The sequence below is a fragment of the Pseudomonas sp. BBP2017 genome, assembly GCF_003024385.1.
Classification (GTDB): Bacteria; Pseudomonadota; Gammaproteobacteria; order Pseudomonadales; family Pseudomonadaceae; genus Aquipseudomonas.
Genome location: NZ_PVZN01000002.1, coordinates 394413 through 452083, shown reverse-complemented (window position 1 = coordinate 452083; position 57671 = coordinate 394413). Strand labels below are relative to the sequence as shown.

Sequence of the window (57671 nt, the reverse complement as noted above, 5' to 3'; positions counted from 1 at the left end):
GCGTCGGTGCGCACGCCACGCCAGTGGTTGAAACGATGGCGCAAGCGGTCCAGATAGAGGTAAACCACCGGGGTGGTGTAAAGCGTGAGGACCTGGCTGAAGACCAGCCCGCCAATAATGGTCAAGCCCAACGGCTGGCGCATCTCCGAGCCCTCGGCATGGCTGAGCAGCAACGGCAAGGCGCCGAGAATGGCGGCAATGGTGGTCATCAGGATTGGCCGCAGACGCAGCAGGCAAGCACGGCGGATGGATTGTTCCGGGCTCAGCTGTTCTTGACGTTCCAGTTGCAAGGCCAGGTCGATCATCATGATGGCGTTCTTCTTCACCACGCCAATCAACAGGAACAGGCCGAGCAGGGAAATCAGGCTGAACTCGCTACCCACCACATACAAGGTAAGCAAGGCCCCTACCCCGGCCGACGGCAGGGTCGAGAGAATGGTCAGCGGGTGAATGTAACTCTCATAGAGAATCCCCAGCACCAGATACACCGCCAGCAACGCCCCGAGAATCATGAACGGCTGGCCTTTCTGGCTTTCGGCAAAGGCATCGCCGGTGCCACCCAGTTTGGCAATCACGTCCTCGGGCAGACCGACCCTGGCCACCGCCCGCTCGACCGCGGCCAGGGCCTGGTCCTGACTGTAGCCTTCGGCGATGTCGAAGTTGATGCTTTCAGAGGCGAACTGACCCTCGTGGCTGACCCGGTCATCGGCCAGGCTGTTTTCGTAGTGAGCGAAGGTTGCCAGCGGTACCCGGGCGCCGTCAGCGGTGATCACCTGGACCTGCTCCAGGCTACGCGGGTCCTGGGCGTATTTGGGGTTGATCTCCATCACCACCTGATACTGGTTCAGGCTGTCGTAGATGGTCGAAATCTGTCGCTGGCTATAGGCGTTGTTCAGCACCGAAGTGACCATGCTCATGTCGATACCCAGGCGCTTGGCCTGCTCGCGATCGACCACCAGGGTGACCTGCTGGGTGCCACCGCCTTCGCGGGCATCGATGGCGGTGAGCTCCGGCAGAGCTTTGAACGCCGCAACCACTTTCGGATACCACTCGCGCAAGGCGGACAGCTCGCTGCTCTGCAAGGTGTAGAGAAACTGCGAGGTGCTCTGGTCTCGGCCACCGCCGAACTGCAGGTCCTGGTCGGCCATGAGAAACAGGCGCCCGCCGGGCACCTTGGGCATTTCCTTGCGCAGGCGCTCGATGATCTTCTGCGCGGAGACCTTGCGTTCGCCGATCGGCTTGAGGCGCACCAGCACAACGGCGTTGTTGGTGCCGCTGTTGCCACCGATGAAGCCGGCGACACTTTCCACCGCTGGGTCCCTGAGCAGGGCCTGGCGGTAGATTTCCATCTTCGGCTGCATGACCTGGAACGACAGGCCATCGTCACCGCGGACAAAGCCCATTAACTGACCGGTGTCCTGCTGCGGCAGGAAAGTCTTGGGCACCACCACGTAGAGAGCAATGTTGACCGCGATGGTCACCAGCAGGCTGGCCAGGGTCAGGCCCCGATGGCGCAGGACCCAGTCGAGGCTGCGTCCATAGCTGGCCATCATGCGCAGGTGGAGTTGCTCGCTCCAGCGCTGCAGGCGTGTCTGCCCTTCCTGCGCCTGGGGCTTGAGCCAGCGTGCGCAAAGCATCGGCGTCAGCGTCAGGGAAACCACCAGCGAAACAATGATCGCCACCGCCAGAGTGATGGAGAACTCGCGGAACAACGAGCCGACGATACCGCCCATGAACAGGATCGAGACAAACACCACCACCAGCGACAGGTTCATCGACAACAGAGTGAAGCCGACTTCCTTGGACCCGAGGTAGGCGGCGCGCATCGGCGGCACGCCTTCGTCGATATGCCGGGAAATGTTCTCCAGCACCACAATGGCATCGTCCACCACCAGGCCGGTGGCGAGAATCAGCGCCATCAACGACATGTTGTTCAACGAGAAGCCACACAGGTACATGGCCGCGAAGGTGCCGACCAGCGACACCGGCACCGCCAGGGTCGGGATCAGCGAGGCACGCAGGTTGCCGAGGAACAGGAACACCACAAGGATCACCAGCACCACGGCGATGATCAGCGTGTGTTCGGCTTCCTTGAGGGTTGCCTTGATCACCGGCGAACGGTCCATGGCCACATCCAGCTTGACGCTGGCCGGCATCAGCGACTCCAGGGCCGGCAGTTGCTCCTTGATCTTGTTCACAGTCTCGATGATGTTGGCGCCAGTCTGGCGGTTGATCACCAGCAGCACTGCGTCCTGATCATTGAAGAAGCCACTGTTGTAGCGGTTCTCCACCGCATCGGTGACCTTGGCCACATGGCTCAGGCGCAGGACCGCACCGTCCTGGTAACGGATCACCAGCGGCTCGTAGTCCTTGGCCTTTTCCAGCTGGTCGTTGGCCTGCACCTGCCAGCTACGCTGAGGGTCTTCGATAAAACCCTTGGGCCGACGCTGGTTGGCATTGGCGATAGTCTGGCGCACATCGTCCAGCGCTACGCCGTACTGATTGAGCAATTGCGGCTCAAGTTCGATCCGCACCGCCGGCAGCGAGCTGCCGCCGATCTGCACCTCGCCTACCCCTGGCACCTGGGACAGGCTCTGCGACAAAATGGTCGAGGCCAGGTCGTAGAGCTGCCCCTTCTGCAGCACGCTGGAGGTCAGCGCCAGGACCATGATCGGCGCCTGGGACGGGTTGAACTTCTTGTAGGTCGGCATGCTGCGCATACCGCTGGGCAACAGGTTGCGCGAGGCATTGATCGCCGCCTGCACTTCGCGCGCGGCCGCATCGATATCACGCCCCTGGTCAAAGCCGAGAATCACCCGGGTCGAGCCCTGGCTGGAATTGCTGGTGAGCGTGGTGACCCCGGAAATCGCCCCCATAGAGCGCTCCAGCGGGGTCGCCACGGTTGCAGCCATCACCTCGGGGCTGGCCCCCGGCAAGTTGGCCTGAACCACAATTACCGGGAACTCGATCTGCGGCAGCGGCGCCACCGGCAACAGGCCGAAGCTGACACCACCCAGCAGCATGATCGCCAGGCTCAGGAGCATGGTCGCGACCGGGCGGCGGATAAAGGGGGCGGAGAGGTTCATGGCAGGTCCTGCACCGCAACGTCAGGCTGCGGGCGCAGGCGCCGCGCCAACCGGTCGAAGTACAAGTAGATGACCGGTGTGGTGAACAGCGTCAGCACCTGGCTGAGCAACAGCCCGCCAACCATCACCAGGCCCAGCGGCTGACGCAACTCGGCGCCGGAGCCGCTGGCGAGCATCAGCGGGATGGCGCCGAACAAGGCCGCCAGGGTGGTCATCAGGATCGGCCGGAAGCGCAGCAGCGCCGCTTGATAGATCGCCGCTTCCGGCGCCATGCCCTGGTTGCGTTCGGCCTCGAGGGCGAAGTCGATCATCATGATCGCGTTTTTCTTGACGATACCGATCAGCAGAATGATGCCGATGATGGCAATCATGCCCAGGTCGTTACCGGATAGAATCAGCGCCAGCAAGGCCCCCACCGCCGCCGATGGCAGGGTCGAGAGGATGGTCACCGGGTGGATGTAGCTCTCGTAGAGCACGCCAAGCACGATGTACATGGTCACCACCGCCGCCAGAATCAGCAGCAAGGTGCTCGACAGCGAGTTCTGGAACGCTTCGGCCGCGCCCTGAAAGCGAGTCTGCACGCCGACCGGCATGCCGATCTCCTGCTGCACCTGCTCGATCGCCTTGACCGCCTCACCGAGGGCCGCGCCTTCGCCCAGGTTGAACGACATCATCACCGCCGGGAACTGGCCGATATGGGCAATCGCCAACTGCGCCTGACGCTGCTCGATGCGCGCCAGGCTCGACAGCCGCACCTGGCCGCCATCGGTGGTTTTCACGTGGATCTGCTCGAGCACCTGCGGCCCCAGGCTGGAGGCGGCTTCGGCCTGTAGCACCACGCGGTACTGGCTGGCCTGGGTGTAGATGGTCGAGATCTGCCGCTGGCCGAAGGCGTCGTACAGCGCGTTGGTGATGTCGGCGACGTTGACACCCAGGCGACTGGCGGCATCACGGTCGATCACCAGGAACACCTGCAAACCCTTGTCCTGCAGGTCGCTGGCGACATCGGTGAGTTCCGGGCGCTGCTGCAGGGCATCGACCAGCTTGCCGCTCCACAGCGCCAGCAGTTCGGCGTCCGGGGACGACAGGCTGAACTGGTACTGGGTACGGCTGACCCGGTCTTCGATGCTCAGGTCTTGCACCGGTTGCATGAACAGGCGGATGCCGACCAGCTTGTCGACCTGCGGCTGCAGCCGGGCAATCACCTGCGCGGCGGTCAGGTCTCGCTCGCCATGGGGCTTGAGATTGATCAGCAGGCGGCCGCTGTTGAGCGTGGCATTGTCACCATCGACGCCAATGTAAGACGACAGGCTCTGTACCGCCGGATCCTGAAGGATCACTGCACTGAGCTGTTGCTGACGCTCACTCATGGCGGCAAAGGACACCGACTGCGGCGCTTCGGAAATACCCTGGATTACCCCGGTGTCCTGAGCCGGAAAGAAGCCCTTGGGCACCACCAGGTACAGCAGCACCGTCAGGACCAGGGTCGCCACGGCCACCAGCAGGGTCAGCGGCTGGCGCTTGAGTACCCACTGCAGGCCACGGCCATACCAGGCGATCATCCAGTCGATCCAGGCGCCGCTGGCGCGGTAGAAACGCCCTTGTTCTTGCTCGGTGGGCTCACGTTTGAGCAAGCGCGCGCACATCATCGGCGTCAAGGTCAGCGACACCACCAGGGAAATCAGGATCGCCACCGCCAGGGTGATGGCGAATTCTCGGAACAGGCGCCCTACCACATCGGCCATGAACAGCAGCGGGATCAACACCGCGATTAGCGAGAAGGTCAGCGAGATCAGGGTGAAGCCAATCTGCCGGGCACCCTTGAGCGCCGCTTGCATGGGGGGTTCGCCTTCTTCGATGTGCCGGGAAATGTTCTCCAGCATGACGATCGCATCATCCACCACAAAACCGGTGGCGATGGTCAGGGCCATCAGGGTCAGGTTGTTGATCGAAAACCCGGCCAGGTGCATCACTGCAAAGGTGCCGATCAACGACAGCGGTACGGCCACCGAAGGAATGAGGGTGGCGCTGAAGCGGCGCAGGAACACAAAGGTCACCATCACCACCAGGACGATAGCCAGCAGCAGCTCGTTGCGTACATCCTTGACCGAGGCGCGAATGGTCTGGGTGCGGTCGGTGAGTACACTGACATCAAGGCCGGCCGGCAGGTTGTCGGTGATCGACGGCAGCAGGGTCTTGATCCGGTCAACCACCTCGATAACGTTTGCGCCCGGCTGGCGCTGGATGTTCAGCAGTACCGCCTGGTTCTGGTTGGCCCAGGCCGCCAGGCGCTCGTTCTCGGCGCCGTCGACGATCTCGGCGACGTCCTTCAGGCGCAGCGGCGCGCCGTTGTTGTACGCCAGGATCAGGTTGGCGTATTCCTCGGGGGAACGCAGCTGGTCGTTGGCATCGAGCATCGACACCCGGGTCGGCCCGTCAAAGTTGCCCTTGGGCTGATTGACGTTGGACGCGCCGATCAGGGTGCGCACGTCCGCCAGGTTGAGCCCGGCGGAAGCCAGGGCATCAGGATTGACCTTGATCCGCACCGCCTGGCGCTGGCCACCGGCAATACTGACCATACCAACGCCGCTGATCTGCGCGATTTTTTGCGCCACGCGGGTGTCGACCAGATCGTTGAGCTTGGGCAGCGGCATGGTTTTCGACGAGATCGCCAGAGTCAGCACCGGGGTATCCGCCGGGTTGACCTTGTTGTACACCGGCGGTGCTGGCAGGTCGCTGGGCAGCAGGTTGCTGGCGGCGTTGATTGCCGCCTGGACTTGCTGCTCGGCGACATCCATGTTCATGTCCAGGCTAAAGCGCAAGGTCAGCACCGAGGCGCCACCGGAGCTGGTCGAGGCCATCTGGGTCAAACCCGGCATCTGCCCGAACTGACGCTCCAGCGGCGCGGTGACCGCGCTGGTCATCACCTGCGGGCTGGCGCCCGGATACAGGGTCATGACCCGAATAGTCGGGTAATCGACCTGCGGCAGAGCTGCCACTGGTAGCAAGGTGTAGGCGATCAGGCCAGCCAGAACAATGGCCAGCATGCTCAAGGTGGTCGCCACCGGGCGCAGGATGAACAGCCGCGAGAGGTTCATGCGCCGGCCTTGCCCTTACGGTCCGCGGCAGCGGCAGCATCGTTGTTGTCCTGACCCTGCAGATGTTGGCCGGGTGTCGCCGGGACTTGCGAGCGGTCGTTGACCACCTCCACTTCGCTGCCGTCACGCAAGCGGTCGGTACCTTCAAGCACCACCCGCTCACCTTTGGCCAGGCCTGCGGTGACCACGGTGTAGTCGCCGTTGCTGGCGCCGAGGGTGAGTTTACGGATGCGCACCTTGTTGTCGCCTTCCATGACATACACGAAGGAGCCGTCGGTGCCGAACTGAATGGCGGCCGAAGGCGCCAGCACCACGTTGGTCAAGGTGTCGGCCAGCAGGCGCACGTTGACGAACTGGTTGGGAAACAGCACTTCGTCCTGGTTCTCGAAGAGCGCTTTGAACTTCAGGGTGCCGGTGGTGGTGTCAATCTGGTTGTCGAGGCTACGCAGTACACCGACGGCCTGCTGCTTGAGGTCGCCGCGATCCCAGGCCTCGACCGGCAGCTTGGCGCCACTGCGGTAGCGGGCCAGCACAGTGTTGAGTTCCGACTCGGGCAAGGTAAAGGCCACAGTGATCGGTTGGGTCTGGGTAATCACCACCAGCGCCGTGGTGTCGTTAGCCGCCACCAGGTTGCCGACATCGAGCTGACGCAGGCCCAGGCGGCCGGTGATCGGTGCACGGATACGGGTGAATTCCAGGTTCAGCCTGGCATCGCCGACCGCCGCCTGATTGGTCTTGATGGTGCCCTGGTATTGGCCGACCAGCGCCACCTGCGTGTCGAGGGTCTGCTTGGCGATACTGTCTTCGGCGTACAGGCCTTTATAGCGTTCCAGGTCGATCTGGGCGTTTTTCAGCTGGGCCAGGTTCTGTGCCAGGGTGCCTTCGGCCTGCTGCAAGGCGATCTGGTAGCTGCGCGGGTCGATCTCGGCGAGCAGGTCACCGGCTTTGACCTTCTGCCCTTCCTGGAAGTTGACCTTGATCAGCTCGCCGCCTACCCGGCTGCGGACGTTGACGGTATTGGTCGCGGTCACCGTACCCAAGGCCTTGAGGTAGACCGGGAAGTCACCGACGGTAGCCGGCTCGACGCGCACCGGCACCGGCCCGGCAAAGGCCCCGAAGCCTGGTCGTCCGCCCTTGCCACCGGGTGCGCCAGCAGCCTTGTGCGGTGCTGGAGACGGCCACAGCCACCAGCACAGGCCGGCAACCAGCAGCAGGATCAGCAGGCCGACAAGCCAGCGACGAGGGGAACGGGAACGAGAAAGCATCGGTTGATCGACCATTGGACTGGAAAGAATTCTTTTGAGGAGGCTGAACGATAAGCACTGCAGCGGGATAAGCAAAGCGCCTTTACCGGCAATTTACCTTGAGCTTACGTTGCTAAGACAATGAACTGTAAATGAAAACGGCCTGGACTATGTCCAGGCCGTAACAATTGCTAACAGCATCATTGCAGAGGGGAGCCATTACCCCGGTGGGAGCGGGCTTGCCCCGCGATTGCGAGCGGTCAGTCACATCGCATCGCGGGGCAAGCCCGCTCCTACCGTTGGATCACTTGAGCACTGCCAGAGCAGCATCATAGTTCGGCTCGTCAGCGATTTCGCCAACCAGCTCGCTGTGCAGCACCTTGTCATTTTCATCCAGCACCACCACGGCACGGGCGGTCAGGCCGGCGAGCGGGCCATCAGCGATGGCAACGCCATAGTTCTCGACGAACTCGCGGCCACGCAGGGTCGACAGGTTCTGGACGTTCTCCAGGCCTTCAGCGCCGCAGAACCGCGCTTGAGCGAACGGCAGGTCGGCGGAGATGCACAGCACCACGGTGTTGTTCACTTCGCTGGCCTTCTTGTTGAAGGTGCGTACCGAGGTAGCGCAGGTCGGGGTGTCAACGCTTGGGAAGATGTTCAGCACTTTGCGCTTGCCGGCCAGGCTGGCCAGGGTCACGTCGGCCAGGCCTGCACCAACCAGGGAAAACGCTGGCGCTTTCGAGCCGACCTTCGGCAGTTCGCCGTTGACCTGAACAGGATTGCCTTTGAGAGTCACTTGAGCCATGAGCTGAGTCCTTATGCGGGGTGAGTGATAAAGGACCAGAGTTAATCATGAAAGTGCCCGGGCACCTATGGGGGAGCAACAAATTGTTGTATTGCCAGACAATTATTGTGGACAAATAGGCCACTCGAAAGCAGACAATCCTGCTTCCGGGTGGCCGGGCAGCCGGTCAGCTCAACAGCGAGTAAACCAGCGCCGAGATCGCCACCAGGCCGACCGCCACGACGAAGACGTTGGACATCTGCCCGCTGTATTTACGCATGGCCGGTACTTTTCGGATGGCGTACATCGGCATCAGGAACAGAATCGCCGCGATCACCGGGCCGCCGAGGGTCTCGATCATGCCGAGGATGCTCGGATTGAGGGTGGCGACGACCCAGCAGATTACCAGCATGAAGGCTGCGGTGATGCGATCCAGGGCCTTGGCACCCGGGCGTTTGCCGGTCTTGACGATCAAGCCCTTGAGGCCCTCGCTGGCGCCGATGTAATGGCCCAGGAACGACTTGGCAATCGCGATGAAGGCAATCAACGGCGCGGCAAAGGCGATGGTCGGGTTGCTGAAATGGTTGGCCAGGTACGAAAGGATCGACAGGTTCTGCGCCTTGGCTTCGGCCAGCTGTGCCGGGGTCAGGGTCAGCACGCAGCTGAACACGAAGAACATCACCATTGCCACCATCAGCAGATGGGCACGGCTCAGGATCTGCCCGCTGCGCTCGTCGGCGTGCACGCCGTAACGGCGTTTCTGGTCGACGGCAAAGGCCGAGATGATCGGCGAATGGTTAAAGGAGAACACCATCACCGGAATTGCCAGCCACAGGGTGTGCAGGAAAGCCGAAGCCGACGGCACTTCAGTGGCGGTGGTGAGGATGCCGCCGCTCCAGTGCGGAATCAGGAACACCGCAAGGAATGCCAAGGCAACGATGAATGGATAGACCAGCAGGCTCATGACCTTGACAGTGGCCTGCTCGCCGCAGCGCACGATGGCCAGCAAACCGAGAATCAGCACGAACGACAGCACGGTGCGCGGTGGCGGTTCGATGTGCAACTGATGTTCCATGAAGCTGCCGACCGTGTTGGTCAGGGCCACACTGTAGATCAGCAGAATCGGGAAGATGGCGAGGAAGTACAGCAAGGTGATAAGGGCACCGGCCTGGATGCCGAAGTGCTCTTCGACCACGTCGGTGATGTCGCCGCCATCGCGCCCGGACAGTACAAAGCGGGTCAGCCCACGGTGGGCGTAGTAAGTCATCGGGAACGCCAGCAACGCCAGGATCAGCAAGGGCCAGAAGCCACCAAGCCCGGCATTGATTGGCAGGAACAGGGTTCCAGCGCCGATGGCCGTGCCAAACAGGCCCAGCATCCAGGTTGTATCCTGACGGGACCAGCTGCCGAGGGCTGCTGGGGTCGATTCGAAGCGTTGCTCAACGCTCGGGGCCTGCTCATTCATCCGGGTGCAACTCCACTCGCAAGACTGCAACAGGGCTGAGAGTGGCGAAACAGACGCATCACCACCCCTCAGCCATACAAAGAGGGGCGCGATTGTGCGCCGATTGGTTGCACTTGCAAAGCCCTGACCGAGGAGCGGTTGCACCTTTTACAAAAGCATCGCGGGGCAAGCCCGCTCCCACAGTGCAGGAGCGGGCTTGCCCCGCGTTCAGGGTTTGTTACTGAACCGCCGCAATCGCCTCAGCCACCTGCTGCAGGTTGTCCGGACGCAGCCCGGACATGCACACCCGACCGCTGTCGATCAGGTACACGCCGAACTCGTCACGCAGGCGACGGACCTGCGCGACGCTCAAACCGGTGTAGCTGAACATCCCGCGCTGGCTCAGGAAGAACTGGAAGTCCTGACCCGGCAGCAGCACCGCCAGGGCATCGACCAGCCCCTGACGCATGTCGAGAATGCGCAGGCGCATCTGCTCCACTTCAGCGGCCCACTGGGCATTGAGCACCGCATCGCCCAGCACTGCGGCCACCAGTTGCGCACCGAAGTTCGGTGGGCTGGAGTAGTTGCGGCGCACCGTGGCCTTGAGCTGGCCGAGTACGCTCTGCGCAGTGTCGGCATCGTCGCAGACCACCGACAGCCCCCCTACCCGCTCGCCATACAGCGAGAAGATCTTCGAGAACGAGTTGCTCACCAGGCACGGCACACCGGCACGCGCCACTTCGCGGATAGCGTAGGCATCCTCGACCAGGCCTTCACCGAAGCCCTGATAGGCGATATCGAGGAACGGAATCAGGCTGCGCGCCTTGACTACCTCGATCACCTGTTGCCATTGCGCCTGACTCAGGTCGACACCGGTCGGGTTGTGGCAGCATGGGTGCAGCAGCACGATGCTGTTGGCCGCCAGGCCCTGCAGGCTCGCGAGCATACCGTCGAAGTCCAGGCCACGCGTGCTCGGGTCAAAGTACGGGTAGGTGTTGACCTTGAACCCGGCACCTTCAAAGATCGCCCGGTGGTTGTCCCAGGTCGGATTGCTGACCCACACCTGCGATTCGGGGAAGTAACGCTTGAGAAAGTCGGCACCGACTTTCAGCGCGCCAGAGCCACCAACGGTCTGTACTGTGGCCACGCGACCGCCCTGCACCGCCGGGTGATCTGTGCCAAACAGCAGCACCTGGATCGCCTGGCGGTAGCTGTTCAGACCTTCCATCGGCAGGTACAAAGAGGCTTCATGTGGCTGGCCGGCCATGCGCTTTTCAGCTTCGCCGACCGCGGCCAGTTGCGGCACCACGCCTGCGGCGTCGTAATACAGACCGATACTCAGGTTGACCTTGTTGGCGCGTGGGTCGGCCTTGAAGGTTTCCATCAGGGACAGAATCGGGTCGCCGGCATAGGCATCGACATGTTTGAACACAGCGTGCAGCTCCTTGGGTCTGGGCAGTTCGGACTAAATGCTGCGTCGAGGATACCTGTACCTGAGGTGAAGGAACATGACCGATGCTGCAACTGATTAGTGCATGGATGCACAGCGCTGACTTTTTACTGAGCCAACGCCTGCAACTGCTCCAGTTCCTGCGCAGTCACTGTCACTCCCTGCCGAGCCGACAGTTCGCGCTCGCGATAACGCCGCTCCCCCGGCATCCGCTGCAGGCCTACCGATTGCATCTGCCGTACCAGCTCATGGCTGCGCTCGGCAAAGCGATTACCTTCAGCCTTGCCTGGATCGATCACGATAATCAGTTGCCCGGTCCACGGCGTTTTCGCCCCCGGGTGCTGCGACCAGTCGAACTCCCAGGAAAAATGCCCACCGGTCAGCGCCGCGGCCAGTAATTCGACCATCATCGACAAAGCCGAGCCCTTGTGCCCGCCAAACGGCAGCAGTGCACCGCCGTCGAGAATTTTCTGCGGGTCACGGGTCGGCTCGCCCTGACTGTCGACACCGATGCCATCGGGCAGTTGCTCGCCTTTGCGCGCCGCGATCTGCACATCACCGTGGGCCATGGCGCTGGTGGCCATGTCGAAAACAATCGGGTCACTACCGGCACAAGGCGCGGCAAAGGCAATCGGGTTGGTGCCGAACAACGGCTGCCGCGCGCCATGCGGCACCACGCAGGTCATGCTGTTGACCACACTCAAGGCCACCAGGCCTTCATCGGCGAAGGGCTCGACATCCGGCCACAGGGCCGCGAAATGGTGCGAGTTATGGATTGCCAGCACGGCGATCCCGGCACTGCGGGCCTTTCCCACCAACAGCTCACGAGCGGCGGCCAGTGCCGGCTGGGCAAAACCGCCCCTGGCGTCAACGCGCACGTAACCACTGGCGACATCGACCACCTCAGGCACGGCCATGCCATCGACCCAGCCACTGGCCAGGGTCGAAACGTAACCGGGAATGCGGAACACGCCATGACTGTGGGCGCCATCGCGCTGGGCACTGGCGCAGTTGAAAGCCAGGGCACGGGCCACCGCTTCACTGGTGCCATGACGAACAAAAATGCGCTGCAACAAGGCCTGCAGCTCGGCAAAAGCAATATGCGCGACAGCAGTGTCGGGGCGTACGGACATCTGAAGCTCCCTTATTGGATTTGGAATGGGCGACAGCGATGAGCAATGGCGAAACTTTCCTCTTGTGACAGCAAACTGTCAAATGTTGACTTGATGACAGAAAACATTCATTTTCTGTTTCAACGCACAACCGCCTTCGAGAATCGCCGTGAGCCAACCGATCAAACAACGCCTGGAACACAGCCTGCACAGTGCCGCGGCTTCCGGGCGCAAGATCGCCAGCTACATGCTTGCCAACTTCACCGACCTGCCGTTCGAAACCTCGGCGAGCCTGGCGGCAAAAATCGGCGTCAGCGAATCGAGTGTCGGGCGTTTCTGCCGGGCCCTGGGTTACGAACACCTCAAGGCGCTCAAACACGACCTCAAGGACGACCTGGGCGATGGTCCCTGGCTGGTCGGTGATCGTTTGCAAGAATTCCGCCAACAGCATGGTAAAGATGCCGCTGGCTTGGCCCGCAGCCTCGAACAGGAAGTCGGCGCGCTGGTACGGGTCTACGAATACAGCCGCACCCCGGCCTGGGAAGTGGTCAGCCAGCGCCTGGCCCAGCGGCGCAAGGTGTTTGTCGCGGGGTTTCAGACCGAGCGCGGCATCGCCCAATGCATGGCCCACCTGCTGCAATACCTGCGCGACGGTGTGCAGGTGGTCGATGGTAGCGCCGGGCATTTCGGCGAGGTGTTGCTCAGCGACCCGGCCGACTGTGCCCTGGTGGTATTCGAAGCGCGGCGCTACTCGCGCCATGCCCTGAACCTGTGCCGCAAGGCACATGAGGCGGGCATCCCGGTAACACTGGTTACCGACACTTTCTGTGACTGGGCCGATGCCAACGCCAATGAGGTGTTTCGCATCCCCACCGAATTCAATCTGTTCTGGGAGTCCACCGCGACGATGCTGTCGTGGGTACACCTGATGGTCAACGAGGTCTGCAAGAAGCTTGGACCGGATGTTGAAAAGCGCTTGGAAGCAACTGCCGCTCTACACAATGAATTCGTTGGCTACACGTCAGCGAGCAAACAATAGCAAGAGTGCAAATAACAGATCGAGGTGTGACATGAAACCCGTTATCCGCTTTGCAGGTGCGTGCGCCCTGCTGCTCGCCGGCGCAACCATGGCTCAGGCTGAAACCCTGAAAATTGCTACCGAAGGCGCTTACCCGCCGTTCAACTATGTCGATTCGGATAACCAGCTGCACGGCTTTGATGTCGACATCACCAAGGCCTTGTGCGAGCAGATGAAAGTCGAATGCACCCTGGTTGCCCAGGACTGGGAAGGCATTATCCCGGCCTTGATGGCGAAGAAGTACGACGCCGTAGTGGCGTCGATGATCAACACTGAAGAGCGCCGCAAGAAAATCGCTTTCACCAACCACTACTACAAGACGCCGCTGTCGGTAGCGGTGGCCAAGGACAGCGAGATCACCGACGCACAGACTGACTTCAAGGGTTACACCGTCGGTGCGCAATCCTCCTCGACTCAGGCGATCTACGCCGAAGACGTCTATGGCAAGGCCGGTGCCGACGTCAAACTCTACCCGACCCTCGATGAAGCCAACGCCGACCTCGCCGCCGGGCGTCTGGACGGGGTGATTGCCGACAAGTTCCCGCTGGCCGAATGGCTGGGCAAGGCTGGCAAGGACTGCTGCAAGATCCTCGGCGACGTCAACGGCACCAAGGCCGATGCTTCGATTGCCGTGCGCAAAGAAGACGAAGCGTTGCGCGAGCGCCTGAACAAGGCGTTGGACGAGATCGTCGCCAACGGCACCTACCAGAAGATCGCCAGTCGTTACTTCGACTTCGATATCTATCAGTAATCCTGGCCCAGGCCACTTGTAGGAGCTGGCCTTGCCAGCGATGCAGACGCCGCGGATTGACTGACACCGCGTCGATGCTATCGCCGGCAAGGCCGGCTCCTACAGGGGTGCGTGTCTGTCTTGCAAGAGGGTCCGCCCATGCTCGAACAACTGTCCCTGTTATCTTTCGCCAGCGGCGGCTGGGGCCAGGCCCTGCTGGCCGGCGCGCTGGTGACCATCTCCCTGGCCCTGGCCTGCCTGCCCATCGGCTTGCCCCTCGGTCTGGGCGTGGCCTTGATGGCGCGCTCGCACAAGCGCTTTCCACGCGCCGTGGCGACCGTCTTTTCTACAGTGTTCCGCGGCCTGCCTGAGCTGCTGACACTGTTGATCATCTACTACGGCTGCCAGATCGCCGCGCAGAAAATCCTCGCGGCCATGGGTTATGAAGGCGAAGTGCTGATCAACACGTTCCTGGCCGCAATGATCGCCTTCAGCCTAGTATTTGCCGCGTTCTCCAGCGAAATCTGGCTCGGCGCATTCAAGACCGTAGCCAAAGGCCAGTACGAAGCCTCCCAGGCCCTGGGCCTGAGCAAGGCCACGACCTTTCGCAAGGTGATCTTCCCGCAACTGGTGCGCATTGCCATGCCGGGCCTGTCGAACAACTGGCTGTCACTGCTCAAGGACACCTCGCTGGTGTCGACCATCTCCCTGGTCGACCTGATGCGCCAGACTAACCTCGCGGTCAGCGTGACCAAGGAACCGATGTTCTTCTATGGCGTGGCCTGCCTCGGTTACCTGCTGTTCTCGGCCTTGTCGGGACGGGTGTTTGTCTTCATTGAGCAGTACTTCAGTCGCCATCTGCGGAGTGCCCGGACATGAGTTTCGATCAACTGTTGGCACTGGTCCTCGATCCCGACCTGCTGGAACGCTACGGCCCGCGCTTTATCGATGGCCTGCTGGTTACCGGCAAGCTGGTGGCGATTTCCTTCACCCTTGGTGCCCTGCTCGGCATGCTGCTGGCCTTGGCGCGCTTGTCCAACAGCCTGCTGTTGCAGCGTCTGAGCGCCGGCTACATCTACTTCTTCCGCGGCTCGCCACTGCTGGCCCAACTGTTCTTGCTGTACTACGGACTGGGCTCGCTCAAGGGCTTCTGGCAGGACGTGGGGATGTGGTGGTTCTTTCGTGAAGCCTGGTACTGCACGCTGCTGGCCTTCGTCCTCAACACCGCCGCCTACCAGGCGGAGATCTTCCGTGGCGCCCTGCTGGCAGTCGCCCCCGGCCAATATGAAGCCGCCAAGGCCCTGAGCCTTAAGCGTTCGACCACCTTCTTCAAGGTCATCCTGCCGCAATCGATGATCGTCGCCATCGGCCCGCTGGGCAACGAACTGATCCTGATGATCAAGGCCAGCGCGATCGCCTCGCTGGTGACCATCTACGACCTGATGGGCGTGACCAAGTTGGCCTTCTCGCGCAGTTTCGATTTCCAGATCTACCTGTGGGCCGCCGTGCTCTACCTGCTGATCGTCGAGATCGTGCGCCGCAGCCTGAAACACATAGAAGCCCGACTGGGCCGCCACCTGCACTGATAGCCTGCTGTGAGGACCGTTCCAATGCATTGTCAAACCATCGTTCTGGGCGCCGGCATCGTCGGCGTCAGCACGGCCCTTCACCTGCAGGCCCGCGGCCGCAAGGTCATCCTCATCGACCGCGACGAGCCCGGCAGCGGCACCAGTCATGGCAACGCCGGCCTGATCGAGCGTTCCAGCGTGATCCCCTATGCCTTTCCCCGGGAGCTGTCGAGCCTGCTGCGCTACGGCCTCAATCGCCAGTCCGATGTGCGCTACAGCCTGACCCATGTGCCGAAGATCGCGCCCTGGCTGTTCAAGTACTGGCAGAACTCCTCTGCTGCCGGCCTGAAGGTCGCCACTCACGCCATGTTGCCGCTGGTGCAACGCTGCGTGGAAGAACACGACGCGCTGATCGATGCCGCTGGGCTTGGCGACCTGGTCAAGGCCAATGGCTGGATCGAGGTATTTCGCAACGACGCCGCCTTCAGCAAGGCCCAGGCCGATGCACATGCCCTGGCGCCCTACGGCCTGAGCTATGAGGTGCTTGATCGCCAGCAACTGCATCAACGCGAAACTGACTTGAGCGACAACGTGGTCGGTGGCATCCACTGGCTCGACCCCAAGACCGTCAGCAACCCCGGCGGCCTGACCCGTGGCTACGCAGCCCTGTTCGTCAAACGTGGCGGCCAGTTCATCCATGGCGATGCGCGTACCCTGCGCCAGATCGCCGGTGAATGGCAGGTCGACAGCCGCCAGGGCCCGATCACCGCAGCTGAAGTGGTGATCGCCCTCGGCCCGCAATCGGCTGACCTGTTCAAGCCGCTGGGCTACCGAATTCCGCTGGAAATCAAACGCGGCTACCACCTGCATTACCAGGGCCGTGACGGTGCCGAACTCAAGCATTCGATCTGCGATGGTCAGGGCGGCTATGTACTCGCGCCGATGGCCCAGGGTATCCGTCTGACCACCGGCATCGAATTCGCTGCCAGCGGCGACGCGGCCAACGAGATTCAACTCAAGCGTTGTGAAGCCCTGGCACGCAAGATCTTCCCCCTTGGCCAGCGCCTCGACGCCCAGCCGTGGCTGGGGCGACGCCCTTGCCTGCCGGACATGCGCCCGGTGATCGGCCCGGCGGCACGCCACAAGGGCCTGTGGTTCAACTTCGGCCACGCCCATCACGGCCTGACGCTGGGGCCGGTCAGTGGCCGCCTGCTGGCCGAGATGATCACCGGCGAGGCGACTTTTACCGACCCTGCGCCCTACAGCGCGGCACGCTTCAATTGATCGCGGGAGAATAACAATATGACCGCTTCACTGAGCCTTGCAGCAACCAGCCCTGCCCCGCACGCCGACCCGCGCAAAATCGTGGTCAGCATCGAGGGTTTGAACAAACACTACGGCGCCTATCATGTGCTGCGCGACATCAACCTGAACGTTCGTGAAGGCGAGCGCATTGTCCTGTGCGGGCCTTCGGGCTCGGGCAAATCCACACTGATCCGCTGCATCAACCGCCTGGAAATCGCCGAGAAAGGCCATATCCGTGTCAACGACACTGACCTGGCCCTGACCACCCGCCAGGCTGCGGACGTACGCAGTGAAATCGGCATGGTGTTCCAGCACTTCAACCTGTTCCCGCACATGAGCGTGCTGGACAACTGCACCCTGGCACCGATGAGCGTACGCGGCCTGTCGCGCAAGGAAGCGGAGGAGCGTGCGCGCTTCTACCTGAACAAGGTGGGCATCGAGAGCCAGGCCAATAAATACCCCAGCCAGCTCTCTGGCGGCCAGCAACAGCGCGTGGCAATTGCCCGGGCGCTGTGCATGAAGCCGAAGATCATGCTGTTCGACGAGCCGACCTCGGCACTCGATCCGGAAATGGTCGCCGAAGTGCTGGATGTGCTGGTGAAACTGGCGGACACCGGCATGACCATGCTTTGCGTCACCCATGAAATGGGCTTTGCCCGCCAGGTGGCCGAGCGGGTGCTGTTTCTTGATGGCGGGCAGATTATTGAAGATGCCAGCCCGGAGGCGTTTTTCAATAACCCACAGAGTGCGCGGGCCAAGGGCTTCCTCGCGCAAATTTTGCACTGATGCAATCGCAAGCCCGCTCCCTACAGTGGGAGCAACTGTCTTCCGCTTGGTTAGCTGTAGGAGCCGGCGTTGCCGGCGATGGGGCGCGTAGCGCCCCTGGCCCCGCTATGCCGGTCAACGACTGCAGGCTGTTGCCGATGGGCAGAGTATAGGTGGCCAGTGGCTGGCTGACTGTCAAATATAATTAACCGCTACTAGCGCTCGCAGTGCCGGCAGGCAAGGCACGCACAGCGATAATTGCACCGAGGCAATGACAAGCTTCGCCCGCGCAATCTGAAGTCGTTTGACATATTAAACGGCTCTGGCAAGCTGTATGACAGGTTTCGACCGGAAACACAGGCCTCAAGCGCCCTTCCGGCAGTGCTCGAAACCTCAGGTAGCGCAAAGGTTTCAGCCGCGCGCCTGCACAATAATGACAGGCCGCGCCTGTCCCAAGGTGACATATGCCCAACAGCAACATTGGCAATAAGAAACAACCCCTTCGCAAACCCGTCGTCCTGATGACCATGGGCGCCCAGGAGCGCAAAGGTCACGACTATCAGGTCATGACCCACAAATACATCGTGCCGCTGGTTGAACATGCCGGTTGCGTACCGGTTCTGGTACCGACCTGCTGCGGCATCGAAGACCTCGAAACCTACCTGGACATGGCTGACGGTGTTTACCTCACTGGTGCTGGCAGCAACATCGACCCAGCGCTCTACGGCCAGGAAAACCAGACCCCAGGCAAAGCCCAGGATCGTGACCGCGACCTGTTCGACCTGCCCCTGGTGAAAGCAGCCATTGCCCGTGGTCTGCCGATCTTCGGTATCTGCCGTGGCATGCAAGAAATCAACGTAGCCTTGGGTGGCGACATCTACCAGAAGGTTTACGCAGAAACCGGCTTCAACGATCACCGGGAAAACCCCGAAGATCCGGTAGACGTGCAGTACAGTGCGGTGCACAGCGTGCGTCTGGAGCAAGGCAGCTGGCTGCAAAAACTGCTGCAAATCGACGAGATCCGCGTCAACTCGCTGCACGGCCAGGGCCTGAAAACCCTCGGCAAAGGCATTGAGCCGTTGGCTCACGCCGAAGATGGCCTGGTAGAGGCTATCCACGCACCAAGCCTGTCGCCCTTCCTGTTCGCCGTACAATGGCACCCGGAATGGCAAGCGGCAAAGAACCCGGATTCGGTGAAGATGTTCCAGGCCTTTGGTGACGCCTGCCGCAAGCAGATGGTCAAGGCTCAAGGCGTTAACCAACTGAGCTCGGCGGCTTGATCTGATTTCGCCAGTTCGAAGTCATCGCGGGGCAAGCCCGCTCCCACCAGGTTGAGGTAGAACCTGTGGGAGCGGGCTTGCCCCGCGATGCTTTTACCTCCCTCTTATTGATCCTGATCACTAGCCTTGCGCCTGCCAAACGCGCACCCTGAACGCAGTCTGCACGACCCAGCCACGCACACCTGTTCAGGAGAAATGGCCATGTCCCGCATGAAAGCGGCAATCTTCGTTGAAAAGAACCGCATTGTTCTGGATGAAAAACCTATCCCCGAAGTGGGGCCTTCCGACGCGCTGCTGCGCATTACCACCACGACGATTTGCGGCACCGACGTGCACATCCTGCGCGGCGAATACCCGGTCGCCAAAGGCCTGACCATCGGTCATGAGCCGGTCGGCATCATTGAAAAGCTTGGCAGCCAGGTCCAGGGCTTCAGCGAAGGCCAGCGAGTCATCGCCGGGGCAATCACCCCCAGCGGCCACAGTTATGCCTGCCTGTGCGGCTGCGCCTCTCAGGACGGCCCTGGCACACCACACGGTTTCCGCCCCGCTGGCGGCTGGAAGTTCGGCAACACCATCGATGGTTGCCAGGCCGAATACGTCTTGGTGCCCGATGCCATGGCCAACCTGTCACCAATCCCCGACAGCCTGAGTGATGAACAGGTACTGATGTGCCCGGACATCATGTCCACCGGTTTTTCCGGTGCCGAACGTGGCGGCGTACGTATCGGTGACACGGTCGCAGTGTTCGCCCTGGGCCCAATCGGACTGTGTGCCGTGGCAGGCGCCCGCCTGATGGGGGCGAGCACCATTATCGGTGTCGATACCGTCGCTGCGCGGCTGACGGTTGCGCGTCAGTTGGGGGCCACCCATGTGGTCGATTTCAAGCAGGGCAATGTGGTAGAACAGATCATGGCCCTGACCCATGGCCGCGGCGTGGATGTCGCTATCGAAGCACTCGGCACCCAATCAACCTTCGAGTCGGCCCTGCGCATCCTGCGCCCGGGCGGCACCTTGTCGAGCCTGGGCGTGTATTCGTCCGACCTGACCATCCCGCTGTCGGCATTTGCCGCAGGCCTGGGTGACTACAGCATCGTCAGTACCCTGTGCCCCGGTGGCAAGGAGCGCATGCGCCGGTTGATGGAAGTGGTCGGCAGTGGCAGCGTCGATCTCAAGCCGCTGGTCACCCACCGCTTCAAGCTGGACGATATCGAGGCCGCCTATGAGCTGTTTGCGCATCAGCGTGACGGGGTGATGAAGGTTGCGATCACGCCTTGAACGCTTACAACTGTGGCCCCTGCAGACGCGGGGCCCAGCCCTCCACGTCAGCCATACCCGCCGCCCGACGACAGGTTGCGGTTCGCCTCTGGGCAAAAGCCGGTTAGCGTCGCTATGCTGGAGGTCATGAACGCCTCCTTGCCCACCCGCTCCCCCTGCCCGCCCGGCGCCTGCGACTGCGGCCGCGAATCGCTGCAGGACCTGCGCATCCTGCTACTGACCCGTCAGGAAGAAAAGCGCCTGCTCGAGCGCCTGGAGAATCTGCAGAGCCTGGCAGATCTGGAGCACATGCAGTGCAAGCTCTACGAGAACCTTGGCATCCGCCTGCAGATTAGCCCCAGCGACAACGAAGTGCGGACCATGCGCGGTTTCAACATCCAGATTGAAGAACTGCCGGGCCTGTGCCGCAAAACCCGGCAGAGCATCGCCGCCGCCATCCGCCGGGCGCTGGAACGTCAGCCGGAGATTGCCTACCGGCTGCTGGATGCCCAGGATTTGCTGCGTGATGCCTGAAGGGTTGCCACTGTACACTTTGCATTTACCGAGTGATTACCGATGCCCACCCTGCTCTCCCGCGAGGTCTACCAACAATTGCGCGACGTCGCCATGGGCGTGCGTTTCTTGCAGCAACTGGAACAGCATCAGACGTGCGGGCAAGTATGGGTCGGGATCGAAGGCTGGCAATTGCTGCTGGATTTCGAAGGAGGTCGCTTACACCACTGCGAACGCTGCAGGCACCCGGATGGCCGGGAAGGCTCACTGGACACCTGGCAACGCTACGGCACGGATCCGGTCAGTTTGCTCAGTACCTGGGAAATGGCGCAGATCGAGCGATTGCTTGGGCAAAAATGATGCTTGCTCGTCGAGGAGCGATCAATCGTCCTTTGCGCGAGGCAAGCCCGCACCTACAGTAAACCAACCCGCAATGCCACATCCGATCACCACCAACCACGGTAGCCTGCCTGCGACAGCCCCAGCGCGATACCGACCTGACTGCTGGCGGAGCCGGACAGAAACTGGCAGAGCGTTACCCGATCGGCATAACAGCGCTCGCTCAACCAGCCGCGACGGCAGACGAATTCATCGCGAAAGTAGCCTAGGTGGGCGACAGGACCTCCAAACGAGGTCAAGCCCAGGCGCAGGAAAATCAGAAAGACCTGCCATGGGCTGCGATCGTGGTTGAGGGGCATGTACTGTTCTTCGTAAAGCCGCAGTTTTTAACAATACATAATTAAAGCCGTTATTGTGGTGGGGCTTGCCCCGCGATTGCACGCTGTCAGCCACATCGCATCGCGGGGCAAGCCCGCTCCCACAGATCCCCAACAGCCCTCAGAACGTCTTGCTGGCGCTGACCACCACTGTCGCCGTGCACAGGTCGTCATAACCGTACCAACTGATGCACTCGCTTTTCGACAGGTCTGTGTCGACATAGCTCAGCCCCCAGGTAACCCCGACAAACTCACGGCTAAGTTTCGCCTCCCACTCATAGTAAGCCTTACGGTCATCGCCACTGGCCGACCAGAACGCCGGATCTTTTACATCATTGCGCCCTGCCCGCAACGCCAGCCCCACTTCGCCTGGCAGCGCAAAACTGTAACCGAGGTAGGTGTAGAGCGTGTCCTGGTCCTTACCAAAGACATTCGGCGTGTCATCGGAGTAGTAGGCTCCCAGTTGTACCCCGTAAAGTTCGAGGATGGCGTAAACCTCGCTCAAGTTGAACTGGCCCTCCTTGGGATAGGCATATTTGATGTACCCCAGATCAAGGCTGATGGCATCGCTCGCTTGCCAGTACCAACCTGCGTAGTACTCCAGCTCCTGGCGGGTCTTGAAGTCAAAACCGAAATCGACGTTAGAGGTCCAGGCCCCCAGATACAAGCCACTGCTGTGGAGCAGCGTAGCGCCAGCCTGCAGGGCCGGATCGCCAAGGGTTTGCGAGATGCCCCGGCTGCGGTAGTCGCTGGCTGCAGTGAGTTCCACCTCCAGGGAGAAGTCTTCGCTCAGCGTCAGGGCCTGGCTGCTCAAGGGGGTCAGCAACAAGCTGACGAGGGAGAAAATGGCGCGTGCGTTCATACAAAACCCTTGTTGTTATCGGTGTGCGGGTAGATTCGTGCAGGCGAAACCGAGCCCCTCGCTACGCAAGGAGCCAGGTATCGTCAAGGAGAGCGGTCAGGAGGCGGGTGCGTAGACCTGTTTGCCGGCGAAGAAAGTCTTCAGCACTTGAGTGTCGAACAACTCATCGTTGCTGACCTTGAACACATCCCGATCGAGGACGATCAGGTCAGCCTGCTTGCCGGGCGTCAATGAGCCAATCTGCTGATCCAGGCGCAGTGCCTTGGCGGCGTTCAGGGTGTAGGCCTGGAACATGACCTGGCGGTCGACACTTTCCTTGGCGTTGAGCACCCCCAACGGCCCTTTGCGCGTACTCGCCTGGGCAATGGCATTCCACGGGTTGGGGCTGGACACTGGCCAGTCACTGGCGCCGGCAATCATTGCCCCGGCGTGCTGCAGGGAGTTGGCCGGGTACTGGTAGCTGTAAGCCGATGCACTGATGTAGGGTTTGACCAGTTCCACGGTGTAACTCTCCCCCGTGGCCCAAAGCAGCTGCATCGAGGCGATCACTCCCAGTTGTTGGAAACGTGCAAAGTCCTTGGGGTCGACCACTTGCAGGTGGCTGATGCTGTGAGCCTTGGCGCTGTTGTTGAGCTTGCGCGCGTAGTCGACACCATTGAGTGCCTCGCGCACCGCCCGGTCGCCAACGGCATGCATATGAACGATCCAGTCGCGCTGCTCTGCTGCGGCCACCAGCTCGCCAAAGTGCTCGGGCTCGATCAACAGCTGACCATTTTTCTGACTGTTTTTATAGGGTGAAAGCACTGCGGCTGTCTGCCCGGGATACTCCAGCACGCCATCAACAAAGACCTTGATACCCGGAAAACTCAGGTTGGGCACGTCCTCAAATTTCTTCATGACGCTGGCCAATACCTCAAGGTCCGCTGGCCGGCTCTTGGGGTTGGCAATCATCAAGGCGGCCACATGGGCGTTCAGTTCGCCCTGCTCGGCCAGGGTGCGGTACAGCGGCAACACGCCGTAGCTTTGCCCGGTGGCTTTGAAATCAAACAGAGAATCGCCGCTGCCAGCGTTGGCAGCCGCGTCCATCCAGGCGGTCACACCGTACTGATTGTTGATCCGCACCGCTTCACGGGCGGCCTTGAGCATGACCTCTTCACTGGCGGCAGGAATCTGGCTACGCACCTGGTCCCATTGCGATTCGGAAAAATAGCCGTTTGGCGTGAAGTCAGCATCGTGACCTACATAGCCGCGGTCCTGCTCTGACATACCCTTGACCAGTACGGCGTCGATTTTCAGCCTCTTGAGCATGGCGTTGTTGGCCCAGCCGGTGTGGCCATCGATACCGTTGAGCACCAACGGTTGATCCGCCCAACGCCCCTGATTGAACAGCTGGCCCAGTTCGCGGCTTTTCTCCCAATAGGCTGAGCTCACGCCGGCGATACTGATGATATCAGCGGCACGTCCGCGACCGTCCTTGAGCTCGGCAAGTATCCATTGCTCAAGCTCCGGCAACGGCTTGACTTCATCTTCCAGGTTAGCGCCCAATGTAGCGAATGCGGCCGCTACCGGATGACTGTGGGTGTCGATCATCCCCGGCATCAGCACTTTGCCAGCCAGGTCGATGCGTTGGGTGTGGGCGTCGGCCAGCGCATTGATCTGCGCATCTGTGCCCACTTGCAGAATCTTGCCATCCTTGACCGCCACTGCTTGCATCAGGGCTTGGCCGGGCTCGGCGGTGTACACCTTACCGTTGACCAGCACCAGATCAGCGGCGGCCATGACCTGCAAGGAAGAAAAAGCCAGGGTCGCGGCCAACAGATTGGGAATTACTCGTTGCATCGGAACGCTCTCTTGTTTTTATCGGCTCTGGGCACACCCTATAGCGCGCGACAAAAGAACGGACCTCCGCAAATGAGGAGGGTCAGACGATTTTTTCCACCAGCGGTGCTGCCGAACGCAAGGCCAAGCCCAGTTCCACCTTGCTCTTGACCCCCAGTTGCGCATAGCAATTGCGCAGGTAGGTACGCACCGTGGCCGGGCTCAATGACAGCATCCGGGCGATTTCCTTGTAGGAATGGCCAGCAGCGAACAGCATCGCCGCCGTGCGTTCGCGGGGCGCGAGCACCACGCCAGGAGGCGGCGCTTCAAGTGACAGGATCACATGTTCGGCGTTGGGGCTCAGGGTCAGTGCGCAGCGCCCCAGGCGCATCACACAGGGCACCTTGTGTAACTGCGCGGTGACCTCGGCTGGCAACACCGAGCCGCTCCAGCCCGGCACCTCACGCTGTATCGCTGCGCACAGCCGTGCCCCGACGTACAGCAGGCTGCCATCCAGACGGGCAACACCAAAGTCGCTGGCGCCATTGCCGGTATCGAGGCGGATCATGTCCTGTACCTGGAAACGCCACAATTGCAGCAAGTGTGCACAGAAGGCGGCAAACAACGCGTCCTCGCTGGCGTTGAATGCTTGCTCATCCACGCCCCGGTACAAGCAGACAAAGAAACTCAGGTCGCTCTCCGGCAATTCGAAGGTGATGCTCATCAGGTGATAGAGGTCGTAACGGCGGGCAAAGTCGTTGACCGCCTCGACCGGATCAGTGAACTCGCTATCGCGAATCACGCTGCCCGGCCTGGTCAGGGTGTCGTGGGCGAAGCTGTCCAGACCTGCGACGTGGCGCCACTCAGCAGCAAAGGATGGCGGCAGGTCGATGCGCCCGTGCATCCAGCTCTGCAGTGGCGCACTGGAAACGCCCGCAGACATCTCCCCCCACCAGGCTGAGGCAAACGGCACCAGTTGGCGGAAGGCCTGCAAGCCGTCGGCGATGAAATGCGAGCTGCCTTCCTCACGGGCCAGGCTGGCCAACTGCAGTACACACTGATTGAACGCTTCGAGCGTTGCTATCGACACCTGTGCGCCATTTGCTTGAACCGCGACCATCGTTTCCTCTCTTATCATTATGTTTGTCCCGCGCCAGGCTTCAGAACACCGCCCCCACCGGATAAACAAAGGCATTCACGTCATAGAAGGGTGTGTGCTGGTAAAACCATTGCAAGCGCGCACTCGGGCTGGCGGCAAAGACCTTGTCGGCCTTGAGCTTCTTGTCGAATTCGGCCTTGAGTTCAGGACTTTCGGCGAGCATCTTGCGCGCCATTGGCTCCATCACGTACTCCTCCGGCTCTTCCGCGGCTACTAGGGTCGAGTTGAAAAAACCCCAGGCCCAGAACGAATCAGGGCTTTCGGGATACAGCAAGTTGACCGCCAGCACAGCCAACGGTTGATCAAGGTCGATCACCACCGAACCTGCCGGGAAGGTCTGCAACCGTTCGAATGGCTTGGCCACCCCGCTGACCGGCAGGCGTCCTTCGTAGCCAGGGATCTGGTTGGTTTGCGCACGATCAGGCTCGAATCCGCCCGCCACCTTGACCTCGTCCATGCGGTACAGGGTGACCGCTATCGCCTTGGGTGTGTCCAGGGTGGTCATCTGGATGCCGTGGGCCTTGAGCCGGGCGATGACCTCGCGCCACTGGCCGGGCACGATGTACTGCTGTGGGCGCCTGGTCACCAGATCCGGCTCGGTGTTGCCGGTCACCGGCACCGTCAGCTGTCTGGGTTTGTTGCTCCAGACAATGGTCTTGGCGCCAGTGATCGGTGACTGCTCATAACGGTAGTCACCGACACTGAACGGGGTGGTCTGGGCCTTGCCCGGCTTCCAGGTGAGGATCACCTCCTGCTGATTCTCCAGTCGCTCACGGTCCTGGCGGATGGCTTCCTTGAGCGATGCTGATTGCTCGCCAATGACCTGGAACATGCTTTTGAGCATCACATAGTTACCCAGTACCTGGGTCTGGTAGGGGTGCAACGCGTGTTGTTCGATGAGAATCGAGGGGACGTTGCGGATGTCGCCGTATTGGTTGGAAAACCGCGCATAGTCAGTGCGGTACGGGTAATAGCCCTGGCTCGGGTCCTGGTTGTCGTTGGGGCTGATGCACTCATGCACCACATGCCCGTCGGCCTCCAGCGCCTTGTACACCGGGCCACGCATGACGCTATCCATCCACGCGCTACTGGCTGGCGACCAACCGTTGCCATTGTGGCAATAGGAGCTGTCGTAGGGATACATGGCGCCATCGGTGGAATGGGTATCGGCAAACAAGCTCAGGTCGTAGGTGTTGAATACCCAGGCGACGTTGCGAATCTCGGCGCTGTCGAGCTTGGTGAAGTCACGGTTGAGGTTGTAGTTCAGGCCGTTGACCCGCCAGCCGGTCTCCTGCGGACCGTTCTGGTTGATCCGCCCATAGGCACTGCGACGCAGGTCGCCATCGATGTTGACGGTGGGGATGAAGAGGATATTGACCTTCTCCAGCACACTGGCCAGCGGCTTGTCGCCGGTGGTCATGTCCCGCAGCAGCATGAACATGGCGTCTTTGCCGTTGGCCTCGCCGGGGTGAATCTCGGCCTCGACGAAGATCGTCGGCTTGCCCGACTCGTTCAAGCCAGCCGGCGACTTGTCGACTTCCAGCGAGGCAATGGCCATGACCATCGGGTGGCCTTCGGCGCTTTTCTCCGGCAAGTCGTGAAGAACGATACTGCCCCCGGACGCCGCAACCAGCTTGCTCAGGTAATCACGCGTCTGTTGGTAATCGCTGGTCTGGTTGAAGCCGCTGGCTTCGGCCTGGGTGATCAGCGGGTTGTCCGCCTTGGCGATGTAGCGGGTACTGGTCAGGGTCTGCTCGAACATCGGCGGCAGAATGCGCTGCTTGGCCGCCTCTGGGTAGCCGCTATCATCGATGTAGGACGGCGCGCTGGGCAATGCGGCCAAGGCTGGCAGGCAAGTAGCCATCAACATCGCGACGCACAAGGGCTGCAAAAGCGGGTGTTTCATGATGATTCTCTATCATGAGTGGCAGACGTCACCTTAAACCACAATGGGATGCCAGACGAGGGTCATGCAGCGATGTTCAACAACCTGTTCAATCCCCTTCCCGCCGCCGCCACGCATGAACACTTCGACGAACTGCTGGCCCGCCCGGGCTTGCGTATCGAACGAATTGTCTCTCATGGCCAGGCGAGCCCTGCAGGTTTCTGGTACGACCAGCCGCAGGGGGAATGGGTGCTTGTACTGACTGGCTCGGCCGGGCTTCGGCTTGAACATGAAAGCGCTGAGCGGGTGTTGAGGCCGGGTGACTTTGTCGAGATTCCGGCGCATTGCAAGCACCGGGTCGAATGGACCGATAGCGAGCAGGCGACGGTGTGGCTGGCGGTGCATTTTGCTGATGTCTGAGACCGTCATAAATACGCCTGCTCGTCCCCAGGGCTGCGATCAAAGTGACGCTTGTACTCACGGCTGAATTGCGAGGTGCTCTGGTAGCCCACCCGATGCGCCACCTGCGCCACGCCCAGCCCCTCGCCAATCAACATTTGCTGGGCCTTGAGCAAACGCAAACGTTTGAGGTACTGCATCGGTGCAAGCATCGTGCTGCGCTTGAAGTGTTCATGAAAGGTCGAGGCGCTCATGTTTGCGCAGCTGGCCAGTGCTTCGACGCTCAACGGCTCGGCATAATGGTCGCGCAAATAGCTGAGTGCCGCCGCGATACGGGCGAAATGCCCCTGCTGCTCCACCAGTGCGCGCAACACTCCCGCCTGCGGCCCGCGTAACGCCACATAAAGCACCTCTCGCACACGGGCGGCGCCCATCACCTGACAGTCCAGCGGATCCTGCAGGCAGCGCAGCAAGCGCTCGACGCTGTCGCGCATGGCGTCATCCAGCGCGGCTGAAGTCATCGACTCCGGCGTCTGCGCCCTGCTCGCCTGATCCGCCGGCAGGCCCATGCTTTGCACCAGTTCTCCCAGGACCACCCGGTCGATCGCTACCGACACCCCCAGCAGCGGTTCCTCCGGCGTGGCGAAGGTCTCGCACATGAACGGCACCGACAACGCCTGCACCAGGTAATGACCGGCGCCGTATTCCAGGGTCCGCGGGCCCAGACGCGCCAGTTTGCTGCCCTGGGCCAGGATCATCAGGCTCGGTTCGTAAATCTGCGGGCTGCTGGCCACGTAGCGACTGGCCGACAGCACCTGCACCTGGGCCAAACCAGTGTCGACAAACCCCGGGCGCACCGCCAAGGCACGAATCAGGGAACACAAGGTGGCATTGGCATCAACGTGGCGAGTCAGCTGCATAGGGAACCGGGACGGAGGAATAGACACTGGCATGATCGCAGCTTAGCGGCCCGCTGTGTGCACCACCCACCAAACTCCGGAGTTTTAGGCATGACACACGGAGGAATGGTGGTGGCCAGCGTCCCTGCCCCTGCGGACAATACCCGGCAATTACCGTTCATTGATTTACAGAGGTCTGTTATGTACACAGCCATCGGCTACGCCGCCCAGTCCGCCACTGCGCCCCTCGCGCCCATGACCTTCCAGCGCCGCGCCTTGCGCCCCGACGATGTAGCTATCGAGATTCTCTACTGTGGTGTGTGTCACTCGGACATTCACCAAGCGCGCAATGAATGGGGCATTGCCGTCTACCCGCTGATGCCCGGCCATGAGATTGTCGGCAAGGTAACCGCCGTAGGTGCCAAGGTCAGCCGTTATCAGGTTGGCGACAGCGTCGGCGTTGGCTGTATGGTCGACTCCTGCCAGCACTGCGAGGCGTGCCGCGCCGATCTTGAACAGTACTGCCTGGAAGGCCCGACCATGACCTACGCCACCCCGGACCGGGTCGACGGCAGCAACACCATGGGCGGCTATTCCAGCAGCATCGTGGTCAGCGAGCGTTTCGTCCTGCGCATCCCGGCCGCTCTGGACCTGCCAGGCGCAGCGCCGATTCTTTGTGCCGGCATCACCACCTATTCACCGCTCAAGCATTACGGGGTCAAACCCGGCGACCGCGTCGGCATCCTCGGTATGGGCGGCCTGGGCCACATGGGCATCAAGTTCGCCAAAGCCATGGGGGCTGAAGTCACCCTGTTTACCCGTTCGCCGAGCAAAGCCGAAGAAGCCCGGCGTCAGGGAGCCGATCATGTGATCGTCTCAACCGATGCCGCGCAAATGCAGGCGGCTAGCGAGCGTTTTGACTTCCTCCTCGACACCGTCCCGGTGCAGCACGACCTCAACCCGTACCTGCAAACCCTGAAGTTCGACGGCGTGCACATTCTGGTCGGCCTGATCGAGCCGGTAGACCCTGCCCTGCACGCCGCCAACCTGGTGATGAAGCGGCGAGTGCTGGCCGGCTCGCTGATCGGCGGCATTGCTGAAACCCAGGAGGTTCTGGAGTTCTGCGCCGAGCATGATATTCGCTGCGATATCGAGATGCTCGATATCCGCCACATCAACGAGGCCTACAGCCGAATGATTGCAGGGGATGTGAAGTACCGCTTTGTGATTGATATGGCTACGCTCAAAGGCTGAAGGTTCACTTCAGGTGCAGGGGCTGCTCAGGGGCGCCTGTACCGGACTCGGGGACGTTCGGGTTTCGCCGTGCGGCCCTATGAAGACTGGGCCATCCACATGGCCCCGTCCCCCAGTGCTTAACCTTGAACAACCTTGAGCATGCCACGCTCGATAATGAAATCGATAACCCGCTGCAAACCCTGGCCAGTTTTGAGGTTGGTAAAGGTCCAGGGCCGCTCCGCACGCATGTGTTGGGTGTCCTTCTCCATCACCTCCAGCGACGCCCCCACATAAGGCGCCAGGTCAATCTTGTTGATCACCAGAAAATCCGACTTGGTGATCCCCGGTCCGCCCTTGCGCGGGATTTTCTCACCTTCGGCAACGTCAATCACATAGACCGTCAGGTCGGCCAGCTCCGGACTGAAGGTCGCACTGAGGTTATCGCCGCCGCTCTCGACAAAGATCACTTCGAGGTTGCCGAACTTGCGTGCCAGGTCTTCCACTGCCGCCAGGTTCATCGAGGCGTCCTCGCGTATGGCGGTGTGTGGGCAACCACCGGTTTCCACGCCGACGATGCGCTCGGGTGCCAGGGCCCCGGCTTCGGTGAGGATGCGCTGGTCTTCCTTGGTGTAGATGTCGTTGGTGACCACGGCGATTTCATAGTGATCGCGCATGGCCTTGCATAGGGCTTCAAGCAGCGCCGTCTTGCCGGAGCCGACCGGGCCGCCGACACCGACGCGCAAGGGTTGCTGATAACTTTGCATGGGGCTTTCCTCAGGATCGGAATAATCGGGTGTATTGGGTTTCGTGACGGGCCGAGGCAATCGCCAGCAGCGGCAAGCCACCGCCCAACTGATCGTCAGGAAGTTGCAGGGCGCTTTGCAGCACCTCGGGTAGTGCTTCACACAGATCGCGCAACAGACTCTGAGCCGCTTGCTGACCAAAGGGCACCAGCTTGACTCCAGCCATTACAGCGCCTTCGAGCCAGGCGAAACCATGGCCCAGAGCCAGATCACGCAGCGGGATATCCCAATGCACGCCTAGCCAGGCCATACCGCCCAACTGACTCAAGCCCAGGCTGGCGCGCCACTCAGGCGCCTGGCACAACTGCCAGCCGTCCAGCAGCCGCGCCAGGGCCATGCCACGCTGGCGTTCCTCCAGGCGCAGCTCGGCGGTTTCGCGGTTGGCCAGCAAGAACTGGCTCCAGCGTGCGAATCCTTCGGCATCATCGTCGCGGCAGGCCTGGTAGAGACGCGCCAACAACGGCCAGTCGAGGTAACCGAGGGTTTCTTGCAGCTGCTGGCGTTGCCAGCTGCGAAAGCCTTCGGCACCTTGCACCCAGCCGGCTTCCACCGCCCATTCCAGCCCCTGCGAGTAGGTGAAACCACCCACCGGCAGGTTCGGGCTGGCCAGCTGCAACAGGCGCAGCAGCTTCAGATCGCTGCTCATCAACCGGCCAGCACCACTGCTGCACCTGCCAGCAGGCCGCCGCCGAAGGCTTTTTGCAGACCTCGGTGACGGCGCAGCAGACAGCCTGCGGCAAAACCTGCCAGCAGCAACAGGCCGCTGACCGTGACAAAGCCTGCGCTGAACTTCCAGAACGCGCCGGGGCTGGCCTCTACGCCGTGGGCCCAACCATGGAACAGGGCAAACAGCGGCATGGCCAAAGCCAGCATCGTTTGACGGCCAGGCAGCAACAACGCGGCAGCGGCGACCAGCAGCGAGCCAATGATCATCTGCTCCATACCGATCACGCCGCCGAACAGATGCCCCAGCAGCGCGCCAGCGAACATGGCACAGAGGGTCAGCAATGGCAGCGCCAGGGTGCGCCCGGTCAAGGCTGCGAGGGCACCGGTACCGAGCAGCATCAACAGGTGATCAAGGCCGGTCAGCGGATGCAGCAGGCCATCCTGCAGCGGATTGGCATCGTGCCCCGGATGAGCGAAAGCCGGTACGGCAACCAGCAACAAAGCGAGGGCCAGGTTTTTTTTCATGGTGATGCTCCTTATCAGAATCAGTGCTGTGCTACACGCACAAAAGGATGATCGCTGTGCACATGGCTATGCGGCGCGCTCTGGTAGGCACCGGCTTCAGGCTCGAACGGCGCTTGTTCCACCGCTACCTGCAAGCCCAGGCCGCGAACCATCTCGTCCAGTACGTGGTCGTGCTGATAGCGCAAAAAGCCACCTTCGATCTGCAACGGCACGTGGCGATTGCCCAGGTGATAGCTGGCGCGCGCCAACAGCAACGGATCGTCGCAGCGCACGGTGGATACCTGCTCAGCCGCCGCCACTACCCGAACAACTTCAGCGCCCAGTTCATCACTCAACAGCTCACCGCCGCGCAATAACTGGCCGCGTTCGAGCATCAGGCCGGCCTCGCGACCGTCGTCGAGGGTGACGCGTACCCGACTCTTGATCCGGGTGTCCAGGGTGAGGGTCACCGTGGTGCTTACCTGCGAGGCTTCACTCAGCCGACGCATCAAGACAATCATGCTCGCTCCTTCAAAACAGAAAATAACGTTGCGCCATCGGCAGCACCGTGGCTGGCTCACACACCAGCAGCTCGCCGTTGGCACGCACCTCGTAGGTCTGCGAATCCACTTCGATCAGCGGCAGCAGGCCGTTATGGACCATGTCGCCCTTGCGCACCGTACGACAGCCATCAACCACACCGATCAGGCTGCGCAAGCCCAGTTGCTGATGGACGCCGCGCTCATGGGCCGACTGCGACAGAAAAGTCATACGCGTGGCATTTCGCGCCGCGCCCAGGGCACCGAACATCGGCCGGTAATGCACCGGCTGCGGGGTCGGGATGGAGCCGTTGATATCGCCCATCGGCGCCATGGCAATCATCCCGCCCTTGATCACCAGTGCCGGCTTGACCCCAAAGAAGGCCGGGGCCCAGAGCACCAGATCGGCCAGCTTGCCCGCCTCCACTGAACCCACTTCATGGGCGATGCCATGGGTCAGCGCCGGATTGATGGTGTACTTGGCGATGTAGCGTTTGACCCGGAAGTTGTCGCTGTAGCTGCTGTCTGGCGCCAACGGGCCACGGCGGCGCTTCATCTGGTCAGCAACCTGCCAGGTGCGCAGTACCACCTCACCGACCCGGCCCATGGCCTGCGAGTCGGATGAGGTCATGGAGAACGCGCCGATGTCATGCAGGATGTCTTCGGCGGCGATGGTTTCGCGGCGAATGCGCGACTCGGCGAAGGCCACGTCTTCGGCAATGCTCGGGTCCAGATGGTGGCAGACCATGAGCATGTCCAGGTGCTCATCCACGGTGTTGATGGTGTAAGGCAAGGTCGGGTTGGTCGATGATGGCAGCACATTGGCAAAGGCCGCCGCGCGGATGATGTCCGGGGCATGACCGCCGCCCGCCCCTTCAGTGTGGAAGGTATGGATGGTGCGATCACCGATGGCCGCCAGGGTATCTTCGACACAGCCGGATTCGTTGAGGGTGTCGGTGTGGATGGCCACCTGCACATCCAGCTCTTCAGCCACCGTCAGGCAGCAGTCGATGGCTGCCGGGGTCGAGCCCCAGTCCTCATGCAGCTTGAGGCCCACGGCGCCAGCGTGAATCTGCTCGCGCAAAGCTTGTGGTTGCGAGGCGTTGCCCTTGCCGAGCAGGCCGATGTTGATCGGCAGCTCATCGGCCGCCTGGAGCATGCGTGCCAGGTACCAGGGCCCTGAGGTGCAGGTCGTGGCGTTGGTGCCGGTGGCAGGCCCGGTGCCGCCACCGATGAAGGTGGTGATGCCCGAGGTCAGCGCCTCCTCCACCTGCTGTGGGCAGATGAAGTGGATGTGCGAGTCGATGCCGCCAGCGGTGACGATCTTGCCTTCGGCGGCGATCACTTCGGTGCCCGCGCCGATCGGCAGGGTTACCCCGGGTTGCACATCCGGATTGCCGGCCTTGCCGACGCCGAAGATGCGCCCGTTCTTGATGCCGATGTCCGCCTTGACGATACCCCAGTGGTCGATGATCAGCGCGTTGGTCAGCACCAGGTCCATGGCCTCGGCGGCGAGCATCTGACCCTGGCCCATGCCGTCGCGGATCACCTTGCCGCCGCCGAACTTGACCTCTTCGCCGTAGACCGTGAAGTCCTTTTCCACCTCGACCCACAGCTCGGTGTCGGCCAGGCGCACCCGGTCACCGACGGTGGGGCCGAACATGTCGGCGTAGGCCCTGCGGGAAATCCGGCTCATCCTTGCACCTCCAGCTTGCCCATCACCCGTCCCTGGAATCCATAGACCTCGCGCTTGCCGGCATACGGCACCAGCGTCACGGTGCGCGCCTGGCCCGGTTCGAAGCGCACGGCAGTGCCGGCAGCGATGTCCAGGCGCATGCCGCGGCTGGGCTCGCGTTCGAACACCAGGGCGTTGTTGACCTCATAGAAGTGGTAATGCGAGCCGACCTGCACCGGCCGGTCGCCATGGTTGGCCACCGTGACACTGAGGCGCGGGCAGCCGCCATTGAGTTCGATGTCGCCCTCGGCGACCTGTACTTCTCCGGGAATCATCCTGCGCTCCTAGACAATCGGGTCGTGCACGGTCACCAGCTTGGTGCCGTCGGGAAAGGTCGCTTCAACCTGCACATCGGGAATCATTTCGCTCACGCCTTCCATCACCTGCTCGCGGCTGAGCACTTCACGGCCCAGGTTCATCAGCTCGGCGACGGTGCGCCCGTCACGGGCGCCTTCCATGACCGTCGCGCTGATCAACGCCACCGCTTCCGGGTAGTTGAGCTTAAGGCCGCGGGCCAACCGGCGCTCGGCAAGCAGCGCGGCGGTGAACAGCAGCAGTTTGTCTTTCTCTCTCGGGGTCAGCTCCATGGCGTTCTCTCAGGTAGCCCAGATACGCGGCGGGCATGGCGCCAGGCCGACCACGGCGGGTCGCAAGGCATGCCATAGCTGCTGCAGGGTGGATTGCAGGCGTTGGTTGTCGTTATCCAGCAGGCGCACCACCAGCAGTTGGCCGAGCAGGGTCGCTGCAGCGGGTACGCTCAACTCATCGATCAGGACGCGGGTTTGCTCGAGCAGTGCTTCGCTGGCTGGATAGGCGCAGAAAGTCGCCTGTAGCGGATAGCCGCCGAGCTTTTCCAACTGCCCGCCGTCGATGCGCAGACGCTCGTGCAGACCGGGATCTTCGGGCACATCGATCTGCAGGCGGCTGTCCAGCGCGCCATGGCTGAAAGGCTCTTTCATCACCGGTCGCCCCAGGCACAAGGTTTCCCAGGCCAGCAGGCGCGCACCCGGCGACAGGCTGAAGCGGTTTTCCAAGCGAACACGGGCACCGGGAAAACAGATACTGCCCTGGGGCAACCATTCCAGCACGCTGCCTGGGGCCAGGTGAAAATGCTGGCTCAAGGTCGAGGTGTCGCCGCCGCTACGGTAGAACTTGGTCGCTCCGGGCATGGTCAGCAGCGCATGACTGCCTGCTTCCAGGTGCACATCAAGCACCAATTTGTCGCCACCGACCACGCCACCGGGCGGGTGCAGCACATAAACGTGGCACGGCGCACCTTCAGGGTAGAACGGCCGCTGCACCAAAAGAGGACCGAAATGCCGCCGCGCACCAATACAGGTCTTCGCTGCACGGCGAACAAAGCGCAGCATTAGCTCTGCGCTCCAGCCGGTATCGCGGGCAGCGAGGTCGAGTGGTTGAGCAAGCGTCATGCCGTTGATCCCTGTAAACATGCAGTTCAAGGGGTTAAAGCACATAGCGGGCCAACCAGTATTGCTGCACTGTATGCAGCACTGATCTGCCTTTTCAGATAATTGTTGATCATGCCATCAGTAAATATCCTCGCAGCCACCTACAACTGATCCGAGGTACTGAACATGGTCATGCACGTGCGCCTTGAGCAAACAGGCAACTCGCAAGTAATGCAGCTCGCCAACACCGATCCGCAAGCTCCCGGCCCCGGCGAGGTGTGGCTGGAACAAGCGGCGATCGGCGTCAATCCACTGGACGTCAATCAACGCAAGGGCAATGTGCCGATTGCTCTGCCTTCGGGATTGGGGCTGGAGGGCGCCGGAACCGTAGCTGCAATCGGCCCGGGGGTGACTACAGTGCAAGTCGGTGACCGCGTGGGCTATGCCACCGGCCCGCTGGGTGGCTACGCCAGCGCCCGCTTGTTTCCGGCCGAGCGTCTGGTGAAGCTGCCAGACAACCTGTCGTTCGAAGACGCTGCGGCCATAATGTTCAAAGGCATAACTGCCCAGTACCTGCTCAAGAGCACCTACCCGGTTGGGCCAGGCACTCGCGTGTTGATCTACGGCGCAGCTGGCGCCCTCGGCCAGTTGATGGTGCCCTGGGCCAAACACCTGGGCGCTTTTGTGATCGGGGTGGTATCAAAGTCGCAAAGCGTGGCCAGAGCCAGGGATGCAGGCTGTGACGAGGTGCTGGTGTTCGATGCCGATACGCTGGCGGCACAGGTGCTGGAACTGACCCAGGGGCTCAAGGTAGATGTAGCCTACGATTCGGTTGGCCAGGTGTCGCTGCAGGCTTCGCTCGACAGCCTGCGCCCGCGCGGCATGCTGGTGTCCTATGGTGCGACCTCGGGAGCGCCCGAGCCCCTGGCCATGAGCACCCTCAACGCCAAGGGCTCGCTGTTTGTCACGCGTCCATCGCTCGCCGCGCATACCGCCACCACGCTGGAGTACCAGGAACGTGCGCAGGACGTGCTGGCGGCAGCGACGGCAGGTATCATCCAGCCGCGGATCTGGCAGCGCTATGCCCTGGCCGACGTGGCCTCTGCCCACGACGACTTGCAGCAAGGGCGCTCCCAGGGCGCGATCATCCTCACCCCCTGACCGGACCTGAACGAGGCGCAGCATCGACATGGACCCGTTCGACAGTCGCCAGGCCGATGAGCTGGCCACTCTTCTGGCGCTCTTCGCCCATGGATCCTTTGCGGCGGCAGGCCGGCAACTGCAACGCCATCCTTCGCTGCTGTCCAAACGCCTGAGCGCCATGGAGCGGCGCCTGGGTATCCGCTTGGTCGAACGCACGACCCGTCAGTTGCGCTTTACCGATGAAGGTTTGCGCCTGGTAGAGCGCTTGCGGCATGCCGCCAGCCTGATCAGTGACGCCGAACGCGAAGCTGCCCAGGGCGCGGTTGAGGTCAGAGGCCGCTTGCGCCTGGCGCTACCCTCTTCCATGGGCAGGCTCTGGCTCAGCCCGATGCTCGCCAAGTTTGCCCTGGCCTTCCCGCAGGTGACGGTGGAAACCGAGTACTCGGAGCGCTTTGTCGATCTGATCGGCGAAGGATTCGACGCGGCAATCCGCATCGGTGAACTGAGCGACAGTCGTTTGGTGGCGCGCAAGCTTTGCGATCACCAACGCATCCTCTGCGCCGCTCCCGCATACCTCGAACGACATGGGCAGCCGCAGTCACCCGCCGAGCTCGGCACACACAATTGCCTGGGCTTTACCGGATTGCGTTCTTATCCGCAGTGGCATTTGTATCGCGGCAGTGAACTGCAGACCGTAAAGGTACAGGGCTCGATGCAGAGCAACGATAACGAAGCGTTGCTTGGCGTTGCCCGGGCAGGCGTAGGCATCATCGCCGGTGGAGACTGGATGATGAAGAAGGACCTGGATTGCGGCAATCTGCAGAGGGTGTTGCCAGAATGGCAACTGGACAGTGATGCCGGCGTATACCTTGTGCGCCCTGGTGCTCGCTTCAATACGGCGGCAACCACCGCGTTCAAGCAGTGGATCGAGCGGCAGTTCGCTAATGGTGCGCCGTGGCGCTGAAATGCATCGCGGGGCAAGCCCGCTCCCACAGTAGCACCTGTGGGAGCGGGCTTGCCCCGCGATAAAACGCCTTAGTAGTAGGCGTTCTCTTTCTGACTGTGGTCAGTCACGTCACGCACACCCTTGAGCTCAGGAATACGCTCAAGCAAGGTCCGCTCAATGCCTTCCTTCAAGGTCACATCCGCCTGGCCGCAGCCCTGGCAACCGCCACCGAACTGCAACACGGCGATACCGTCTTCAACCACCTCGATCAAGCTGACCTGGCCGCCGTGGCTGGCCAGCCCCGGGTTGATCTCGGTTTGCAGGTAGTAGTTGATGCGTTCATTGATCGGGCTGTCTTCGTTGACCATCGGCACTTTGGCGTTCGGTGCCTTGATGGTCAGCTGGCCGCCCATGCGGTCGGTGGCGTAGTCAACTACCGCATCTTCAAGAAACGGCACACTGACCGCATCGAGGTAGGCAGTAAAACTGGCCAGCCCCACGGCCGTGTCTTCCGGCTTTTCTTCGCCCGGCTTGCAGTAGGCAATGCAGGTTTCGGCGTACGTGGTGCCCGGCTGGGTGATAAAGATGCGAATGCCAATACCCGGGGTGTTCTGCTTGGACAGCAGATCAGCCAGGTAATCATGCGCGGCGTCGGTAATAGTTATGGCGCTCATGGAAGTTCCTCACAGACTTGCCGGCAGTTTACGCCAACCTGGCCGCCGAACAAAGTCCTAGTAATTCTGTCGGGAAAAGCCTGGCCGGAGCCGGGAAAGGTCAAGCGACCCTCCCGGCGACCCTGCTCAGAGGTTTTCGTAGCGGTTCATGTCGAGCACGCCCGCCTCAACCGCATCGGTTTCCTTGATGTAGCTGTTGAGGTCGTGGAAGTACTGCCAGAACTGCGGATGGCTGCGACGCACGCCCCAGCGCATGACCACACGTTCAAACCTGGCCGTATCATCGCGGGCCGCTTCCAGGTCCTCGACGAACTCCGGAACATCGGCAGCGGGGACGTTAAACATGAAGTTCGGGTAACTGCTCAGCACGCCCGGGAACAGGGTCAGGGTGTCCAGACCCGGCTGGTAGCGATACGCCTCACCGAGCATGAAGGCCACGTTGCTGTGGGCACGGTTGCGCAACAAGCTGTAGACCTGACGCTGACCGCCCTGCCCTTCGATACGCAGCAGGGTTGCCTCAGGCAGTTGGCTGATGACCTTCAGCCCCGCAGCCGGACGCGACACCAGACGACTCAGGGTCTGTTCGATATCACGGAATTCAGCATTCATTTCCGGACGCGAGCAATAAGCCCCCTGGCAACGGTTGATCGGGTCGGGCGCAGCATTGAGGCTACCGGTGCGCTGGATCAGCTTGAGGCCAAAATCGCGTTTGGGGTCATTGGCGGCCAGTTGCAGTGCGCTCGGGGTGTCAGTGTCGATTTCCTCGTAGTCCATCCACATCTTCACCTTGCCGCTGTTCTGGTACCAGTCGCCGAGTATCGCGCCGCGCTGGTCAGCCGGCATCAGACGCAGGAAGTTGACCTCGGCGCCGTTGCGGATCAGGTCGAAGTACAAGCGTGTCTGCGCCTGGTGCGAGACGTTGCCGTAGACATCGAAGTTGACCGCCAGCTGGTAGTAAGTGCGTTCGAACAGCGGGTAGTCGAACAGCCACAGGGTCTTGGGTACATCGCCGATCAGGCCCTTGGTCACCGACGCGCTGTCGAAGTGGCGGAAGATGCTCAGCAGTGCGTTGTCGTTACCGGCCCACAGGGTCGACCAGCTCGGCGCCGGCATGTCGGCATACGTATCGCGGCGCAGTTTTTCGTACTCGTTGCGCTTGTCGCGGTAGGCATGCCACAGGGTCAGGATGCTGCCCACATCGTCGATCTGCCCAGGCATGGCCAGCAATGGCGTGGCCTGGCCGCGGTACTCGGCATCGGTCAGGTAGCGGTCGTGGGCCGGCTCCTGGAACAGCGCCCAGAAATTGTCGCGGATCACGTCAGTGGCGATCTGACCCCGGCACACCGGGCCGCGGATGAAGGTACGCACGAAATACTCAGCGTTATCCAGCATGAACTGGTAACGGGCCACGGCCGGGATCGCTTCGAAGGTTTCGAAAGGGTTGGCGCGGTGGCGCGGGCCGTAGCCTGGCAGCGCCTTGGCGTGCCAGTCGCCGCTGTAGAACAGCTGTTTGACGCGCTTGAGTTTCTGCGCCCCCATCGGGTAAGTGATGTGGGTTTTATGCACGATCACGCCCTGCACCGGCATCAACCGGTAGTAGAAGTCGGTGCCCGGTGGATCGTTGGGGCGACGCGTCGCGATCAGGTCGATGGGCTGGCCACTGGGTGTACGCGAACGTACCCACTGGAAGAAATGGCCCTGTTCACCACCGACAAAATGGATATGCGCGAGGAACAGATGCTCGTACAGCCAGCGCCCGACCAGTGCTTCGGTCGAGCCAGGACGGTTGAGCAACGCTTCCCAGTCGGCGATCTGCGAGGCCTCCATGGCGCTTGGCTGGATCGGGTTGTGCTCCACTGGCGCACCTGCGGCGAGCCAGCGTTGCAGAGTCTGGTACTCGACATCGGTGAGGCCGGTGACCGCCAGCGGCATGCCCTCCTTGGGGTGCGCGCCGGCATAGGCGTCGAATTCGCCGGGCAACGGGCACATGTTGTTGCGGTTCAGGCCCAGAACAATCTCTTCAGGCAACTTGGCGTTGGGCGTCAGCGGCGTCTTGTGGCCCAGTTCGAGCATCCGTGCCATCAGCGCAGCCTGGCTGCCCTGGTTGTCGAGCACCGAGTGAAAGCCTTTACGCTGCCAGGCCTCAGTGCTGTTGGCATCGTAGAACAAGCGGGTCGGGGCCACGGCCTTGCTGCGATCACCCTGGTACACCGGCACCTTGGAGGCGCCCCGCGAAGCGCCCTCGGCACTGCCCAGGTTCAGCTGGCAGGCCGCGTCGTTGCAGGCGTGGCAAGCCACGCATTTCTCGGTGAAGATCGGTTGGATGTCACGGGTATAGGAAATAGCCGAGCTCGATTGCGGGGCTTGCCCCAACGCCACGCCGCTGATGAACAGAGCGAATGCGCCGGCAAGTAAACGATGCACCATGTGCCGAATGTCCTGGGTATTGATAGCTTCACGATTCTACCGGTGCTGGCGGCGCGCCAACATGAATGAAATTCATGTAAATGCTCGACATGTCTAAAAACCGCGCAGCTTTGTTATTATTCCGCAACTTTTGTTTTCGCCCGACCAGGTAGTCCTATGTCTGACCGCAGCGCTCGTTTCCAAGCACTTCAGCACGCACTCAAAGAGCGCATCCTGATTCTCGATGGCGGCATGGGTACTATGATCCAAAGCTACCGCCTGGAGGAACACGACTATCGTGGCACGCGCTTCGCCGATTGGCCAAGCGATGTCAAAGGCAACAACGACCTGCTGCTGCTCTCGCGCCCGGATGTCATCGCCGCCATCGAGAAAGCGTATCTGGACGCAGGTGCCGATATTCTTGAAACCAACACCTTCAACGCCACGCAGATTTCCCAGGCCGACTACGGCATGGAGTCGCTGGCCTACGAGCTTAACCGCGAAGGCGCACGCATTGCCCGTCAGGTGGCCGATGCCAAGACCCTGGAAACCCCCGACAAGCCGCGTTTCGTTGCCGGCGTGCTCGGTCCGACCAGTCGCACCTGCTCGATCTCGCCCGACGTCAACGACCCTGGCTATCGCAACGTCACCTTCGATCTGTTGGTAGAAAACTACCTTGAGGCCACGCGCGGCCTGATCGAAGGTGGCGCCGACCTGATCCTGATCGAGACCATCTTCGACACTCTTAACGCCAAGGCAGCGATCTTTGCTGTGCAACAGGTGTTCGAGGAAGACGGCGTCGAATTGCCGATCATGATTTCCGGGACCATCACCGACGCCTCCGGCCGGACCCTGTCCGGCCAGACCACCGAAGCCTTCTGGAACTCGGTGCGTCACGCCAACCCGATCTCGGTCGGCCTGAACTGCGCCCTCGGTGCAAAGGACCTGCGTCCGTACCTGGAAGAGCTGTCGACCAAGGCCGGCACCCACGTATCTGCGCACCCGAACGCCGGCCTGCCGAACGCCTTCGGTGAATACGACGAAACCCCGGCCGAAATGGCAGTAGTGGTCGAGGAGTTCGCCGCCAGCGGTTTCCTCAACATCATCGGCGGTTGCTGCGGCACCACCCCGGGGCACATCCAGGCGATTGCCGAGGCGGTAGCCAAGTACAAGCCACGGGCCATTCCGGACATCCCCAAGGCCTGTCGCCTGTCGGGTCTTGAGCCGTTTACCATCGATCGCAGTTCGCTGTTCGTCAACGTCGGCGAGCGCACCAACATCACCGGGTCCGCCAAGTTCGCAAGGCTGATCCGCGAAGATAACTACACCGAAGCGCTGGAAGTCGCCCTGCAGCAGGTCGAGGCTGGCGCCCAAGTGATCGACATCAACATGGACGAAGGGATGCTCGATTCCCAGGCGGCCATGGTCAAGTTCCTCAACCTGATCGCCGGTGAGCCGGACATCTCGCGCGTACCGATCATGATCGACTCCTCCAAGTGGGAGGTGATCGAAGCCGGCCTCAAGTGCATCCAGGGCAAGGGCATCGTCAACTCGATCTCGATGAAAGAAGGCGTCGAGGCCTTCAAGCATCACGCCAAACTGTGCAAGCGCTATGGCGCCGCTGTGGTGGTGATGGCCTTTGACGAAGTCGGTCAGGCCGACACTGCGGCGCGCAAGCGCGAGATCTGCCAGCGCAGCTACGACATCCTGGTCAACGAAGTGGGCTTCCCGCCGGAAGACATCATCTTCGACCCGAACATCTTCGCCGTCGCCACCGGCATCGAGGAGCACAACAATTACGCCGTCGATTTCATCGAAGCCTGCGCCTACATTCGCGATCATCTGCCCTATGCGCTGAGCTCGGGCGGGGTGTCCAACGTGTCGTTCTCGTTCCGCGGCAACAACCCGGTGCGTGAGGCGATTCACTCGGTGTTCCTCTATCACGCGATCCAGAATGGTCTGACCATGGGTATCGTCAACGCCGGCCAGCTGGAGATCTACGACGAGATTCCACCTGCCCTGCGCGAGAAGGTCGAGGACGTGGTGCTCAACCGCACCCCGGAAGGCACCGACGCCCTGCTGGCGATTGCCGACGACTACAAGGGCGGCGGCGCGGTCAAGGAAGTCGAGAACGAAGAGTGGCGTTCACTGCCGGTCGGCAAGCGCCTGGAACATGCGCTGGTCAAGGGCATCACCGCCTTTATCGTCGAAGACACCGAGGAATGCCGCCAGCAATGCGCGCGCCCGATCGAAGTCATCGAAGGCCCGCTGATGAGCGGCATGAACGTGGTCGGTGACCTGTTCGGTGCCGGCAAGATGTTCCTGCCACAGGTGGTGAAATCGGCGCGGGTGATGAAGCAGGCGGTGGCCCACCTGATCCCCTTCATCGAAGCGGAAAAAGGCGACAAACCCGAAGCCAAGGGCAAGATCCTCATGGCCACGGTCAAGGGCGACGTGCACGACATTGGCAAGAACATCGTCGGCGTGGTACTTGGTTGCAACGGTTACGACATCGTAGATCTTGGCGTAATGGTCCCGGCCGAGAAAATCCTGCAGACCGCTCGCGAGCAGAAGTGCGACATCATTGGCCTCTCCGGCTTGATCACCCCCTCTCTCGACGAGATGGTCCACGTCGCCCGCGAGATGCAGCGCCAGGACTTCCACTTGCCGCTGATGATCGGTGGCGCGACCACCTCCAAGGCACACACGGCGGTGAAGATCGAGCCCAAGTACAGCAATGACGCCGTGGTCTACGTTACCGACGCTTCGCGTGCTGTTGGCGTGGCTACCCAGCTATTGTCCAAAGAGCTCAAGCCTGGCTTCGTCGAGAAAACCCGCCAGGATTATGTCGAAGTACGCGAGCGCACCGCCAACCGCAGCGCCCGCACCGAGCGCCTGAGCTACGAGCAGTCGATTGCGGCCAAACCGAAATATGACTGGGCCGGTTATCAGCCGGCGGTGCCGACCTTTACCGGGGCCAAGGTACTGGAGAACATCGACCTGAAGGTGCTGGCCGAATACATCGACTGGACGCCGTTCTTTATCTCCTGGGACCTGGCCGGTAAGTACCCGCGCATCCTCACCGACGAAGTGGTCGGCGAAGCGGCCACCGCGTTGTTCAAGGATGCTCAGGAAATGCTCGCCAAGCTGATCGACGAGAAACTGATCAGCGCCCGTGCGGTGTTCGGTTTCTGGCCGGCCAACCAGGTCAACCACGACGACATCGAAGTCTATGGCGCCGACGGTCAGCCACTGGCCCAGCTCCACCACCTGCGCCAGCAGACGATCAAGCCGGACAACAAGCCGAACTTCTCCCTCGCCGACTTCGTCGCGCCAAAGGAAACCGGGATCACCGATTACGTTGGCGGCTTCATCACCACCGCCGGCATCGGTGCCGAAGAGGTGGCCAAGGCTTACCAGGACAAGGGCGACGACTACAACTCGATCATGGTCAAGGCCCTCGCCGACCGCCTGGCCGAAGCCTGCGCCGAATGGCTGCACGAGCAGGTGCGTAAAGACTACTGGGGTTATGCCAAGGACGAACACCTGGACAACGAAGCATTGATCAAGGAGCAGTACTCGGGCATCCGCCCGGCCCCAGGCTACCCGGCCTGCCCGGACCACACCGAGAAGGAAACCCTGTTCCGCCTGCTCGATGGCACGGCCATCGGCGAAACCGGCCCCAGCGGCGTGTTCCTCACCGAGCACTTCGCCATGTTCCCGGCGGCGGCGGTCAGCGGCTGGTACTTCGCGCATCCGCAGGCGCAGTACTTTGCCGTGGGCAAGGTCGACAAGGATCAGGTGCAGAGCTACACCGCGCGTAAAGGCCAGGACTTGAGCGTGAGTGAGCGCTGGTTGGCGCCTAATCTTGGGTATGACAGCTAACTGAAATCGCGGCGACCCGACTTGCCCCGCGATCCGGTCTACACTGAGGGGGATGCCTTCCCCAAGGAGCCCCTCATGGACGACCAAGCCCAAGGCAAACCCCCAACCTTCTGGCAGATGCTGCAAAGCATTCTGGCAGCGGCGTTCGGCGTGCAAAGCGGCAAGAACCGCGCCCGCGACTTCACCTACGGCAAGGCCAGCCATTTCATCGTGCTGGGCACCGTCTTCACCTTGATTTTCATTCTGGTACTGGTCGGGCTGGTGCAACTGGCCATGCACCTTACCGCACGCTGAAACGCAATCCGCCCGCAGATCTCCTTTCTGCGGGCGGTTCATGATTACCCATCGCGTGATATCACTGGTGGCTGACCCAATACACCGCAGTCACAACAACCAGGACGATCAGACAGAGTATCGCCCAAGCATCGACACTGCTGTCACTCTTACCCGCTTTGGTCGAGTTTCCCATTGCATCGCCTCTTATTAGTGGTTATGGGAATGCATGTCACCCGTAGCAGTTAAGTTCAGCAATGCCCTTTGCTCAAGCAGGGATATTTTAATATTTGACCGGTGCGCTCAGGAATGGGTAGCGGTACTCGGCAGAATGGCCTTGAGCGCTGAAGTGGTTGAAATCCAGGCCATAGTCGGCCTGATCCTGAAGATTCAACCAGCGCCGGGCGCGCACCGGGTCGATCAGTTGCAGCACCGGCACCTGGTGATCGCGCTGTCCATCACGGTTGATTGGCAGATTCAGCGCATCATCGTGCAACAACACCATTGCCCAGCCACCCAAAGAGAAGTGCCCGCCCATCAGCACGCTGAGACGGCCGTCGATTCGCGCCTGTAGCGCTTGCGGGGAGCTGTTGACGGCACTGAACAGGACATCCCTGCCTGGCGTGCGGCCCGCTTCGACAAAAGCCTGCATGGCACCAAAGGCCATCTCGTCATTGGCCGACCAGACCAGTTCGATGTTCGGGTAGCGCTTCAACAGTTGCTGCGCCTGCTCATATGCCCGCTTCTGCCCCCAGCCGCCGTACACCACTTGACGCAAGCGAACCTGCGGGTGTTCGGCCAGGGCGCGGCGCATGCCCTGCTCACGCAACTGCGCCGCCGGCGTGGTCTTGAGGCCGGAAAAGGCCAGCAGTTCGATCGGCCGCTGCGAGCCTTCCCGCAAGCGCAGGGCTATCAGCTCCTTGAGCATCTGATAGCCGGCCTGTTCATCGTTACCCACCAACGTGCCAAGCAATGGCGGGTACTTGTCCGGGTGAGCATGAATCAACTCGGCCTGGTCATGGGTCAAACCGTTATTGACCAGGAATAACTTGACCCCACTGCCGCGCGACAGGCGAATGATCTCCGGGGCCACGTACTGCTCGTTGACCAGCACCAGGTAATCCGGCCGGTGCTTGCCCTCAAGCACCTCGCGCGCCTGGATCAGTGCCAGCTCCGGACGCCGCTCGCTGTACTCGATGTGCAACTGCATGCCCAGGTCCTTGGCGGCGGCCTGCATGAAGTGCGAATAGCTGACCCAGAAGGTTTCGCTGGAATAGCCCGGATTGAGAAAAACCACTGACGCGGCGTGCGCGCTGGCAACCAGCGGCAGACTCAGGCACAAGCTTTGGCACAAGGCCTTGAGCATGCAGATTAGCTCCTGCTCTTCAAACTGTTGATTATAAACACCGCAGAGGGCCAAACAGGCAAATGGCATTCAGTCTCACTTAGTCCAAATGGTTCTTTTCATATGCAAAAACATCACTTTTGCGCATAAACACAAACTGCTATCTTTCCTTCGCTCCGTTTAGGGAGTGCGCGGCCGTGCGCGCGATTAGCTGCAAGCAGCTTGAGAACAGGACCCCTATGTACGTATACGACGAGTACGATCAGCGGATCATCGAGGACCGCGTAAAGCAGTTCCGTGATCAGACCCGCCGCTACCTGGCCGGTGAGCTGAGCGAAGAAGAGTTCCGCCCCCTGCGCCTGCAAAATGGCCTTTATATCCAACGTTTTGCCCCGATGTTGCGGGTCGCCGTGCCTTATGGCCAGCTGACCTCGCGTCAGACGCGGATGCTGGCGAAGATCGCGCGCGACTACGACAAGGGCTATGCCCACATCAGCACCCGGCAGAACGTGCAGTACAACTGGCCAGCCCTGGAAGACATCCCGGAGATCCTGGCTGAACTGGCCACCGTGCAGATGCATGCGATCCAGACCAGCGGCAACTGCCTGCGCAACGTCACCACCGACCAGTTCGCCGGTGTCGCTGCCGATGAAGTGATCGACCCACGCCCGTGGTGTGAGATCGTTCGCCAGTGGACTACCTTCCACCCCGAATTCGCTTACCTGCCACGTAAATTCAAAATCGCGATCAATGGCTCAAGCAGCGACCGTGCGGCCATCGAAGTACACGATATCGGCCTTGAGCCGGTGTACAATGCCGCCGGCGAGCTGGGTTTCCGCGTGCTGGTCGGCGGTGGTCTGGGCCGTACCCCGGTGGTCGGTGCCTTTATCAACGAGTTCCTGCCATGGCAGGACCTGCTCAGCTACCTCGATGCGATCCTGCGGGTTTACAACCGCTATGGCCGTCGCGATAACAAGTACAAGGCGCGGATCAAGATCCTGGTCAAAGCGCTCACGCCTGAAGTCTTCGCCGAGAAGGTCGAGGCCGAAATGGTCCACCTGCGTGGCGGCAGCACCACACTGACCGAAGCCGAACTGCAGCGTGTGGCCAAGCACTTCGTCGACCCGGACTACAAGCAGCTGGATAACCTCGACTTCAGCGAGCTTGAGCAACAGCACCCAGGCTTTGCCCGCTGGCGCACCCGCAATGTCCTGGCGCACAAGAAGCCCGGCTACGTTGCCGTGACCCTGTCGCTCAAACCTACCGGTGTCGCCCCTGGCGACCTGACCGACAAACAGCTCGATGCCGTCGCCGACCTCGCCGAGCGTTACAGCTTCGGCCAGCTGCGCACCTCCCACGAGCAGAACATCATCCTCGCCGATGTCGAGCAGAGCCAACTGCACGCCCTGTGGCTGGAGTTGCGTGAAAACGGTTTCGCCACGCCGAACATCGGCCTGCTGACCGACATCATCTGCTGCCCGGGTGGCGATTTCTGTTCCCTGGCCAACGCCAAGTCGATCCCGATTGCCGAATCCATCCAGCGCCGTTTCGACAACCTGGATTACCTGTTCGACATCGGCGAATTGGACCTGAACATCTCCGGCTGCATGAACGCCTGTGGTCACCACCACGTCGGTCACATCGGCATTCTCGGGGTGGACAAGAAAGGCGAAGAGTTCTACCAGGTCTCCCTCGGTGGCAGCGCTAGCCGTGACGCCAGCCTGGGCAAGATCCTCGGTCCGTCCTTCGCCCAGGACGACATGCCGGATGTGATCGAGAAGCTGATCAATGTCTACGTTGAACAACGCACCGAAGACGAGCGCTTCATCGACACCTACCAGCGTATTGGCATCGACCCTTTCAAGGAACGCGTCTATGCAGCGAATCATTAAGAACAACGAAATCGTCGACGAAACCTGGCACCTGCTGCCCAAGGACTTCAACATCGACGAAGTGACCAACTGCGACGACTACATTGTTCCGCTACAGCTATGGCGCGAACACGGCCATATGCTCAAGGCCCGTGACGGCGGTCTGGGCGTATGGCTGGACGCCGATGAAGAGGCCGAAGAAATCGGCGAGGTCGTCAACGAATTCCAGGTCATCGCCCTGAACTTCCCGGCCTTCACTGACGGGCGCAACTACTCCAATGCGCGTCTGTTGCGTGATCGCTACAAGTTTACCGGTGAGCTACGCGCCATCGGCGACGTGCTGCGCGACCAGCTGTTCTACATGAAGCGCTGCGGTTTCGACGCCTTCGCCCTACGGGCTGACAAAGACCCGGTTGAAGCACTGGAAAGCCTTAAAGACTTCTCGGTGACTTATCAGGCTGCAACCGACGAACCGCAACCGCTGTTCCGTCGCCGCTAAAGTAAAAGGCCCCGCATGCGGGGCCTTCCTTATTGACGACTCAGACCGTTTCCTCTTCAAGCTGGGTCAATCTCACCATCATTTCTGTTTCAGCTCTTTTTTGCCCTTTGGCCACGGCGTTGGCCGCATCCTCGTACTGCTGGCTGCCGATCTCAAGCCTTCGCAACGCTCCGTCTGGTGCAACAGGCTCTTCATTCAGCGCCGTGCGCAAGACCTGCAACACGTCATTGCTCAGGGCACCGGGCATCTCCTCAGCGCCATTGCAATAATCCAGATACGCCAGACCTTCAGACCAGATATTTGCGACTTCGTCTAACTGCTGCGCATAGTGCTGCCTCAGGTAACGCTGCCAACTGATTTCTTCTACCATCCATGCGTGGCGGTTGGCGGTCGTATCAACCGCCCGGACTGCATTTTCAAAGTGCCTTACCATGTTCGGCGTTACATTGGCCAGATCCCGATAGAGCATTCCACTTGAAGGCTCCGGGTAGTTCAGCACGTTTGCCAGATCCTGGCGCAAAGCCAATCGGATCTCGATATCCTCAACCGGATGTCGCCGCAACTCGCCATCGCTGATGTCATCCAGCGGATCCAAATCGGGCAACGTGCCGTTTTCCAGTAGCGCTCGACGCCGCGCCATGCGCGCCAATGACAGTTTATCGGCCATTCGTTTAACTTCATGGCGACGAAACAGTTGCCTGTACAACGCCAACAATTCAGCACGGCGGGTACTTAACGTTGCCTGTGCACTGCTTTCAAACACCAAGACGGCGGTTTCCAGATCACTGAAAGCGTCGGCGCCAGCATCACCACAGGTTACTGGAAAACCTTCGGCGATTGCCTGCAGTTCCTCTCGAAGCTGGTTATGTTGCGAGGCCAGTTCGAGCATTTTCCATACTCGGGCGCGCAACTGAGGTGCGTTGCGCTGAAATTCCCTGGACGCTGCAAGGCGCTCAAGCATTTCCTCGAGTGCGGCATGGCGCCGCGACTGGAACATGGTGTCCCACAGCTCACTCTGAGCTTGGGTTGCATCCACAAGCCAAACTGAACCCGGACGCGGATGCAACCCCTCTGACCTTTCAGCAGCGAATACTCCCCGGACCTGGCGCAAACGCATAATGCTCTGGGCTTCGAGCGGATTGAAGCTCAGGTTGAGCCTGAGTGTGTTACCAATCTGGGCGCGTAAATCGCTACCGAAGCGCGTCGCGGCCAAGTCCGGCAATTGCGTGATCAGATTGCGGCTGAGGTCCACAGTACGCAACTGGCGAAGTTCCTGATTCATTAGGGTGGTAAGCCCCACAGGCCACTCTCTTAACTCGCAACGGTCCAGTTCCAGAATTTCCAGCCGCACCAGACTGCCAAGCTCGGGTGCCTCGCCCAAGGGGTTGCCACCCAACCGCAAACGCTGCAAATGGACAAACCGCGAGAAAACCTGGGCGCTAGCCTGATCAAGCACTAGCCCGGTACTGCTCAAGTCCAGATATTGCAACGGCAATCGGGTCAGCATTGCCAGGCCGTTGTTGCTCAAGCCCCGGTTGTAGCGCAGGTTCAGGCGCGTTAATGCGGGCAATCTGCTAAGCGTTTCCACCGCTGCATCAGGGATGTTGTGCAGTTGGTTGCTTTGCAGCTCCAGCGACCTCAGCCTGACCAGCGGCGTCAGCGCATCGAACATGGTGTCGCTGGCGGTAAGTCGGACCCCGGTCAAGTCCAGGGAGTTGAGTTCCGTCAACGCGCTGATCTCCGCAGGAAGGACGCGCAACGCAGTGCCTTCCAATGACAGGTGTTGCAGACGGGGAAAGCAGCGCAAAAAACCGTCAGGAAACTGCTCAAGGTTCATGTGGTGGATAGTTAGACTTTGTATGTGCTCGAAACGCGCAGTCAGCGTGGGTAGTGACCCGCTACCCAGCATCCCCAATTGCAACTCCGATTGCCGTGGGCCACCCTGTCGACGCCAGGCACTGAGCAGTTGCTCCCGGACTCCTCGACGAAAGTGATAGCTACGGAAATCGCCGCGAGCACCCTCTACCCACAGATCAAGGGTTCGTTGAAGCGTGTTGAGTTCGCCCTCGAGCCGAAAAATAGCATCCCCCATGGTTTGGTTCTCGTCCAGTAAGCGCCTTTTCAGCGCCTCAAGCTCTGCGTCCCGCAACTCAGGGAACAGCGCGTTTAGCCGAGAATTGATTGCCCATTCGCTGCTGACCACTCCGCCCAAAGGATAGCCGGCGCGGCCGTCTGCCAAACGCAACGGCGAGCGAAACCACGGCCTGATGGGTTGTTGTCCAAGCAAAGTCGCTGCCATGGCTCGATCCTCCACAGCAATCGCGCAGAGCTTCAAGCGCAACGATTGAGCACTGTAGATATCGAGATTGACGGCCTCGCGCTCACTATCGGGCAGCGCTTTGAGCAAGGTGGCGAACAACGACTCGCCATTGCTCAGTTCAAGGCCTTGGGCGTCATAAGCGGTGTACAGGCGCCCTGAGCGTACGATTGATTTGAGCTCGCCTTGAGGTGGGCCTGCGTTAGCCAATAATCGGCCTGTCAACCGCTCTTCACGCAACTGGATGCAGACCGTGTCGGTCCACCCCGGCAACTGGGCCATTAGCCCCACCGCCAGGCGATCGCTGTCCAGGTTTGCCAGTGTAGGCTCATGCAATCCTTGTATGGCCCGACTCAGGGCAAACTGGCGTTGGTAGACGCGCGCCTCCTCCGCCAGGCGCATCGGAACGCGACCATCAACAGCCTGCAACTGCATGTGCTCCTCAGCGTCTGCGGCGCTGATGATCTCCTGCGCAGCCGCGTCGGTGAGCAAGGGGAAATCCCGGATCAAGCGTTGTTGTTCAGTGCTGCGAGGCGCATGGCCGTGCTGATCCATAATCTGGTAGATCTCGTCGCGGCGCTTGACGGCACGCTCGGCAATGAGCTGCCGTAATACCGCTAGACGCTTGTCCGGTTCGACAGAGGAACCAAACAACTCGAGGGCTTCTGTCTGGTTCAGGTCTGCCAGCACCTTGTCGGCCAGTTGATTGGCATACAACTCCTGGACCGATATACGAATGACCCGCCCGTTCGGCCAGCGGTTTGCGCCATAGCGCATGCTCCCTCGGTCAGGATTGGCTGGGTCATACACCTCAAGGACCCGCTCCGGCCAGCGCGCTAACTCCAGGCTCAACTCCAGCCCCAGCCCCAGCCCCTCCCCTTCAGCTTCGCCACTGCGCAAACTGTCAATCAACCGGGTCACCCGGCGGTCGATCTGAAACCGCCGCAAGGTATCACCCAACAACGGCGGTACTGACAACTGGTCGATGTGCATGCTTCGCAGCACATCGTCGTTGATCCCGCTGATCTGCGCAGCCTGCTCAAGCACGTCATCCGACAAACCGCGTGTAGCGTGACCAATCCTTCTCAGCAGCTGAATATGACTCCATTGCAACGGCTGCTCACCAACGGCCTGCCAGGCTCCTTCGCGGTTGTGCCTGAGTGCCGGCTGATATGCATCAGGGTCGTTCGGATGACGGATCGACCAGGCGCCGTCTGCATCCTGGGACACTTCACAGACCTGCTCCTCAATGCGGATATAGGTGCTGCCATTCAGCGTGTACAGCCCTTGGGCATCAGGGGCGATGCCGGCCAGGTCGATCGTCTGGGTATAGGGCAGCAGATCAGGCTTCCACAAGCGCTGCTCACCACCAGGCAAGGTGACCCGTAGCAGACCATCCACGCGCTCGCTGGCCTGCACCGGAGCGCCTACATGCCCCGCAGCGCCAAAACCTGCAACCAAGGCTACATTCATTGCCACCGATTCGAAGTGCGCCAGCGCCTCATCGAGCTCACCCGCTTCCCAGGCATGTGCACCGTCGATAACCTCTTTGACCAACTGCGCGCCGGCCACCACCGCCATCACCTCACCAACACCGGGCACAAAAAAGGCCGCCGCATTGAGCACATTGAAACCAATACTCTCCCAATACGCCAGGCGTTGGCGCTTCGCCGCCTCATCCACCTCGGCGCTGGGTACCGCCAGGTCGCGAGCATTGGCCTTGAGCCGTTGCAACTGCTGGTCCTGTACATAGCCAAACAGTTCAGGTTCGATGGTTACATCCCGGATGTGCAGATTGGCATGAGGATCGAGCTGACCATCAACATCTATGCTTCTGTCATACAGCGTCTCATCCAGGCGTTTGAAGAAGTGAGCGTGCTCATGTTTGGCTACATAACCCCGAAACAGCTCTAGATACGCGGGGTTAAGCAGGTTCGTCCGCAAGTCACGCTTAAACTCGGCGGCCGAACGATATTCCTTGAGCGGGTACAGCGGTGCGCCTGGCAGATAGGCGATTACCGGCTCCAGCGTGTTGCTGTTGATCCGGTTGGCACTGAATATCAGCACCTGATGAAGCGGTGATCCAAACATGCTCAGCGCCTGATAGCTCACCGGCTTGCCATGCAACAGTGGCGCACGTTGGCCATCCAGCAGGCCATTGAACATTTCGCGCGCCGAGGCAGAGATTTCGCCCTTCATGAACGCTATCTGAACAGCTTGGCGCAAATGATCCTTGTAGGCATCGATCGACAACTTGCGCACGGTGTCACGGGTGCGGGGGTTTTCGTATATCTCACTGATATGCGCCTGGTATTTGCCCCCCAGATCCAGCTCATGACACAGAGTGGCAAACTGTTCGGGTTTGATAGGCAACTTGCTGGTGTAACTATACTGGAAGCGCGGAACAGTCCCTTCCGGGGTCGGGATCAACTCAAGGGAAAAATGATCCTTAGGCGTCAAGGCACTCCCTGGTGCAAACTGGCTGTTTGCAGCAAAGTTCTGCAGCGCCGCCTGCATCAGGCTTTGCTGGCGCGGCTTGAGCCGGAGCATGGCGCCCAACAGCTCTGGCTCATAATGAATTTCCACCAGCTGTGTAGTATTGACGTCAACCTTGACCTCCCCCAGCGCCTCTTTCAGTCTGGCCTTGAGCAACGGCTCAGCAAAGGCGCTCAAGCCCTTGAAGTCCTTGAGCGCCCTGGTCAGGGCTTGGGTCGAAATTTTACTGCGATGTTGTGCGTGGAGCAGGGCTTCACGTTCTGCGTTGCTGGCCCGCTGGAACCAGACGGCGGCACCAACTGAGGTCAACTGTGCCGGACGCTGGCTGTGGCGCCACCGCTTGAAATCAGCGGGGGTGGCGTGTTTCAACCAATCAGGCAGACGATCCGCCAGGAAACGGCCATGCAGGCCTGGAATGGAAGGAGCGTGAGAATTCGGCATAAGTGCTTTCCTGTGTGCAATTGAGCCCACAGGAAAAACCAAACGACCGATGCGCAGGTACTACATATATATTGCTCAGCGCCACTGGCCGAGTTTGCTCCAAAGGCCAAGCAAGGTATTTTCAATCGAACCACTGGCCGCCAGCCCTACCCGCTCCTGCAGGCTTTTGCGTTCGGCATAGTGCAAGTGGTACAGATTTGCCTCACGTGCGCGGTCCCCCAGGTACTCGTCACTGGTCTTGAGCTCGTCAACCAGTTGCTTATTCAGTGCGGCGACGCCCAACCACACTTCACCGGTGGCTACATCGTCGATATGCAGCTGCGGGCGATAGCGCGAGACAAAATCCTTGAACAACTGGTGGGTAACGTCCAGGTCTTCCTGGAACTTCTCCCGGCCCTTTTCAGTGTTTTCGCCAAACACCGTCACGGTGCGTTTGTATTCACCGGCAGTGAACACTTCGAAATCGACATCATGCTTTTTCAGCAGGCGGTTGACGTTAGGCAACTGCGCCACAACACCGATCGAACCGAGAATGGCAAAGGGCGCACTGACAATTTTGTCACCAATACAAGCCATCATGTAGCCACCACTGGCCGCGACCTTGTCGATACAGACGGTCAGCGGAATACCCGCCTGACGAATACGTGCCAATTGCGAAGAGGCCAGACCGTAGCTGTGAACCATGCCGCCACCGCTCTCCAGGCGCAGTACCACTTCATCACGCGGCGTCGCAAGGCTCAGCACGGCGGTGATCTCGTGACGCAGGCTTTCAGTGGCCGAAGCCTTGATGTCACCGTCAAAATCGAGCACGAACACCCGAGGTTTGTCTTCGGGGGTTTTCTTCTGCTGCTTTTGCGCCTTGGCTTGCTGCTTGCGCAGCGCCTTGAGCTGGGCTTTGTCCAGCAAGCTGCTTTCCAGGCGCTCGCGCAAGTCTTTGTAAAACTCGTTGAGCTTGTTGACCTGCAACTGCCCGCCGGCCTTGCGCCGGCCTTTGCCACGCAACCCGGCAATCGCCGAAAGAACAACCAGAATCGCGATCACCAGGGTCGCGGTCTTGGCGAGAAAGCTTGCGTACTCTGCAAGAAACTCCACAGTAACTCCTTAACATGCCGGCGCCCGAACGGCGCGAACCGATAGTCAAGCATACCGACGCTGCCTTGCCCCTACCAGCGTAGGAAATGTCCAGCAATGCAGTTCAAACGCTCTTTTCAAACGCTTGTATGTTTTTTCGTTGACAGCCTGCCAGCGGCATCCTAACCTCGGCCTCATTATTAGCGCAGGCGCACGACGTGGGCAGTATCTACCTGATTCGACATGGCCAGGCCTCATTTGGTGCAGACGACTACGACGTCCTCTCGCCTGTGGGCATGCGTCAGAGCGAAGCGCTCGGCGAACACCTGGCCCAACTGGGTGTACGCCTGGATCGTTGCCTGGCCGGCGACTTGCGCCGCCAGCAAGACACCGCGCGTCTGGCCCTGGCCACCCTGCGCCAGGCCGGTTGCAGCGTGCCTGAGCTGGAGACCGATACCGCCTTTAACGAATTCGATGCCGACGCCGTGATCCGTGGCCTATTGCCCGGGCTGTTGCCGCAAGAACCCGAAGCGCTGCATATCCTGCGCAACGGGGCCCAGAACCGCAGCGAGTTCCAGCGCCTGTTCGCCCTGCTCATCCAGCGTTGGCACGGTGGTGAACACCCTGGCGACTGCCAGGAGTCCTGGCAGGGGTTTGTCGAGCGCGTGGACGGTGGCCTGCAGCGGGTGCTGCAGCGGGCCGAAAATGGCGACAACATTGCGATTTTCACTTCGGGTGGCACTATCACCGCCCTGCTCCACCTGGTTACCTGTATCACTGCCAGCCAGGCTTTCGAGCTGAACTGGCAGATCATCAACACCTCGCTCAGCCAGCTGAAGTTTCGTGGCCGCGAGGTGACCCTGGCTTCCTTCAACAGCCAAGCCCATGTGCAACTGTTGAAGGCGCCGGAGCTCATCACCTACCGGTGAGTCCCGGCCCGTGGCAACCTGTACTGGTTGCCGTAATCACTTAATAAGGAACACACCATGAGCGATGTAGCAAAAGCCGTCGAAGCGATGAAAGCCAAGTTCAACCCAGCCGCTGCTGCCGGTCTTGACCTGGTGTTCGGTTTCAACATCACCGACGAAGACAAGCACTACGCCCTGATCGTCAAGGATGGCACCTGCGAAGTCCAGGAAGGCGAAAACGCCGACGCCAACTGCACCCTGGTGCTGGACAGCGAAACCCTCAAAGGCATCGTCAGCGGCGACACCGACGGCATGCAGGCCTTCATGGGCGGCAAGCTGCGCGTTGAAGGCGACATGATGCTGTCGATGAAGCTGAGCGAGCTGTTCCCGGCCTGAGCCCTGCGCTGATGCCAAGAAAAACCGAAGCCTTGAACGGCTTCGGTTTTTTTTCGCCTGGGGTTTTAGCGCCGCCATCAGGGCCGGTGATCGAGCTGCAACACGCTGGCCTATAAGGCTGTGCCAGACTTGTCCGGGCCTGTCGCGAGAATTAGATTAGCCAATAATCTCTGGCTCCAATCATAAGGGAAAAGCATGACGCTCACCGATCAGTCCACCCAGGTCCGCCCCGGCGAAGAACTCGATGCTGCTGTCATCGACCCTTATCTGAAGGCGCACATTACCGGCCTCAGCGGCACACCGCAGATCAGCCAGTTCCCGGGTGGTGCGTCGAACCTGACGTACCTGGTGCAGTACCCCGAACGGGAGTTCGTGCTGCGCCGCCCACCGTTCGGGCAAAAGGCCAAATCGGCCCACGACATGGGCCGGGAATTCCGCATCCTCAATCAGCTCAACCGCGGTTTCCCCTACTGCCCCAAGGCTTACGTGCATTGCACCGACGAGGCGCTGATCGGCGGCGAGTTCTACGTCATGGACCGGGTCAAAGGCATCATCCTGCGCTCGGAGCTGCCGCCGGAGCTGGGTCTGGATGCCGCGCGCACCGAGGCGCTGTGCAAAAGCTTTATCGAACGCATGGTCGAGCTGCACCAGGTGGACTACAACGCCTGCGGCCTGGGCGACCTGGGCAAGCCTGAAGGCTACGTGCAACGCCAGATCGAGGGCTGGAGCAGCCGCTATGAGAAGGCCCTGACCCCGGATGCGCCGCGCTGGGAGAAGGTCATCGCCTGGCTGCGCGAAAAGATGCCGACCGATCATCCCAAGCCAGCCATCGTGCACAACGACTATCGCTTCGACAACGTCATCCTCGATGCCGACAACCCGATGCGTATCATCGGCGTGCTCGACTGGGAAATGACCACCCTTGGCGATCCGCTGATGGACCTGGGCAACACCCTGGCCTACTGGATCGAAGCCAATGACCCGGCACCGGTGCAGCTGATGCGCCGTCAGCCGAGCAATGCCCCGGGCATGCTCACCCGCCAGCAATTTGTCGACTATTACGCCGAGCGCGCCGGGATCAGCATCGACAACTACGATTTCTACTACACCTACGGCCTGTTCCGCCTGGCCGGGATCGTCCAGCAGATCTACTACCGCTTCTTCCACGGCCAGACCCAGGACAAGCGCTTCGCCCAGTTCATTCATATGAACAAACTGCTGGAGCACATGAGCCTGCAGGTCATCGCCAAGTCCAGTCTCTGACGACTACAACAAGGAAAAGACCATGTCCAAGACCCAACTGTTCGACCTCGACGGCAAGATCGCCTTTGTTTCCGGTGCCAGTCGCGGCATCGGCGAGGCGATTGCCCACCTGCTGGCCCAGCAAGGCGCCCATGTGATCGTTTCCAGCCGCAAGCTCGATGGTTGCCAGCAAGTCGCCGACGCCATCGTCGCCGCCGGCGGCAAAGCCACTGCCATTGCCTGCCATATCGGCGAAATGGAGCAGATCAGCGCAGTGTTCGCCGCCATCCGCGAGCAGTTCGGTCGCCTGGATATCCTGGTCAACAACGCGGCGACCAACCCACAGTTCTGCAACGTCCTGGACACCGACCTTGGCGCCTTCCAGAAGACCGTCGATGTGAACATCCGTGGCTACTT

At 61.0% G+C, this 57671-nt stretch carries 47 protein-coding genes and 1 pseudogene (2 of these 48 cut by a window edge); 22 read left to right on the top strand and 26 right to left on the bottom strand.

The annotated features are described in order from the left end of the window. From C6382_RS04885 to C6382_RS04855, 7 genes are all read right to left on the bottom strand, one after another. Window positions 1-3086, bottom strand: the 5' portion of a protein-coding gene (locus tag C6382_RS04885) for an efflux RND transporter permease subunit (RefSeq protein ID WP_107023403.1). 22 nt of this gene lie to the left of the window's left edge; the window shows 3086 of its 3108 coding nt (coding positions 1-3086); its start codon is at window positions 3084-3086; the stop codon falls past the left edge of the window. Then, window positions 3083-6184, bottom strand: coding sequence for an MdtB/MuxB family multidrug efflux RND transporter permease subunit (locus C6382_RS04880; protein WP_107023402.1), 3102 nt, complete (start codon window positions 6182-6184; stop codon window positions 3083-3085). The genes C6382_RS04885 and C6382_RS04880 overlap by 4 nt, the downstream gene beginning before the upstream one ends. Then, window positions 6181-7464, bottom strand: coding sequence for an MdtA/MuxA family multidrug efflux RND transporter periplasmic adaptor subunit (locus C6382_RS04875; protein ID WP_107023401.1), 1284 nt, complete (start codon window positions 7462-7464; stop codon window positions 6181-6183). Before C6382_RS04875 ends, C6382_RS04880 begins: the two co-directional genes overlap by 4 nt. A 268-nt stretch (window positions 7465-7732) precedes the next feature. Continuing rightward, window positions 7733-8233 (bottom strand): thiol peroxidase, encoded by a 501-nt coding sequence (gene tpx / locus C6382_RS04870; RefSeq protein ID WP_107023400.1) that lies wholly within the window; start codon window positions 8231-8233, stop codon window positions 7733-7735. 166 nt (window positions 8234-8399) lie between these two features. Continuing rightward, window positions 8400-9677, bottom strand: coding sequence for an HAAAP family serine/threonine permease (locus C6382_RS04865; RefSeq protein ID WP_107023399.1), 1278 nt, complete (start codon window positions 9675-9677; stop codon window positions 8400-8402). Between the two features lie 217 nt (window positions 9678-9894). Next, window positions 9895-11088: an amino acid aminotransferase gene (locus C6382_RS04860; protein ID WP_107023398.1), complete on the bottom strand. Its 1194-nt coding sequence runs from the start codon at window positions 11086-11088 to the stop codon at window positions 9895-9897. A 125-nt stretch (window positions 11089-11213) separates the two neighbouring features. After that, a complete protein-coding gene (locus C6382_RS04855; RefSeq protein WP_107023397.1) occupies window positions 11214-12239 on the bottom strand; it encodes an Ldh family oxidoreductase in 1026 nt (341 codons plus the stop codon). Between the two features lie 148 nt (window positions 12240-12387). Here C6382_RS04855 and C6382_RS04850 point away from each other — a divergent pair, with 148 nt between their 5' ends. The 10 genes from C6382_RS04850 to C6382_RS04805 all read left to right on the top strand — a co-directional run bounded on the left by C6382_RS04850 (window position 12388) and on the right by C6382_RS04805 (window position 21071). After that, window positions 12388-13257, top strand: coding sequence for a MurR/RpiR family transcriptional regulator (locus C6382_RS04850; RefSeq protein ID WP_107023396.1), 870 nt, complete (start codon window positions 12388-12390; stop codon window positions 13255-13257). Window positions 13258-13288: 31 nt separating this feature from the next. Beyond that, entirely contained in the window at window positions 13289-14047 is a 759-nt protein-coding gene (locus C6382_RS04845) for a transporter substrate-binding domain-containing protein (protein ID WP_107023395.1), read from the top strand. 138 nt (window positions 14048-14185) lie between these two features. Next, entirely contained in the window at window positions 14186-14905 is a 720-nt protein-coding gene (locus C6382_RS04840) for an ABC transporter permease (RefSeq protein ID WP_107023394.1), read from the top strand. Continuing rightward, the gene (locus tag C6382_RS04835; protein ID WP_107023393.1) at window positions 14902-15612 is read left to right on the top strand and encodes an ABC transporter permease; all 711 of its coding nucleotides are present in this window, start codon (window positions 14902-14904) and stop codon (window positions 15610-15612) included. The genes C6382_RS04840 and C6382_RS04835 overlap by 4 nt, the downstream gene beginning before the upstream one ends. Window positions 15613-15636: 24 nt before the next feature. Further along, on the top strand, window positions 15637-16878 hold the full coding sequence (locus C6382_RS04830; RefSeq protein ID WP_107023392.1) for an FAD-binding oxidoreductase: 1242 nt from the start codon (window positions 15637-15639) through the stop codon (window positions 16876-16878). Between the two features lie 18 nt (window positions 16879-16896). Further along, window positions 16897-17685: an amino acid ABC transporter ATP-binding protein gene (locus tag C6382_RS04825; RefSeq protein ID WP_107023391.1), complete on the top strand. Its 789-nt coding sequence runs from the start codon at window positions 16897-16899 to the stop codon at window positions 17683-17685. Between the two features lie 443 nt (window positions 17686-18128). Continuing rightward, window positions 18129-18944 carry a gamma-glutamyl-gamma-aminobutyrate hydrolase family protein gene (locus C6382_RS04820; protein ID WP_107023390.1) on the top strand — a complete coding sequence of 272 codons (816 nt, stop codon included), beginning with the start codon at window positions 18129-18131 and terminating at the stop codon, window positions 18942-18944. A 201-nt stretch (window positions 18945-19145) separates the two neighbouring features. Continuing rightward, window positions 19146-20219, top strand: a complete 1074-nt coding sequence (locus C6382_RS04815; protein ID WP_107023389.1) for an NAD(P)-dependent alcohol dehydrogenase — start codon at window positions 19146-19148, stop codon at window positions 20217-20219. A 126-nt stretch (window positions 20220-20345) separates the two neighbouring features. Then, a complete protein-coding gene (locus tag C6382_RS04810; protein ID WP_107023388.1) occupies window positions 20346-20732 on the top strand; it encodes a hypothetical protein in 387 nt (128 codons plus the stop codon). Between the two features lie 42 nt (window positions 20733-20774). Then, window positions 20775-21071 carry a hypothetical protein gene (locus C6382_RS04805; protein ID WP_107023387.1) on the top strand — a complete coding sequence of 99 codons (297 nt, stop codon included), beginning with the start codon at window positions 20775-20777 and terminating at the stop codon, window positions 21069-21071. A gap of 95 nt (window positions 21072-21166) precedes the next feature. On the opposite strand, the pseudogene C6382_RS04800 reads toward C6382_RS04805, so the two are convergent. From C6382_RS04800 to C6382_RS04780, 5 genes and pseudogenes are all read right to left on the bottom strand, one after another. After that, window positions 21167-21409 (bottom strand): annotated as a pseudogene (locus tag C6382_RS04800) (chromate transporter); the annotation flags it as partial. Window positions 21410-21548: 139 nt separating this feature from the next. Continuing rightward, complete coding sequence (locus C6382_RS04795) at window positions 21549-22289, bottom strand: TorF family putative porin (protein WP_107023386.1); 741 nt, start codon at window positions 22287-22289, stop codon at window positions 21549-21551. Window positions 22290-22385: 96 nt separating this feature from the next. Beyond that, window positions 22386-24128 (bottom strand): amidohydrolase, encoded by a 1743-nt coding sequence (locus tag C6382_RS04790; protein WP_107023385.1) that lies wholly within the window; start codon window positions 24126-24128, stop codon window positions 22386-22388. Between the two features lie 82 nt (window positions 24129-24210). Beyond that, a complete protein-coding gene (locus tag C6382_RS04785; protein ID WP_107023384.1) occupies window positions 24211-25227 on the bottom strand; it encodes a helix-turn-helix transcriptional regulator in 1017 nt (338 codons plus the stop codon). A gap of 40 nt (window positions 25228-25267) precedes the next feature. Then, complete coding sequence (locus C6382_RS04780; protein ID WP_107023383.1) at window positions 25268-27172, bottom strand: M14 family metallopeptidase; 1905 nt, start codon at window positions 27170-27172, stop codon at window positions 25268-25270. 72 nt (window positions 27173-27244) lie between these two features. Between C6382_RS04780 and C6382_RS04775 the strand changes: the two genes are divergently transcribed. Then, window positions 27245-27571 (top strand): cupin domain-containing protein, encoded by a 327-nt coding sequence (locus C6382_RS04775; protein WP_107023517.1) that lies wholly within the window; start codon window positions 27245-27247, stop codon window positions 27569-27571. Window positions 27572-27576: 5 nt separating this feature from the next. On the opposite strand, the gene C6382_RS04770 is transcribed toward C6382_RS04775, so the two are convergent. Continuing rightward, window positions 27577-28470: an AraC family transcriptional regulator gene (locus C6382_RS04770; RefSeq protein WP_107023382.1), complete on the bottom strand. Its 894-nt coding sequence runs from the start codon at window positions 28468-28470 to the stop codon at window positions 27577-27579. Window positions 28471-28650: 180 nt separating this feature from the next. On the opposite strand from C6382_RS04770, the gene C6382_RS04765 reads away from it, so the two are divergent. Further along, window positions 28651-29703 carry an NAD(P)-dependent alcohol dehydrogenase gene (locus C6382_RS04765; RefSeq protein ID WP_107023381.1) on the top strand — a complete coding sequence of 351 codons (1053 nt, stop codon included), beginning with the start codon at window positions 28651-28653 and terminating at the stop codon, window positions 29701-29703. 119 nt (window positions 29704-29822) lie between these two features. Here C6382_RS04765 and ureG read toward each other — a convergent pair whose 3' ends face one another. The 8 genes from ureG to C6382_RS04725 are packed head-to-tail and all read right to left on the bottom strand — an operon-like array spanning window position 29823 to window position 35362. Next, entirely contained in the window at window positions 29823-30449 is a 627-nt protein-coding gene (gene ureG / locus C6382_RS04760) for an urease accessory protein UreG (RefSeq protein ID WP_107023380.1), read from the bottom strand. 10 nt (window positions 30450-30459) lie between these two features. Then, window positions 30460-31134, bottom strand: coding sequence for an urease accessory protein UreF (locus tag C6382_RS04755; protein WP_107023379.1), 675 nt, complete (start codon window positions 31132-31134; stop codon window positions 30460-30462). Beyond that, the gene (locus tag C6382_RS04750; RefSeq protein WP_107023378.1) at window positions 31134-31679 is read right to left on the bottom strand and encodes a HupE/UreJ family protein; all 546 of its coding nucleotides are present in this window, start codon (window positions 31677-31679) and stop codon (window positions 31134-31136) included. The genes C6382_RS04755 and C6382_RS04750 overlap by 1 nt, the downstream gene beginning before the upstream one ends. 20 nt (window positions 31680-31699) lie before the next feature. Next, window positions 31700-32179, bottom strand: a complete 480-nt coding sequence (gene ureE / locus C6382_RS04745; RefSeq protein ID WP_107023377.1) for an urease accessory protein UreE — start codon at window positions 32177-32179, stop codon at window positions 31700-31702. A 10-nt stretch (window positions 32180-32189) separates the two neighbouring features. Next, window positions 32190-33893 carry an urease subunit alpha gene (gene ureC / locus C6382_RS04740; protein ID WP_107023376.1) on the bottom strand — a complete coding sequence of 568 codons (1704 nt, stop codon included), beginning with the start codon at window positions 33891-33893 and terminating at the stop codon, window positions 32190-32192. Further along, window positions 33890-34207, bottom strand: a complete 318-nt coding sequence (locus C6382_RS04735; RefSeq protein WP_107023375.1) for an urease subunit beta — start codon at window positions 34205-34207, stop codon at window positions 33890-33892. The genes ureC and C6382_RS04735 overlap by 4 nt, the downstream gene beginning before the upstream one ends. Window positions 34208-34216: 9 nt before the next feature. After that, on the bottom strand, window positions 34217-34519 hold the full coding sequence (locus C6382_RS04730; protein WP_107023374.1) for an urease subunit gamma: 303 nt from the start codon (window positions 34517-34519) through the stop codon (window positions 34217-34219). A gap of 9 nt (window positions 34520-34528) precedes the next feature. Next, on the bottom strand, window positions 34529-35362 hold the full coding sequence (locus C6382_RS04725; protein ID WP_107023516.1) for an urease accessory protein UreD: 834 nt from the start codon (window positions 35360-35362) through the stop codon (window positions 34529-34531). Between the two features lie 165 nt (window positions 35363-35527). Between C6382_RS04725 and C6382_RS04720 the strand changes: the two genes are divergently transcribed. After that, window positions 35528-36502: a quinone oxidoreductase gene (locus C6382_RS04720; RefSeq protein WP_107023373.1), complete on the top strand. Its 975-nt coding sequence runs from the start codon at window positions 35528-35530 to the stop codon at window positions 36500-36502. Window positions 36503-36530: 28 nt separating this feature from the next. Beyond that, window positions 36531-37448, top strand: a complete 918-nt coding sequence (locus tag C6382_RS04715) for a LysR family transcriptional regulator (protein WP_107023372.1) — start codon at window positions 36531-36533, stop codon at window positions 37446-37448. A 71-nt stretch (window positions 37449-37519) separates the two neighbouring features. Here the strand turns inward: C6382_RS04715 and nfuA are convergent, their stop codons facing one another. Both nfuA and C6382_RS04705 read right to left on the bottom strand, forming a co-directional pair. Continuing rightward, window positions 37520-38104: a Fe-S biogenesis protein NfuA gene (gene nfuA / locus C6382_RS04710; RefSeq protein WP_028941949.1), complete on the bottom strand. Its 585-nt coding sequence runs from the start codon at window positions 38102-38104 to the stop codon at window positions 37520-37522. Window positions 38105-38230: 126 nt separating this feature from the next. Then, a complete protein-coding gene (locus tag C6382_RS04705; protein ID WP_107023371.1) occupies window positions 38231-40531 on the bottom strand; it encodes a fatty acid cis/trans isomerase in 2301 nt (766 codons plus the stop codon). Between the two features lie 156 nt (window positions 40532-40687). On the opposite strand from C6382_RS04705, the gene metH reads away from it, so the two are divergent. Both metH and C6382_RS04695 read left to right on the top strand, forming a co-directional pair. Next, window positions 40688-44395: a methionine synthase gene (gene metH, locus C6382_RS04700; RefSeq protein WP_107023370.1), complete on the top strand. Its 3708-nt coding sequence runs from the start codon at window positions 40688-40690 to the stop codon at window positions 44393-44395. Window positions 44396-44470: 75 nt separating this feature from the next. Beyond that, window positions 44471-44689, top strand: a complete 219-nt coding sequence (locus C6382_RS04695; RefSeq protein ID WP_107023369.1) for a DUF2970 domain-containing protein — start codon at window positions 44471-44473, stop codon at window positions 44687-44689. 262 nt (window positions 44690-44951) lie between these two features. On the opposite strand, the gene C6382_RS04690 is transcribed toward C6382_RS04695, so the two are convergent. Further along, complete coding sequence (locus C6382_RS04690; RefSeq protein WP_107023368.1) at window positions 44952-46034, bottom strand: ABC transporter substrate-binding protein; 1083 nt, start codon at window positions 46032-46034, stop codon at window positions 44952-44954. A 218-nt stretch (window positions 46035-46252) separates the two neighbouring features. Here C6382_RS04690 and C6382_RS04685 point away from each other — a divergent pair, with 218 nt between their 5' ends. Together C6382_RS04685 and C6382_RS04680 are read left to right on the top strand one after the other, a co-directional pair. Next, window positions 46253-47905 carry a nitrite/sulfite reductase gene (locus C6382_RS04685; RefSeq protein ID WP_107023367.1) on the top strand — a complete coding sequence of 551 codons (1653 nt, stop codon included), beginning with the start codon at window positions 46253-46255 and terminating at the stop codon, window positions 47903-47905. Then, complete coding sequence (locus C6382_RS04680; protein ID WP_107023366.1) at window positions 47889-48383, top strand: DUF934 domain-containing protein; 495 nt, start codon at window positions 47889-47891, stop codon at window positions 48381-48383. Before C6382_RS04685 ends, C6382_RS04680 begins: the two co-directional genes overlap by 17 nt. A 40-nt stretch (window positions 48384-48423) precedes the next feature. Here C6382_RS04680 and C6382_RS04675 read toward each other — a convergent pair whose 3' ends face one another. Together C6382_RS04675 and sohB are read right to left on the bottom strand one after the other, a co-directional pair. After that, a complete protein-coding gene (locus tag C6382_RS04675; protein WP_158262098.1) occupies window positions 48424-53565 on the bottom strand; it encodes an NEL-type E3 ubiquitin ligase domain-containing protein in 5142 nt (1713 codons plus the stop codon). 147 nt (window positions 53566-53712) lie between these two features. Further along, the gene (gene sohB, locus C6382_RS04670) at window positions 53713-54729 is read right to left on the bottom strand and encodes a protease SohB (RefSeq protein ID WP_107023364.1); all 1017 of its coding nucleotides are present in this window, start codon (window positions 54727-54729) and stop codon (window positions 53713-53715) included. Between the two features lie 197 nt (window positions 54730-54926). Here sohB and C6382_RS04665 point away from each other — a divergent pair, with 197 nt between their 5' ends. The 4 genes from C6382_RS04665 to C6382_RS04650 all read left to right on the top strand — a co-directional run. Continuing rightward, window positions 54927-55637 (top strand): histidine phosphatase family protein, encoded by a 711-nt coding sequence (locus C6382_RS04665; protein WP_107023363.1) that lies wholly within the window; start codon window positions 54927-54929, stop codon window positions 55635-55637. 57 nt (window positions 55638-55694) lie between these two features. Beyond that, a complete protein-coding gene (locus tag C6382_RS04660; protein WP_107023362.1) occupies window positions 55695-56012 on the top strand; it encodes an SCP2 sterol-binding domain-containing protein in 318 nt (105 codons plus the stop codon). A gap of 195 nt (window positions 56013-56207) precedes the next feature. After that, window positions 56208-57275, top strand: coding sequence for a phosphotransferase family protein (locus tag C6382_RS04655; protein WP_107023361.1), 1068 nt, complete (start codon window positions 56208-56210; stop codon window positions 57273-57275). A gap of 22 nt (window positions 57276-57297) precedes the next feature. Continuing rightward, window positions 57298-57671: the beginning of an SDR family oxidoreductase gene (locus C6382_RS04650; protein WP_107023360.1), read on the top strand. The gene runs 394 nt beyond the window's last position; only the first 374 of its 768 coding nucleotides appear in the window; it begins with the start codon at window positions 57298-57300; the stop codon falls past the right edge of the window.

Coding starts and splice junctions, on each gene's coding strand:
- C6382_RS04880 (WP_107023402.1), bottom strand. CDS start 6,184: ATGAACCTCTCGCGGCTGTTCATCCTGCGCCCGGTGGCGACCACCTTG.
- C6382_RS04875 (WP_107023401.1), bottom strand. CDS start 7,464: ATGGTCGATCAACCGATGCTTTCTCGTTCCCGTTCCCCTCGTCGCTGG.
- tpx (WP_107023400.1), bottom strand. CDS start 8,233: ATGGCTCAAGTGACTCTCAAAGGCAATCCTGTTCAGGTCAACGGCGAA.
- C6382_RS04865 (WP_107023399.1), bottom strand. CDS start 9,677: ATGAATGAGCAGGCCCCGAGCGTTGAGCAACGCTTCGAATCGACCCCA.
- C6382_RS04855 (WP_107023397.1), bottom strand. CDS start 12,239: ATGTCCGTACGCCCCGACACTGCTGTCGCGCATATTGCTTTTGCCGAG.
- C6382_RS04845 (WP_107023395.1), top strand. CDS start 13,289: ATGAAACCCGTTATCCGCTTTGCAGGTGCGTGCGCCCTGCTGCTCGCC.
- C6382_RS04840 (WP_107023394.1), top strand. CDS start 14,186: ATGCTCGAACAACTGTCCCTGTTATCTTTCGCCAGCGGCGGCTGGGGC.
- C6382_RS04835 (WP_107023393.1), top strand. CDS start 14,902: ATGAGTTTCGATCAACTGTTGGCACTGGTCCTCGATCCCGACCTGCTG.
- C6382_RS04830 (WP_107023392.1), top strand. CDS start 15,637: ATGCATTGTCAAACCATCGTTCTGGGCGCCGGCATCGTCGGCGTCAGC.
- C6382_RS04825 (WP_107023391.1), top strand. CDS start 16,897: ATGACCGCTTCACTGAGCCTTGCAGCAACCAGCCCTGCCCCGCACGCC.
- C6382_RS04820 (WP_107023390.1), top strand. CDS start 18,129: ATGCCCAACAGCAACATTGGCAATAAGAAACAACCCCTTCGCAAACCC.
- C6382_RS04815 (WP_107023389.1), top strand. CDS start 19,146: ATGTCCCGCATGAAAGCGGCAATCTTCGTTGAAAAGAACCGCATTGTT.
- C6382_RS04810 (WP_107023388.1), top strand. CDS start 20,346: ATGAACGCCTCCTTGCCCACCCGCTCCCCCTGCCCGCCCGGCGCCTGC.
- C6382_RS04805 (WP_107023387.1), top strand. CDS start 20,775: ATGCCCACCCTGCTCTCCCGCGAGGTCTACCAACAATTGCGCGACGTC.
- C6382_RS04795 (WP_107023386.1), bottom strand. CDS start 22,289: ATGAACGCACGCGCCATTTTCTCCCTCGTCAGCTTGTTGCTGACCCCC.
- C6382_RS04790 (WP_107023385.1), bottom strand. CDS start 24,128: ATGCAACGAGTAATTCCCAATCTGTTGGCCGCGACCCTGGCTTTTTCT.
- C6382_RS04785 (WP_107023384.1), bottom strand. CDS start 25,227: ATGGTCGCGGTTCAAGCAAATGGCGCACAGGTGTCGATAGCAACGCTC.
- C6382_RS04780 (WP_107023383.1), bottom strand. CDS start 27,172: ATGAAACACCCGCTTTTGCAGCCCTTGTGCGTCGCGATGTTGATGGCT.
- C6382_RS04775 (WP_107023517.1), top strand. CDS start 27,245: ATGTTCAACAACCTGTTCAATCCCCTTCCCGCCGCCGCCACGCATGAA.
- C6382_RS04770 (WP_107023382.1), bottom strand. CDS start 28,470: ATGCAGCTGACTCGCCACGTTGATGCCAATGCCACCTTGTGTTCCCTG.
- C6382_RS04765 (WP_107023381.1), top strand. CDS start 28,651: ATGTACACAGCCATCGGCTACGCCGCCCAGTCCGCCACTGCGCCCCTC.
- ureG (WP_107023380.1), bottom strand. CDS start 30,449: ATGCAAAGTTATCAGCAACCCTTGCGCGTCGGTGTCGGCGGCCCGGTC.
- C6382_RS04755 (WP_107023379.1), bottom strand. CDS start 31,134: ATGAGCAGCGATCTGAAGCTGCTGCGCCTGTTGCAGCTGGCCAGCCCG.
- C6382_RS04750 (WP_107023378.1), bottom strand. CDS start 31,679: ATGAAAAAAAACCTGGCCCTCGCTTTGTTGCTGGTTGCCGTACCGGCT.
- ureE (WP_107023377.1), bottom strand. CDS start 32,179: ATGATTGTCTTGATGCGTCGGCTGAGTGAAGCCTCGCAGGTAAGCACC.
- ureC (WP_107023376.1), bottom strand. CDS start 33,893: ATGAGCCGGATTTCCCGCAGGGCCTACGCCGACATGTTCGGCCCCACC.
- C6382_RS04735 (WP_107023375.1), bottom strand. CDS start 34,207: ATGATTCCCGGAGAAGTACAGGTCGCCGAGGGCGACATCGAACTCAAT.
- C6382_RS04730 (WP_107023374.1), bottom strand. CDS start 34,519: ATGGAGCTGACCCCGAGAGAGAAAGACAAACTGCTGCTGTTCACCGCC.
- C6382_RS04725 (WP_107023516.1), bottom strand. CDS start 35,362: ATGACGCTTGCTCAACCACTCGACCTCGCTGCCCGCGATACCGGCTGG.
- C6382_RS04720 (WP_107023373.1), top strand. CDS start 35,528: ATGGTCATGCACGTGCGCCTTGAGCAAACAGGCAACTCGCAAGTAATG.
- C6382_RS04715 (WP_107023372.1), top strand. CDS start 36,531: ATGGACCCGTTCGACAGTCGCCAGGCCGATGAGCTGGCCACTCTTCTG.
- nfuA (WP_028941949.1), bottom strand. CDS start 38,104: ATGAGCGCCATAACTATTACCGACGCCGCGCATGATTACCTGGCTGAT.
- C6382_RS04705 (WP_107023371.1), bottom strand. CDS start 40,531: ATGGTGCATCGTTTACTTGCCGGCGCATTCGCTCTGTTCATCAGCGGC.
- metH (WP_107023370.1), top strand. CDS start 40,688: ATGTCTGACCGCAGCGCTCGTTTCCAAGCACTTCAGCACGCACTCAAA.
- C6382_RS04695 (WP_107023369.1), top strand. CDS start 44,471: ATGGACGACCAAGCCCAAGGCAAACCCCCAACCTTCTGGCAGATGCTG.
- C6382_RS04690 (WP_107023368.1), bottom strand. CDS start 46,034: ATGCTCAAGGCCTTGTGCCAAAGCTTGTGCCTGAGTCTGCCGCTGGTT.
- C6382_RS04685 (WP_107023367.1), top strand. CDS start 46,253: ATGTACGTATACGACGAGTACGATCAGCGGATCATCGAGGACCGCGTA.
- C6382_RS04680 (WP_107023366.1), top strand. CDS start 47,889: ATGCAGCGAATCATTAAGAACAACGAAATCGTCGACGAAACCTGGCAC.
- C6382_RS04660 (WP_107023362.1), top strand. CDS start 55,695: ATGAGCGATGTAGCAAAAGCCGTCGAAGCGATGAAAGCCAAGTTCAAC.
- C6382_RS04655 (WP_107023361.1), top strand. CDS start 56,208: ATGACGCTCACCGATCAGTCCACCCAGGTCCGCCCCGGCGAAGAACTC.